The sequence below is a fragment of the Pseudomonas sp. GD03858 genome (assembly GCF_029840925.1).
In the GTDB taxonomy this organism is placed as follows: Bacteria; Pseudomonadota; Gammaproteobacteria; order Pseudomonadales; family Pseudomonadaceae; genus Aquipseudomonas.
Genome location: NZ_JAOCDM010000001.1, coordinates 113,846 through 168,002, shown reverse-complemented (window position 1 = coordinate 168,002; position 54,157 = coordinate 113,846). Strand labels below are relative to the sequence as shown.

61 protein-coding genes and 1 pseudogene (2 of these 62 cut by a window edge) are annotated in these 54,157 nt (G+C 60.4%); 29 read left to right on the top strand and 33 right to left on the bottom strand.

The window, feature by feature from the left end; translation table 11 throughout:
* Positions 1-473, bottom strand: partial view of a chromate resistance protein ChrB domain-containing protein gene (locus N5D48_RS00830; RefSeq protein ID WP_279880030.1) — the 5' portion only. It extends 469 nt beyond the left edge of the window; the window shows 473 of its 942 coding nt (coding positions 1-473); the start codon lies at positions 471-473; its stop codon lies off the left edge, out of view.
* Positions 474-749: 276 nt separating this feature from the next.
* Positions 750-1,184, bottom strand: coding sequence for a PRC-barrel domain-containing protein (locus N5D48_RS00825; protein ID WP_014861612.1), 435 nt, complete (start codon positions 1,182-1,184; stop codon positions 750-752).
* Between the two features lie 556 nt (positions 1,185-1,740).
* Between N5D48_RS00825 and N5D48_RS00820 the strand changes: the two genes are divergently transcribed.
* Positions 1,741-2,256 carry an MgtC/SapB family protein gene (locus tag N5D48_RS00820; RefSeq protein WP_279880026.1) on the top strand — a complete coding sequence of 172 codons (516 nt, stop codon included), beginning with the start codon at positions 1,741-1,743 and terminating at the stop codon, positions 2,254-2,256.
* 39 nt (positions 2,257-2,295) lie between these two features.
* On the opposite strand, the gene N5D48_RS00815 is transcribed toward N5D48_RS00820, so the two are convergent.
* The 3 genes from N5D48_RS00815 to N5D48_RS00805 form a co-directional block, all read right to left on the bottom strand.
* Entirely contained in the window at positions 2,296-6,405 is a 4,110-nt protein-coding gene (locus tag N5D48_RS00815) for a CheR family methyltransferase (protein ID WP_279880024.1), read from the bottom strand.
* A 121-nt stretch (positions 6,406-6,526) separates the two neighbouring features.
* Positions 6,527-7,624: a mechanosensitive ion channel family protein gene (locus N5D48_RS00810; RefSeq protein WP_279880021.1), complete on the bottom strand. Its 1,098-nt coding sequence runs from the start codon at positions 7,622-7,624 to the stop codon at positions 6,527-6,529.
* A 72-nt stretch (positions 7,625-7,696) separates the two neighbouring features.
* A complete protein-coding gene (locus N5D48_RS00805) occupies positions 7,697-8,197 on the bottom strand; it encodes a DUF4142 domain-containing protein (protein ID WP_279880019.1) in 501 nt (166 codons plus the stop codon).
* A gap of 216 nt (positions 8,198-8,413) precedes the next feature.
* Here N5D48_RS00805 and N5D48_RS00800 point away from each other — a divergent pair, with 216 nt between their 5' ends.
* The 6 genes from N5D48_RS00800 to N5D48_RS00775 all read left to right on the top strand — a co-directional run bounded on the left by N5D48_RS00800 (position 8,414) and on the right by N5D48_RS00775 (position 13,096).
* Positions 8,414-8,599, top strand: coding sequence for a hypothetical protein (locus N5D48_RS00800; protein WP_110741338.1), 186 nt, complete (start codon positions 8,414-8,416; stop codon positions 8,597-8,599).
* Between the two features lie 14 nt (positions 8,600-8,613).
* Positions 8,614-9,939, top strand: a complete 1,326-nt coding sequence (locus tag N5D48_RS00795; protein ID WP_279880144.1) for an iron-containing redox enzyme family protein — start codon at positions 8,614-8,616, stop codon at positions 9,937-9,939.
* On the top strand, positions 9,939-10,892 hold the full coding sequence (locus tag N5D48_RS00790; RefSeq protein ID WP_279880012.1) for a class I SAM-dependent methyltransferase: 954 nt from the start codon (positions 9,939-9,941) through the stop codon (positions 10,890-10,892). Before N5D48_RS00795 ends, N5D48_RS00790 begins: the two co-directional genes overlap by 1 nt.
* A 7-nt stretch (positions 10,893-10,899) precedes the next feature.
* A complete protein-coding gene (locus N5D48_RS00785) occupies positions 10,900-12,006 on the top strand; it encodes a carboxylate-amine ligase (RefSeq protein WP_279880010.1) in 1,107 nt (368 codons plus the stop codon).
* A 106-nt stretch (positions 12,007-12,112) separates the two neighbouring features.
* Positions 12,113-12,250 (top strand): PSPA7_2676 family Cys-rich small protein, encoded by a 138-nt coding sequence (locus tag N5D48_RS00780; RefSeq protein ID WP_202916038.1) that lies wholly within the window; start codon positions 12,113-12,115, stop codon positions 12,248-12,250.
* Positions 12,251-12,259: 9 nt separating this feature from the next.
* Positions 12,260-13,096, top strand: coding sequence for a Ku protein (locus N5D48_RS00775; RefSeq protein ID WP_279880006.1), 837 nt, complete (start codon positions 12,260-12,262; stop codon positions 13,094-13,096).
* Position 13,097: 1 nt separating this feature from the next.
* On the opposite strand, the gene N5D48_RS00770 is transcribed toward N5D48_RS00775, so the two are convergent.
* Genes N5D48_RS00770 through ligD form a run of 5 tightly spaced genes read right to left on the bottom strand, consistent with a single transcriptional unit; the run spans position 13,098 to position 18,607 of the window.
* Positions 13,098-13,760 (bottom strand): glycosyltransferase, encoded by a 663-nt coding sequence (locus N5D48_RS00770; protein ID WP_279880004.1) that lies wholly within the window; start codon positions 13,758-13,760, stop codon positions 13,098-13,100.
* The gene (locus tag N5D48_RS00765) at positions 13,757-14,356 is read right to left on the bottom strand and encodes an SAM-dependent methyltransferase (RefSeq protein WP_279880002.1); all 600 of its coding nucleotides are present in this window, start codon (positions 14,354-14,356) and stop codon (positions 13,757-13,759) included. The genes N5D48_RS00770 and N5D48_RS00765 overlap by 4 nt, the downstream gene beginning before the upstream one ends.
* The gene (locus N5D48_RS00760; RefSeq protein ID WP_279880000.1) at positions 14,353-15,123 is read right to left on the bottom strand and encodes a PIG-L family deacetylase; all 771 of its coding nucleotides are present in this window, start codon (positions 15,121-15,123) and stop codon (positions 14,353-14,355) included. Before N5D48_RS00760 ends, N5D48_RS00765 begins: the two co-directional genes overlap by 4 nt.
* Entirely contained in the window at positions 15,120-16,145 is a 1,026-nt protein-coding gene (locus N5D48_RS00755) for an acyl-CoA dehydrogenase (protein WP_279879998.1), read from the bottom strand. Before N5D48_RS00755 ends, N5D48_RS00760 begins: the two co-directional genes overlap by 4 nt.
* Positions 16,142-18,607 carry a DNA ligase D gene (gene ligD / locus N5D48_RS00750; RefSeq protein WP_279879996.1) on the bottom strand — a complete coding sequence of 822 codons (2,466 nt, stop codon included), beginning with the start codon at positions 18,605-18,607 and terminating at the stop codon, positions 16,142-16,144. Before ligD ends, N5D48_RS00755 begins: the two co-directional genes overlap by 4 nt.
* A 154-nt stretch (positions 18,608-18,761) precedes the next feature.
* Here ligD and N5D48_RS00745 point away from each other — a divergent pair, with 154 nt between their 5' ends.
* Positions 18,762-19,223, top strand: a complete 462-nt coding sequence (locus N5D48_RS00745; protein ID WP_279879994.1) for a phosphotransferase system, HPr-related protein — start codon at positions 18,762-18,764, stop codon at positions 19,221-19,223.
* Positions 19,220-19,450 (top strand): metallothionein, encoded by a 231-nt coding sequence (locus N5D48_RS00740; RefSeq protein ID WP_081238088.1) that lies wholly within the window; start codon positions 19,220-19,222, stop codon positions 19,448-19,450. The genes N5D48_RS00745 and N5D48_RS00740 overlap by 4 nt, the downstream gene beginning before the upstream one ends.
* Before the next feature lie 81 nt (positions 19,451-19,531).
* On the opposite strand, the gene N5D48_RS00735 is transcribed toward N5D48_RS00740, so the two are convergent.
* From N5D48_RS00735 to N5D48_RS00715, 5 genes are read right to left on the bottom strand one after another with little or no spacing between them, the layout of a single operon-like run.
* A complete protein-coding gene (locus N5D48_RS00735; RefSeq protein WP_279879989.1) occupies positions 19,532-19,960 on the bottom strand; it encodes a hypothetical protein in 429 nt (142 codons plus the stop codon).
* 27 nt (positions 19,961-19,987) lie between these two features.
* Positions 19,988-20,947, bottom strand: a complete 960-nt coding sequence (locus N5D48_RS00730; RefSeq protein ID WP_279879986.1) for a lysylphosphatidylglycerol synthase domain-containing protein — start codon at positions 20,945-20,947, stop codon at positions 19,988-19,990.
* The gene (gene clsB / locus N5D48_RS00725; protein ID WP_279879984.1) at positions 20,947-22,149 is read right to left on the bottom strand and encodes a cardiolipin synthase ClsB; all 1,203 of its coding nucleotides are present in this window, start codon (positions 22,147-22,149) and stop codon (positions 20,947-20,949) included. The genes N5D48_RS00730 and clsB overlap by 1 nt, the downstream gene beginning before the upstream one ends.
* Positions 22,146-22,919 carry an endonuclease/exonuclease/phosphatase family protein gene (locus tag N5D48_RS00720; RefSeq protein WP_279879982.1) on the bottom strand — a complete coding sequence of 258 codons (774 nt, stop codon included), beginning with the start codon at positions 22,917-22,919 and terminating at the stop codon, positions 22,146-22,148. The genes clsB and N5D48_RS00720 overlap by 4 nt, the downstream gene beginning before the upstream one ends.
* Positions 22,916-23,836, bottom strand: a complete 921-nt coding sequence (locus tag N5D48_RS00715) for a DUF72 domain-containing protein (RefSeq protein WP_279879979.1) — start codon at positions 23,834-23,836, stop codon at positions 22,916-22,918. The genes N5D48_RS00720 and N5D48_RS00715 overlap by 4 nt, the downstream gene beginning before the upstream one ends.
* A gap of 166 nt (positions 23,837-24,002) precedes the next feature.
* Here N5D48_RS00715 and N5D48_RS00710 point away from each other — a divergent pair, with 166 nt between their 5' ends.
* Complete coding sequence (locus N5D48_RS00710) at positions 24,003-24,383, top strand: low affinity iron permease family protein (protein WP_279879977.1); 381 nt, start codon at positions 24,003-24,005, stop codon at positions 24,381-24,383.
* A gap of 91 nt (positions 24,384-24,474) precedes the next feature.
* Positions 24,475-24,639, top strand: coding sequence for a DUF6021 family protein (locus N5D48_RS00705; protein ID WP_225850712.1), 165 nt, complete (start codon positions 24,475-24,477; stop codon positions 24,637-24,639).
* Positions 24,640-24,792: 153 nt separating this feature from the next.
* Here the strand turns inward: N5D48_RS00705 and N5D48_RS00700 are convergent, their stop codons facing one another.
* Complete coding sequence (locus N5D48_RS00700; protein ID WP_279879974.1) at positions 24,793-25,332, bottom strand: type 1 glutamine amidotransferase; 540 nt, start codon at positions 25,330-25,332, stop codon at positions 24,793-24,795.
* Positions 25,333-25,499: 167 nt separating this feature from the next.
* Here N5D48_RS00700 and N5D48_RS00695 point away from each other — a divergent pair, with 167 nt between their 5' ends.
* The 4 genes from N5D48_RS00695 (at position 25,500) to N5D48_RS26165 (ending at position 27,834) form a co-directional block, all read left to right on the top strand.
* Positions 25,500-25,742, top strand: a complete 243-nt coding sequence (locus tag N5D48_RS00695) for a hypothetical protein (RefSeq protein WP_279879971.1) — start codon at positions 25,500-25,502, stop codon at positions 25,740-25,742.
* Complete coding sequence (gene xth, locus N5D48_RS00690) at positions 25,739-26,536, top strand: exodeoxyribonuclease III (RefSeq protein ID WP_279879968.1); 798 nt, start codon at positions 25,739-25,741, stop codon at positions 26,534-26,536. Before N5D48_RS00695 ends, xth begins: the two co-directional genes overlap by 4 nt.
* A gap of 173 nt (positions 26,537-26,709) precedes the next feature.
* Positions 26,710-27,399 carry a histidine kinase dimerization/phospho-acceptor domain-containing protein gene (locus N5D48_RS26170; RefSeq protein WP_347881601.1) on the top strand — a complete coding sequence of 230 codons (690 nt, stop codon included), beginning with the start codon at positions 26,710-26,712 and terminating at the stop codon, positions 27,397-27,399.
* 15 nt (positions 27,400-27,414) lie between these two features.
* Entirely contained in the window at positions 27,415-27,834 is a 420-nt protein-coding gene (locus N5D48_RS26165; RefSeq protein ID WP_347881600.1) for a sensor histidine kinase, read from the top strand.
* Positions 27,835-27,840: 6 nt separating this feature from the next.
* Here the strand turns inward: N5D48_RS26165 and N5D48_RS00680 are convergent, their stop codons facing one another.
* The 6 genes from N5D48_RS00680 to N5D48_RS00655 all read right to left on the bottom strand — a co-directional run bounded on the left by N5D48_RS00680 (position 27,841) and on the right by N5D48_RS00655 (position 31,446).
* Positions 27,841-28,089, bottom strand: a complete 249-nt coding sequence (locus tag N5D48_RS00680; RefSeq protein WP_279879965.1) for a hypothetical protein — start codon at positions 28,087-28,089, stop codon at positions 27,841-27,843.
* A gap of 78 nt (positions 28,090-28,167) precedes the next feature.
* Positions 28,168-28,632 (bottom strand): hemerythrin domain-containing protein, encoded by a 465-nt coding sequence (locus tag N5D48_RS00675; RefSeq protein WP_279879962.1) that lies wholly within the window; start codon positions 28,630-28,632, stop codon positions 28,168-28,170.
* A 118-nt stretch (positions 28,633-28,750) separates the two neighbouring features.
* On the bottom strand, positions 28,751-29,194 hold the full coding sequence (locus N5D48_RS00670; protein WP_279879959.1) for a YetF domain-containing protein: 444 nt from the start codon (positions 29,192-29,194) through the stop codon (positions 28,751-28,753).
* Positions 29,195-29,203: 9 nt separating this feature from the next.
* Positions 29,204-29,656: a hypothetical protein gene (locus N5D48_RS00665; RefSeq protein ID WP_279879956.1), complete on the bottom strand. Its 453-nt coding sequence runs from the start codon at positions 29,654-29,656 to the stop codon at positions 29,204-29,206.
* A gap of 65 nt (positions 29,657-29,721) precedes the next feature.
* Complete coding sequence (locus tag N5D48_RS00660) at positions 29,722-30,225, bottom strand: CinA family protein (protein WP_279879953.1); 504 nt, start codon at positions 30,223-30,225, stop codon at positions 29,722-29,724.
* A gap of 363 nt (positions 30,226-30,588) precedes the next feature.
* Complete coding sequence (locus tag N5D48_RS00655) at positions 30,589-31,446, bottom strand: SDR family oxidoreductase (protein ID WP_279879949.1); 858 nt, start codon at positions 31,444-31,446, stop codon at positions 30,589-30,591.
* 196 nt (positions 31,447-31,642) lie between these two features.
* On the opposite strand from N5D48_RS00655, the gene N5D48_RS00650 reads away from it, so the two are divergent.
* The 5 genes from N5D48_RS00650 to N5D48_RS00630 all read left to right on the top strand — a co-directional run bounded on the left by N5D48_RS00650 (position 31,643) and on the right by N5D48_RS00630 (position 34,579).
* The gene (locus N5D48_RS00650) at positions 31,643-32,167 is read left to right on the top strand and encodes a hypothetical protein (RefSeq protein ID WP_004573937.1); all 525 of its coding nucleotides are present in this window, start codon (positions 31,643-31,645) and stop codon (positions 32,165-32,167) included.
* Positions 32,168-32,264: 97 nt separating this feature from the next.
* Positions 32,265-32,558 (top strand): DUF6555 family protein, encoded by a 294-nt coding sequence (locus N5D48_RS00645; RefSeq protein WP_279879944.1) that lies wholly within the window; start codon positions 32,265-32,267, stop codon positions 32,556-32,558.
* Between the two features lie 37 nt (positions 32,559-32,595).
* The gene (locus N5D48_RS00640) at positions 32,596-32,754 is read left to right on the top strand and encodes a hypothetical protein (RefSeq protein ID WP_279879941.1); all 159 of its coding nucleotides are present in this window, start codon (positions 32,596-32,598) and stop codon (positions 32,752-32,754) included.
* Positions 32,755-32,793: 39 nt separating this feature from the next.
* The gene (locus N5D48_RS00635; protein WP_279879938.1) at positions 32,794-34,137 is read left to right on the top strand and encodes a cation:proton antiporter; all 1,344 of its coding nucleotides are present in this window, start codon (positions 32,794-32,796) and stop codon (positions 34,135-34,137) included.
* A 175-nt stretch (positions 34,138-34,312) separates the two neighbouring features.
* The gene (locus tag N5D48_RS00630) at positions 34,313-34,579 is read left to right on the top strand and encodes a hypothetical protein (RefSeq protein WP_279879936.1); all 267 of its coding nucleotides are present in this window, start codon (positions 34,313-34,315) and stop codon (positions 34,577-34,579) included.
* A gap of 70 nt (positions 34,580-34,649) precedes the next feature.
* Here N5D48_RS00630 and N5D48_RS00625 read toward each other — a convergent pair whose 3' ends face one another.
* Genes N5D48_RS00625 through N5D48_RS00615 form a run of 3 tightly spaced genes read right to left on the bottom strand, consistent with a single transcriptional unit; the run spans position 34,650 to position 37,457 of the window.
* Positions 34,650-35,975, bottom strand: a complete 1,326-nt coding sequence (locus N5D48_RS00625; protein WP_279879933.1) for an SDR family oxidoreductase — start codon at positions 35,973-35,975, stop codon at positions 34,650-34,652.
* A 32-nt stretch (positions 35,976-36,007) separates the two neighbouring features.
* Positions 36,008-36,241 carry a PLD nuclease N-terminal domain-containing protein gene (locus N5D48_RS00620; protein ID WP_279879930.1) on the bottom strand — a complete coding sequence of 78 codons (234 nt, stop codon included), beginning with the start codon at positions 36,239-36,241 and terminating at the stop codon, positions 36,008-36,010.
* A gap of 13 nt (positions 36,242-36,254) precedes the next feature.
* A complete protein-coding gene (locus N5D48_RS00615) occupies positions 36,255-37,457 on the bottom strand; it encodes a glutathione-dependent formaldehyde dehydrogenase (protein WP_279879927.1) in 1,203 nt (400 codons plus the stop codon).
* Between the two features lie 761 nt (positions 37,458-38,218).
* On the opposite strand from N5D48_RS00615, the gene N5D48_RS00610 reads away from it, so the two are divergent.
* Positions 38,219-38,608, top strand: a complete 390-nt coding sequence (locus N5D48_RS00610; RefSeq protein ID WP_279879924.1) for an NUDIX domain-containing protein — start codon at positions 38,219-38,221, stop codon at positions 38,606-38,608.
* 15 nt (positions 38,609-38,623) lie between these two features.
* Here N5D48_RS00610 and N5D48_RS00605 read toward each other — a convergent pair whose 3' ends face one another.
* The 4 genes from N5D48_RS00605 to N5D48_RS00590 form a co-directional block, all read right to left on the bottom strand.
* Complete coding sequence (locus N5D48_RS00605) at positions 38,624-40,822, bottom strand: xanthine dehydrogenase family protein molybdopterin-binding subunit (protein WP_279879921.1); 2,199 nt, start codon at positions 40,820-40,822, stop codon at positions 38,624-38,626.
* The gene (locus N5D48_RS00600; protein WP_279879918.1) at positions 40,819-41,820 is read right to left on the bottom strand and encodes a xanthine dehydrogenase family protein subunit M; all 1,002 of its coding nucleotides are present in this window, start codon (positions 41,818-41,820) and stop codon (positions 40,819-40,821) included. The genes N5D48_RS00605 and N5D48_RS00600 overlap by 4 nt, the downstream gene beginning before the upstream one ends.
* Positions 41,817-42,344 carry a 2Fe-2S iron-sulfur cluster-binding protein gene (locus tag N5D48_RS00595; protein WP_279879915.1) on the bottom strand — a complete coding sequence of 176 codons (528 nt, stop codon included), beginning with the start codon at positions 42,342-42,344 and terminating at the stop codon, positions 41,817-41,819. Before N5D48_RS00595 ends, N5D48_RS00600 begins: the two co-directional genes overlap by 4 nt.
* A gap of 98 nt (positions 42,345-42,442) precedes the next feature.
* Positions 42,443-44,230 (bottom strand): thiamine pyrophosphate-requiring protein, encoded by a 1,788-nt coding sequence (locus tag N5D48_RS00590; RefSeq protein ID WP_279879912.1) that lies wholly within the window; start codon positions 44,228-44,230, stop codon positions 42,443-42,445.
* A 147-nt stretch (positions 44,231-44,377) separates the two neighbouring features.
* On the opposite strand from N5D48_RS00590, the gene N5D48_RS00585 reads away from it, so the two are divergent.
* A complete protein-coding gene (locus tag N5D48_RS00585; RefSeq protein WP_279879909.1) occupies positions 44,378-44,902 on the top strand; it encodes a cupin domain-containing protein in 525 nt (174 codons plus the stop codon).
* Positions 44,903-44,944: 42 nt separating this feature from the next.
* On the opposite strand, the gene N5D48_RS00580 is transcribed toward N5D48_RS00585, so the two are convergent.
* Complete coding sequence (locus tag N5D48_RS00580) at positions 44,945-45,325, bottom strand: termination factor Rho (protein ID WP_279880140.1); 381 nt, start codon at positions 45,323-45,325, stop codon at positions 44,945-44,947.
* A gap of 765 nt (positions 45,326-46,090) precedes the next feature.
* Between N5D48_RS00580 and N5D48_RS00575 the strand changes: the two genes are divergently transcribed.
* On the top strand, positions 46,091-46,444 hold the full coding sequence (locus N5D48_RS00575) for a hypothetical protein (protein ID WP_279879906.1): 354 nt from the start codon (positions 46,091-46,093) through the stop codon (positions 46,442-46,444).
* A gap of 660 nt (positions 46,445-47,104) precedes the next feature.
* Positions 47,105-47,395, top strand: coding sequence for a hypothetical protein (locus N5D48_RS00570; RefSeq protein WP_279879903.1), 291 nt, complete (start codon positions 47,105-47,107; stop codon positions 47,393-47,395).
* A 34-nt stretch (positions 47,396-47,429) separates the two neighbouring features.
* Here N5D48_RS00570 and N5D48_RS00565 read toward each other — a convergent pair whose 3' ends face one another.
* The 3 genes and pseudogenes from N5D48_RS00565 to N5D48_RS00555 all read right to left on the bottom strand — a co-directional run bounded on the left by N5D48_RS00565 (position 47,430) and on the right by N5D48_RS00555 (position 50,476).
* Positions 47,430-47,657 carry a hypothetical protein gene (locus N5D48_RS00565; RefSeq protein ID WP_060494607.1) on the bottom strand — a complete coding sequence of 76 codons (228 nt, stop codon included), beginning with the start codon at positions 47,655-47,657 and terminating at the stop codon, positions 47,430-47,432.
* A 97-nt stretch (positions 47,658-47,754) separates the two neighbouring features.
* Positions 47,755-47,973: pseudogene (locus N5D48_RS00560) on the bottom strand (effector protein); the annotation flags it as partial.
* A 2,260-nt stretch (positions 47,974-50,233) separates the two neighbouring features.
* A complete protein-coding gene (locus N5D48_RS00555; RefSeq protein WP_279879894.1) occupies positions 50,234-50,476 on the bottom strand; it encodes a hypothetical protein in 243 nt (80 codons plus the stop codon).
* Positions 50,477-51,014: 538 nt separating this feature from the next.
* Here N5D48_RS00555 and N5D48_RS00550 point away from each other — a divergent pair.
* From N5D48_RS00550 to N5D48_RS00530, 5 genes are all read left to right on the top strand, one after another.
* Positions 51,015-51,347: a transposase gene (locus tag N5D48_RS00550; RefSeq protein ID WP_279879891.1), complete on the top strand. Its 333-nt coding sequence runs from the start codon at positions 51,015-51,017 to the stop codon at positions 51,345-51,347.
* The gene (tnpB, locus tag N5D48_RS00545; RefSeq protein ID WP_279879888.1) at positions 51,344-51,679 is read left to right on the top strand and encodes an IS66 family insertion sequence element accessory protein TnpB; all 336 of its coding nucleotides are present in this window, start codon (positions 51,344-51,346) and stop codon (positions 51,677-51,679) included. Before N5D48_RS00550 ends, tnpB begins: the two co-directional genes overlap by 4 nt.
* Positions 51,680-51,760: 81 nt before the next feature.
* Complete coding sequence (locus N5D48_RS00540; protein WP_279879885.1) at positions 51,761-53,389, top strand: IS66 family transposase; 1,629 nt, start codon at positions 51,761-51,763, stop codon at positions 53,387-53,389.
* A gap of 69 nt (positions 53,390-53,458) precedes the next feature.
* On the top strand, positions 53,459-53,917 hold the full coding sequence (locus N5D48_RS00535; RefSeq protein ID WP_279880138.1) for a GNAT family N-acetyltransferase: 459 nt from the start codon (positions 53,459-53,461) through the stop codon (positions 53,915-53,917).
* Positions 53,918-54,125: 208 nt separating this feature from the next.
* Positions 54,126-54,157 carry the beginning of a hypothetical protein gene (locus N5D48_RS00530; RefSeq protein ID WP_279879883.1) on the top strand. Its footprint extends 118 nt past the window's final position, so the window shows 32 of its 150 coding nt (coding positions 1-32); it begins with the start codon at positions 54,126-54,128; its stop codon lies beyond the right edge, outside the window.

The following is a 54,157-nucleotide window of genomic DNA, read 5'->3' as shown; positions in this document are numbered from 1 at the left end:
CTCGGCTCATCGGCGGACAGTGCACGGCTAATCGCGGTCTCAAGCTCCTGCAGGGCCGAGTCGGCTTGGTTCTTGAGCACGCCTGGGAAGAAGTCGATCGCCGCCAACTGGCCGAAGGCCTTCCTGAGCTTGCGTACCTGCCGGGCTGTCTGCAGCGCATCATCCGGGGACAGGTCAGCTCGGCAGCCTGCAATTTCCTCCATGAGCTTGGCGTACTCATCGCGTCTGTCAAATAGCCCGCTGAAGCGCTCCTCGCGTTCAGGCAGCGATAGCAGAAATGCTGTGCCGTTGATGGCCAGCACATCTCGCTCCACTGCTTTGAACGTTTCGCGGCCCGCGCTCTTTTCCGGCAACAGGTACACACCATCCCGCAGCACAGCTGCACCAGAGGCCTTCAGGGTTCTCCAGGCGCGCATACGCTCGGTGGCGTTGGCCGTCGGCAGCCCAAGGATCAATAGCGACCAATAGATCATGTAGAAGACTCAACATAAAACGTATCTATCTCTACATTAATCCAGATCTAGCCAAATGCAACGGTATTTATTGAGCGTGCTGAACAGCATCTAGTCGCGTTGACCAGTTCCTCTTCGGTATTCGCAAGCTGCTGGAGCCAACCTCTTTGTCTCGGCGGTCGACCGCTATGGGTCGTCAGCGGCCACTCGCGAAGGGCTGCTATCGACCCAAAGCCGCCTGTCACGACCCTCTTGCTCAGGATAGGCTTGGCCGGGAGCCCAGCCAAGCAGGGCCCATCACAGCCGGGGATCGCTTTCCCACGTGGTGCCGTAGTAGTCGTGGATACCTCTGCCCCAAGTCGGATCGCTCATGTTTGGCCAGTTGTCCTTATCGAAGCCTGGGGCGTTCTTCAGGCGGTCCTTGTCGGCATCAAGGACGAAGCGCTTGTTCACCGTATCCAGGCGCAAAGCAGCCCACGGTACGGCGAACAGCTTTTCACCCATCCCCAGGAAACCGCCAAACGACAGTACAGCGTAGGCAACCTTGCCGCTGGCGGTGTCCAGCATGATTTCCTTGATGTCACCCAAGTCTTCGTTTTGCGTGTTATACACGTCGTTGCCGATGAGGGTATCCGCGCCCATCAGCCGCGGCCCCGGGCCGCGGTCTCCCTCGGCAGTGAAATCGGTCCGTCCCTTGTACATACCGTACTTGTCGCGTTCTTCGAAGTTCATAGTACGCTCCTGGCCAGAGGCCACAGGCAGTAGAGCCTCTCGACTATTGGTTCAAGGCTGCTCGAGCGACGACGGCGGGAATGTCGGCGTCATCTGACGTTTTTTAACCGCGCGATATCCCGCGAGCATTCAGCAAGGCTCGTACGAGAAACGGGCGGGACAGCGAGCGACGGAATAGGACACTAAGCTACGACAGCCTGGACGTGTTCTGCGGCGCTCAGAATAGGAGAGTGGTCAGCATAACCAGCCGTTCGCTATTTGCGACCAGTGGTGGGACATGGAGTCGACTGAAGCGGCTGCGGATGGCCGTCAATTGGGTCTGAATGCCTTAACGACAGCACAGCACGCGCCGAGAACATCTACGGCGAAAACTTGATGCTGATCGTCAATTGCAGAGGCGACCACTTGAGCGTTCGATGCAGCAAACGTGCAGTGCTCGCAGTCACACACTGTAACTGCCTCCGGAAGACCCGGCCATGCCCATCGAGATCATGAAAACGCCTATCCGCGTACGCGCCAGCAGAAGCCGAACGTGTAAACGGCCCGGACCCCATCCATGGATCTGATCTGGCAAACAATCCAGGCCGAATTCGCCGATATCGGCGATGTGCGTGAGGTCGTGCGGATTCTTGTACGCCTCGTGATGGCTGCCGTACTGGGCGCGGTACTGGGCTTCGAGCGCGAGCACAAGGGCAAATCTGCTGGGGTGCGCACGCACATGCTGGTTTCGCTGGGTGCGGCGCTGTTCGTGCTGGCACCGAGCATGGCAGGTGCCGATGCGCAGGCGCTCAGCCGGGTGATTCAGGGTATCGTCGCCGGTATCGGCTTTCTGGGCGCGGGCACCATTCTCAAAGGCAATGGCCAGGACACCAGTCATGTCAAAGGCCTGACCACAGCGGCGGGGCTATGGATGACGGCAGCCATCGGTACTGCAGCGGGGATGGGACGCGAAGCCACGGCGCTGGTCAGCACGGTGCTGGCGCTGTTGGTGCTGGGCACGATGCCCTTGCTGGTGGACAAGCTCGAAGGGCAGGACGAAGAAAAACAGAAGGAGGAGGGCAGGAAGCACTGAGGGGCGTGGGTCGCCCCCACAGAGCCTGCCTGCCCTTGTTCAGACCGACGCTGAACCATTCAGGCGCTCGATCGCGTCGATCAGGTCGTCATAACCCACCGGCTTGTTCAGGTGACGGTCGAACCCGGACTGGCGAGACTTGTATTGGTCGGCGCTTGCCCCATAGCCAGTCAACGCGATGGCCGGGATGTAGCGTAGATGCTCCAGGCCGCGCAGCGCCCGGATCAGTGCATGGCCATCCATGCCAGGCATGCCGATGTCGGAAATGATCACGTCGTAACGCGCATCTGCCGCCGACTGCAGCGCCAGTGTCGGGTCGCTGTAGGCATCGACGTCGGCATCTTCCATCAACAGCAATTGTTCCATCACTTCCAGCACATCGACCGAGTCATCCACCAACAGGATACGAACCCCTTTCAGCCGACCTTCTGAGGGCAGCACTTCGCCCTGCACTTGGGGTTGCTGGGCGTACGCGCACAAAGGCAGGGTGATGATGAACGTACAACCCTGGCCTATTCCGGGAGACTCTACGCTGACCGCGCCGCCATGGGCTTCGACCAATTGACGAACCAGGGAAAGGCCAATACCTAGCCCCTCTCGCCCATGGCCGGTGGGTGCAGCCTGGTTGAACAGCTCAAAAATATCTTCCAGGGAGTTTTTGGCGAGGCCTATGCCCTGATCAATGACTTCAAGGCGTGCCTGCTCATCCTGGCGAGCAAGTCTCAACAGAATCTCGCCATCGGCAGGGCTGAACTTCAGTGCGTTGTTCAGCAGGTTCCAGATGATCTGCTCGACACGGGTGCTGTCGGCCTCCACATAGACCGGTTCGCCATCGGCCGGCAGCGTCAGCCGAACTTTGCGCCCTCGCTGCTCGTTGCAGGCTACGGAGCAGATACCCTGCAGCACGGCGCAAAAATCGACTGGCTGGGTCTTCAGTTTGAGTTTGCCCGTGCGGATGCGCGCTACATCGAGCAAGTCATCGATGATCCGCGCCTGGCTGGTGACCGCTTCGCGAATGACGTTGACCGCTTTGCTCGCCATGCCGGTACTTGTGACCGATGGTATACGTCGCAAGATATCGGCATTGAGCTGAATCAGGTTCAACGGGTGCTTGAGCTCGTGGGACATCACCGCGAAGAACTCGTCCTTCATGTGGCTGGAGCTTTGTGACTCGGCCAGGCGCTTGCTTTGTTCGTCCTGCAAGCGCTTGTGGCCGGTCAGGTCACGGGCAATCTTCACGTAACCGCGCAGGCTGCTGCCCTTGAGGCGTGAAACTTCACCACTGCAGTAGAAGCGGCTGCCGTCCTTGCGCACATGCCAGCGTTCGTCCTGGCCGCGGCCATGCAGGCGCGCGGCACGCAGTTCACGTTCTGGTTCGCCATCTTCGCGGTCCTGATCGGTGAAGATCAGCGCATAGTGCTGGCCAATCACTTCATCCTTGGCGTAGCCGAAGATCAACGCAGCGCCCGTGTTCCAATCGATGATCAGGCCCTGTTCGTCAAGCAGGATGATGGCGAAGTCATGGGTGCTCTCAGCGACCAGGCGCATGCGCTCCTCCCCTTGGCGCAAGCGTTCTTCGGCTGCGCGGCTTTTGGTGATATCAATGAACGTCAGCACGGTGCCATCGACATTCTGCTCGCTGGCCCGATAAGGCAGAAGGCGCGCCAGGTACCAATGCTGGTCCTGCCCAATCACTTCACGCTCGATCGTGGTTTCGCGCTCGATCACCGCACGCGCATCGTCCGCCAGGCCTGGGTACTCCAGGCGATGGGTGATGTCCAGCAGCGAGCGGCCGGTGTCGACCGGCAGTATGCTGAAAATGGCGGTGGCCCCAGGGGTGAACCAGCGAATGTGCAAGTTGCGGTCGACAAACACGGTGGCGATCTGGGTGGAGGCGATCAGGTTGCTCAGGTAGTCGTTGATCTTGTCGGTTTCATCGACCTTGGTCTTGAGCTCGTAGTTGACCGTCAGCAATTCTTCGTTGATGGATTGCAGCTCTTCCTTGCTGGTTTCCAGCTCTTCGCTGGCCAGGCGCAACTCTTCGTTGATCGCCTGCATTTCTTCGTTGGAGGCCATCAGCTCCTGGCTGGAGATGTCCGACTGCTCGATGGTTTCCTGCAACTGCTGACGGGTACGCTGCAGTTCGCGCTCCAGGGTGCTCAACACCATGCCTTCGGTTTGCTGAATAGCAGGCGGATTGTGGGGATCAGCGTCGCGAACCTGGAAAACCACCAATAGGCATTCGCTGCCACTGGGTTCGTCCTGGTGGGGCTGTACCTGGACCTGGACTTCGACGCGCTGATCGTCGACGGTGGTGATCACTGCGCCCGAGCTGATCGGCTGGCCGGTGTTCTGAGCTTGCAACAGGGTACTGCGCAGGGCAGGGCGCAGCGGCGTGAGTACCAGGTTCAGCAGGCTGGGGCTGACTTCGCCACCGGCGTGGCGCAGGAAGCGGCCGACACCATCACTCATGTGCAAGATGTTGCCATCGCCATCGACGATCAGGCTGGGCGGTGTGCGCCTGGACAACGCCCGGTGATGGATTTCAGCATAGGACAGCTTGCGCAGGGGCTTGGGTTTGGCGCGTACTGCTTGCGTGTCGGGCGCCTGAAGCCGCCCCGGGCGGCGCGCCGGCTCCACTTCCCTGGCGCGGAAGATGCGATGGCGCTTGTCCACGGCAATGAACAGGTCGGCCGCCACGTCCGCTGATTCCGAACTGCCCAGGAACAGGTAACCTCCTTTGCGCAGGGCGAAGTGGAACAGCCGCAGGATTTCCCGTTGCACTTCCCGGTCCAGGTAGATGAGCAAGTTACGGCATACCACCAGGTCCACCTGAGAGAACGGTGGATCGGACAACAGGTTGTGGCGGGCGAACAGGACTTTTTCGCGGATGTCCTTGCGAACCCGGTAATGCTGGTCCTCTTTGATGAAGAACTGACGCAGCCTGGCCGTGGGCACATCGGTGGCGATGGCATCGGGATAGACGCCCAGCCGACCGACATTGATCGCGCGCTCGTCGAGGTCGGTGGCGAACACCTGCACCTTGGCACTGCGCTGCTCCATCGCCAATTGTTCGGTTGCCATCATCGCCAGGCTGTAGGCTTCCTCGCCGGATGAACAACCCGCCGACCAGATGCGTATTTCGCGCTGCGGATCCTCGCTGTCGTCGTTGGCCAGCCCCGGCATCGCCTGTTGTTGCAACGCTTCGAAGGCGTCCCGGTCGCGAAAGAAGTTGGTGACCCCGATCAGCATGTCCGCCAACAGGGCGCGAGACTCCTCAGGATGCCGCTCGAGGTAGTCGCGGTAACCGGCAAGGTCGGTCTGCGCGGTGACGTGCAGGCGACGTTCAAGCCGGCGCAGCACCGTCGCGCGCTTGTAGTGCTGGAAATCGTGGCCGGTGCTGGCATGCAGCCGGGCGAGGATATCGTCGAGGAGCGGGTCGGATTGGGCTGGGTCGCCTGAGCGTTCGCCTAGCGGCGGCGGGAGGCTGTCATCCTCGATTTCCGGCAGTTTGACCTTCTGAGCCGAGCGCCACAGTTCCACCAGCTTGCCCGGAATCTCGGCCACCGTAAGGATCAGGTCGACCATGCCGGTGGCGATGGCGGCCTTGGGCATGTCAGGGTACTGGGCGTCATCGGGCGACTGCACAAGGGTCACGCCACCTTGTTCCTTGATGCGCGACAGGCCCACTGCGCCATCGCTGCCGCTGCCCGAAAGGATCACGCAGAACGCATGGTCCTTGTGCACATCAGCAAGGTCGCGGAAGAACAGGTCGATGGCGACGTGGTCGCCGCGGCTGCGCCTGGCCGGGCTGACCCGCAGGTAGCCGTCATTGGTGGACAGGCGGTTGGCCGGCGAAATGACATAGACGTGATCACGCTCGATCGGTACCGGCTCGCTTACCTGGCACACCGGCATGCGCGTGACGCGCTGGATCAAGCGGTCGGCCTGGCTCTGGTGGTCCGGCGACAAGTGCAACACCACAACGAACGCCATGCCGCAGTTTTCGGGGGCGTGCTGGAAAAACGCCTGGACCGCCTCCAGCCCGCCGGCCGATGCACCGATACCCACCACTGGAAAGTCCAGATGGCTGGGGCTTAGCGCAGGGTTTTGCGGCGAGGCGAGCGTGGGCTTGCTGGACGATTTCATGGGCACGAGCCTTGTGCGAACCGAAAGTGAGCAGTGGCAGCGATTATAGGCTCGACAGCCTTCAATGGACGAGCGGAGATACAGGTAAGACTGCTCGCACGGACCAAAGTGCGACGCGCCGTCACAGTGCTTGAGACTGAACGAGGGGGGGCGGCATCGCCGTAACCTTGATGGCACGCACTGGCACGGCAAATTTGGCGCCGATTCGGGTAAAGCGTTCGAGCAGGTGAAAGTTGATGGCCTGTTGAATATCCATGTAGAGGTTGTAGCCCGGGTCTCTCACGATATAGACGCATTCGAACTCCAGCGCTTCTTTGCCAAAGCCGCGCAAATGAGCGCGGTCGAAACGCACCTGCTGCTGGGCCTTGATCGCCTCTTCGACGATGGAGGGCGCCTGTTTTACCGCCTCGGTGGGCGTGTCGTACGACAAGCCGAACTCGAACACGATGCGTCGTTCCTGCAAGCGCTTGTAGTTCTGGATCGTGCTGCTGATCATGCTGGCATTGGCCATGACGATCTGCTCACCGCCCAGGCTGCGGATGCGTGTAGTCTTCAGCCCCACGTGCTCCACCGTGCCGGCCAGTGGGCCGATGACGATGAAGTCGCCGACTTCGAAGGGTTTATCGACGGCAATCGACAATGAGGCAAACAGGTCACCCAGAATGTTCTGCACGGCCAGGGCGACGGCAATACCGCCCACACCCAGGCTGGCCACGAAGGCGGTGATATTGACGCCCAGATTGGACAGCATGGCCAGCAACACCACCGACCACAACAGCACGCGCGCGCCCCAGGCCGAAAGCGTGGCCAGCGCACTGCCTTGGTAAAGGCCGTCGGCGCTGTGCCGGCTGAAGTAGCGGGTCAGGCCCAGCGCGATGGCGCGATTGACCCAGAGGCCGATCTGCAGGGCAGCGACCACGAACCACAAGCTACTGACCCGGCCCAACCAGCGCTCGGGCAGGTCCAGCATGCTCAGACCCACCAGCAGCGAAGCGAGCAGCAGCAGGCTATTGCTGGTGCCGGCCAGTACCTTGGCCAGCACCTGACTCATTGCCCCGTCATGTTCGGACCAGCGCTGCACCCGGCGCATCAACAGGCCGATGACAGCTCTGGCAATCGCGAACGTCAGCACGGCAACGCACAGCGCTACCAGCAGGTTGAGGATGGAAATGCCGAAGAATGTGGTGTCGGTGAACAGTTCGATGATTCGATCATTCATGGGGAGCCCACCTCCAGATGGCTCGAGGCAGGGCCGCAGGGCGGCCCTGGCGATTGCGCGGTGACGTGTGGGTTACTTGCCGTGGGTCGCTTGCAGCGCCTTGGCCTGTTCCAGATGGTGTTGCAGCGTTGGCAACTTGTCGCTGGCGAAGGCCTTCAGCTCTGGCTTGTCGGAGGAGGCGGCCTCTTTTTTGAACAGTTCCACGGCCTTTTCGTGCGCGTCGACCTGGTTATTGACGTATGACCGGTCGAACGACTCCTCGCGCCATTCGAGGATCATTTTTTTGACCTTGTCGGTCAGCGCGGCTTCGTCGGGCACGCTGATGTCCAGCTTGCGCGCGATATCACCGAGTTCCTGATTGGCTTTGGTATGGTCTGTGACCATTTGCTGGGCGAATTGCTTGATATCTGCGCTCTGGCTCTTTTCCTGCGCCAGGTTGGCGGTGACCACTTCGGCGATACCGGCTTCAGTGGCCGCATCGACGAAATCGTCCGAAGACGCTGCCTGCACCTGCAGCGACGCCAGGCCAAGCAACAGGGTAACTCCGGCGATTTTCAAGAATGGTGTGTTCATGTCTCACTCCTTCGTTCTGTTGGCGCGACCTCAATGTCGCACTCGGTTGAACCGCAGGTGTGGGTGAAGGTTTAGTTTTTCTTGAATACAGGGCGGCCGTGGCAGAGCACTCTGCGTTTCCGGGCACCGCTCATCCGCTATGTCGTAATCAGAACGAATTCAGGGGGGCGCGTTGGACTCGTTGGTATAAGTCTTCAAACAAAGCGAGAGCTCGACATGAAAAGCAACCTGTTCACCACGCTGTTGTTGACTGCCAGCTTCACGCTGCTCGGAGGTTGCTTCGACCGCGATAACGACCATCCAGCGAAGGATGCCGACCCGAGTAAACCGTCGCTTCAGATGCAGCAACCCAGTGACCCCGCAACCGCCCCTCCAGCTGAGAGCAAACCGCAGAACCCATGAGCGAGGTACAGGGCATGGTGGCGATGACACCGGCAGGTACAAGGATTCACAAGGCTGATTTAGGGCTGGAGCATCGCTATCGCGCGCTGCTTGAGGGGCGAGAGCCGACCGCCGAGGCTTGGCTGGATGAGCAACTGCGCAATACCCTTGTGCTTGACGATGACCTGCCAGATGATCCTGGGCTACTCCTGGAATGGGCCGATGCCCATGCACGCCGTGTGGCAAAAGAGCATGCGGCCTATCTGGCACAACGGCGTCAGGGCGGGGCACGTCGTTATTTTGCCAACCGTGCCCATGCCTTGTGGTTCCTGCAGCAGGTCGCGCCGACCAAGGCGGTCGATGGCGCATGGCTGCACGGGGCCTTGTGGCACTGGCAGGACCCGCGCTTCCATGGGCTGATCCGCACCTTTCTCGAAGAGCTCGGGGACGGTGACCCGCGCTGCAATCATGTGTTGATCTACCAGCGCTTGCTCAGTCGGCTTGGTTGCCTGCAGGAAGGCCCGCTTGACCCCGTTCGCTACCTGCAGGGCGCGCTGCAACTAGCTTTAGGGCAGCACTGCCAGCGGTTCCTGCCGGAAGTGATCGGTTACAACCTGGGTTACGAGCAACCGCCCTTGCACCTGCTGATTACCACGCATGAGCTGGCCGAGTTGGGTATCGACGCCTATTACTTCCAGCTCCATGTGACCATCGACAATGCCGCCAGTGGTCATGCGCGACGCGCCGCGCAGAGCGTCACCGAGCTGGCGCGCGATCAGGGGGCCGCGTTCTACGAGCGGGTACGGCACGGCTATCGGCTGAATGACCTGGGGATCAACACGCCGTCGTTGATCGCCTCGTTCGATCTGCAGGCCGAATTGCTCGGCGCGCTGGAACGCAAGCGCAGCTACGGGCAGTGCATGCATTCGGACCGCTGTCGTCTGCAAGGACGCACCATCAACCAATGGCTTGCTGAACCCGGCGCGATGCCCGGGTTTCTGGATGCACTGCAGGCCCAAGGTTGGATCAAGCGTGACACCGATCCCCGACAGAGCCGCTTCTGGTCGCTGATCGAGGGGCCGACAGCGGCTATGTTCGGTGTGTTCGATGCCTATGAAAAGCAGCTCTGGTATGACTGGATCGCTGGAAACTGGCAAGGCGCCGGAACGCGTCGGGTGCCGCCAGGGCAGTGGGAGCACGCCTTGCAGTTGGCAGATGAAACGCCCCTTTCGCCGCAGACTGCGGACATGGCTGCACTGATCGAAGCAATGGCCGGCAATCGGCATGCTACCCCGGCGGGCCTGCACGCCACCCGCGCGTTCATCAAGGCCACCGGCCTGATGCACGGAGGGCTTTACTGATGCTGCTCGACCAGGACCAGATCCGTGCCGATGAGGCCTTGCTGCAATTGGGTAACCGCTTGCGCGCCGACGGCTATCATTTCACCTGCGTAACCCCTGCGACCCAAGCCAGGGTCAATGCCCGGGCCGATGCGCAGCAGGCGCGTACCTTGCGTGATGTGTTCGGCTGGAGTAGACCGTTTGCCGCGTCACTGCTCAGCCCTGATGCACTGGAGCAACTGCGCCTTGCCGGCGTGCTGGAAACACAGGGGGCGCTGTGGCGCAGTACTGTGCGCTGGTCCAGCCTGGACGATCTGTTGCTGGTACATGCTGCCTGGCCAACGGACAGCCGCGACGCGGTGTTCTTTGGCCCGGACAGCTACCGTTTCGCCCAGCTGATACACGATCATTTGAGAAGCACGCCCGAGCGCGTGCAGCATGCCGTAGACATCGGCTGTGGCAGCGGTGTCGGGGCGTTGCTGATTGCTCGCGCCACCCAACACGCTCAGGTTTGCGCAGTGGACATCAACCCTATGGCATTGCGCTACACCGCCATCAATGCCGCCTTGGCCGGTGTGGCCAATGTTTCGGTCGAGCGCAGTGACCTGCTCAATGACATCGCAGGTACCTTCGACCTGATCGTCGCCAACCCGCCGTACATGCTCGACGCCGGACAGCGCGCCTACCGCCACGGCGGCGGCGCACTGGGTGCTGAGCTGTCGCTGCGCATCGTCGAGCAAGCCCGGGAGCGCCTGTCGCCCGGGGGCACGTTGCTGCTCTACACCGGTGTCGCCATCGTCGACGGGCGCGACGCGCTGCTCGAAGCCATGCGGTTGCGCCTGGCAGGGCCTGCGTTCAGTTGGTTCTATCGCGAGCTGGACCCCGACGTATTCGGTGAGCAATTGCTTGAACCCGGTTACGAGCAGGTCGAGCGCATTGCCGCCGTGGCCCTGACCGTCACCCGTCGCGGCTGATAGCGTCGTGGCGCGGCAGTGCACGTTTGGCATCGAGGAAGAATACCTGCTGGTGAAGCTGGCCACCGGGCAGGTCATGGCGGCTCCGTCAGCAGCCGTGGCCAGCTGTTGTCGGGATGCGCTGGGCCCGTGGTTCGCCGAGGAAATGTTCCACAGCCAGATAGAGCTCGCTTCGCCCGTATTCGATGCCCTGCACCAGGCGCGTGATTTCTTTGGCGAGCGGCGTCAGCGCCTGGCCCAGGCACTGGCCGACGAGGGCGCCGGGCTGTACGGCGCGGCGAGCCACCCCAGCGCCCAGTGGCTGCGCCAACGCCCACGTGGCACCCCGCACTATCGCCAGTTGTTCGACGATTATCAGCTGGTGGCCCAGCGCAGCCTGTTGAATGGCTTGCACGTGCACGTTGGCGTACCGGTGGGCATCGATCGGATGCGGGTGATCAATCGGGTGCTCTACTGGCTGCCCTTGTTGTTGGCGCTCAGTACCTCGTCTGCGTATTGGGGCGGGGAGGATACCGGCTACATGAGCTACCGCCGCGTGGTGTGCGGGGAATGGCCGCACATGGGGCTGCCTGAGCCGTTGCCGGACTGGAGCGCGTACCAGCGCTACCGGGCATTGCTGCAACGGACCGGCAGCTTGGCCAAGGACGGCGACTTCTGGTGGGCGATCAGGCCCTCGCGGCGGTTCCCTACGGTCGAGCTGCGTATCTGCGATGGCTGCCCGCGGCTGGAAGATGCACTGGCCGTCGCCGGCCTGTTTCGCCACCTTGTCGAGCTGGCGCTGGCCCGCCACGATGACCCCGCCAGCCGCGAGATGCGCTGGGTCACCCAAGAGAACTACTGGCGCGCCCTGCGTCAGGGCCGCCTGGCCACCTTCATCGGTGTCCACGAGCAACAGCCGGTAAGCGCCGAAGGTTGGCTCATGCAGTTGCAGCTGCAATGCCCGCCGGACACTGCAGATGCCGAGCGTTCATTCATTCAGGCCCGGCACATCCTGCGCGAGGGCAGCAGTGCCGATCGCCAGCGGCAGGCCTTCGCGTTGGCCCGTGAACAGGGCCTGGATAACCGCCAGGCGATGCGCGCAGTGGTCGGGCAGGTGATGAGCGATCATCGGTAGGCCGGTGGCGAGCCGCTGCCCTTGGAAATCCGGATAAACCTTCGCGGCGCCTTGGAGTCAGTTTCAGTAAGGGCCCGGATACTCCAGAGGGCCAGGGAGGTGGCTGATGAAACTCTACTGCCTGCTGCGTGGCTGCCAATGGCGCAGCCTGCTGGTGTGTGAAGTCGCCGGGCTTCACTGCCAGTGTTGCGAACGCTGTGGCGCGCTGCGCTACAGCCAGCCCGGCCAACCCTTCAATACGTAGGAGCGGACCATGGCCCGGTCAATCTGGAAAGGCGCGATCAGCTTCGGCCTGGTGCACATCCCCGTCTCGCTGAATACCGCCGTGCGCAGCGAGCGTGTGGACTTCGACTGGCTGGACAAGCGCAGCATGGAGCCGGTTGGCTACAAGCGAGTAAACAAGGTGACCGGCAAGGACATCGACAAGGAGCACATCGTCAAGGGCGTGGAGTACGAGAAGGGCCGTTATGTGGTGATCAGCGAGGAAGAAGTCCGCAAGGCCAGGCCCGAGGCGACCCAGACAATCGATATCTTCTCGTTCGTCGATGCCGGCGACATCCCGCTGCAACAGTTTGACACTCCCTACTACCTGAGCCCCGACCGTCGTGGCGGCAAGGTCTACGCCTTGCTGCGCGAGACCCTGCACAGCACCGGCAAGGTGGCCCTGGCCACTGTGGTGCTGCACACCCGCCAGCACCTGGCCCTGCTGCGCCCGCTGGAAGACGCGCTGGTGTTGATCACCCTGCGCTGGCCGGAAGAGGTGCGCGGGCTGGATACGCTGGAGCTGGACAAGAGCGTGACCGAGAGCAAGGTCGACAAGCGTGAGCTGGACATGGCCCGGCGCCTGGTGGAGGACATGAGCGGGCAATGGACGCCGGATGATTACCATGATGCGTTTCGCCAGACCATCCTCGACCTGGTGGAAGAGAAAGCCAGCAAAGGCAAGATCGAGACCGTGGACAAAGGCGAGGGCGCGACGGCTGAGAAGGGCGCCGACATCATCGACCTCACTGAACTGCTTAAACGTAGCCTCGGCGGAAAGACCAAAGCGAAGAAGCCGGCGGCCAAGCGACCGCGCAAGGCGTCATGAGTTATGCAAACGGCCCCTCCAGCGCCTTGAGATAGTCCCCAAAGCCCTCGCGCGCACGGCTGTCCACCCGGCTGCTGGTGGCCACGCTGTGCGCTGCGGTCCAGACGATCTGTGCGCCGCTGGCTTCGAGGGCGAGCACCAGATGCACATCTTCATGCGCCGGCAATGGCTGGAAGCCGCCCACGCGCTGGTAGGCCTTGGCGCATACGCCGAGGTTGGCGCCATGGATATGCCGATGCCCTTCACGTGCCTGATAACGGCTGCGGTACAACTGGCGTAACGCTGCGTTCTGCCACGGCTGCCAGCGTTCGATGTGCACCGTGCCGCACACCGCGTCCGCGTGCCATTGCAGCTGTGACACCAGCCAATGCCTGGGCACGCGACTGTCGGCGTCGGTGAAGGCCAGCCACTGGGCACCGCGCTCGATCATCCACTCCGCGCCCAGGCGCCGGGCGATGCCGACGTTGCCGTCCTCCAGTTCCAGGGTATGCACGCCATGGCGGCGGGCGATGCGCGCGCTGGCGTCGACACAGCGGTCGAGCACCACCAGGACCTCCACTGCCAAGCCCGCCGCTTCGGCTTGCGCCACCGCCAGCTTGACGGCGGCCAGACAGTGCCCGAGGCGACGAGCTTCGTTGTGGGCGGGTATGATGACGGCGATCATGGGCAGATCTCGTCAAGGTCCACGACGCTGGGCTGACACGACCAGTATTCGAGCAGGAAGTCTGCCTCCTCGTGGCGCAGCACTGGATAAAGTGGCAGATGCCTGGCCAGCAGGGCATGCACCTCGCGGCCATCCTGCGGGCAACCGGCGATGGGATGGCGCCAGTGGCAGGCCAGCAAACCACCGTCATACGCCAGGCTGGCCACCGATTGCTCGATCACCTGCAGCCAGTCGGTGGGGGCCAGGTAGTAGCCGATTTCGCTGAGCACGATCAGGTCGAACTGCCCGCCCGGCCAGTCGCCCGGCAGGTGGCCCTGTTTGACATGGGCGTGGCTCACACCTGCAAGCCGCTGACGGGCAAGGGCCACGGCGGTCGCGTCGATGTCCTGGCACGACAGGCTGGCGCAGCGTTCGGCCAGCAGGATGCTTAGCTCGCCATTGGCGCAGGCTGGCTCGAATACGCGCTCATAGCATTGGCGCGGCAGGCTGGCCAGGGTCAGCTCGCGCTTGCGCCGTTCGTACCAGCGGGTACGAAAGGCCCAGGGGTCATCGCTGCCGGCATACAAGTCGGCGAAATACTGTGCGTCCAGGCTCATGTTGCCTCCGTTGACAGAAAGATCAGCTCGAACGGTTGCAACAGGCAAGCCTGCAGCTGTTCTGGCACAACCGGTGGGCGATCACCATCGGGCTGCAATTGGCTGGCGTGGGCGGCCAGGGCTTGGCGCTTGAGCGCCAGGTGCTCATCGCACAGCTGCAGGCGGTGAGCCCGGGGCCAGGGCAGGCGCGGGTCATCGGGGCTTGCCCAGTGCCAGGCCCAGACCGGGACCTCAGCCAGTTGTACACGCCTGGCCTGGGCAGCCTGGGCACAGGCGCGACCTGCTGCTTCGTGGTCGCAATGGCCGTCGCCGCGCCATGTGGTCAGCAGCAGGTCGCCAGGTTTGAGCAACTGGTTCAGGTGATTGACCAGGAAGGCTTCATCATGGGGCAGCGCGCCATCCTTGAGGTTGAGTCGTCGCCAGTCCAAACGGTTGAGGTCCAGCCCAAGCAGTTGCAGGGCATGGCGGCTTTCCAGTGGGCGCTGATGACGCAGGCGGCGCTCGGGCCATTGCGAGGAATGCGGGTGGCTGCCCTCGCCATTGGTAGCAGAAATCAGCAGCACGTCCTGTTCTCGTCCCTGGAAGCTGGCCAGCAGCCCGCCGGCCATGAGGATTTCGTCGTCCGGGTGCGGAGCCAGCAGCACCAGGCGCCTTCCGGGGGGGCACAACTGCTCGGGCAGCGTCCAGCTGGCGCGGGCCAACTGAGCAGAATGCTGCCAAGCGCCCCATGGCGTTCCTTGCGCTGCCTGTATCAGGTTCTGGTTCATAGTTGCCATGCTCCCGTCGGCAGGCCGGTCAGTTGCCGGCCCAACTCGGCCAGGTCGCGTTCGGCATGGCTCTGGCGTATGTATACCGGCAGGTCGGCACTGAGCCGGGCGAAATGGCTGCTGCAACAGAACGGCGTGGCACCGAGCGCCCGGCCGGCATGCTGAATGACCTGCTCGACCGCCTGCTCGACCTGGGCGCGGGTGCGCCGCACCTCGAAGCTGGCGTCATCCTGAGGATGGAGGTCGATCCAGGTGGCGCATTCGCGAAGGGCGGCACGGGCACCGTACAAGGCTGCATCGGCTGCGCCCAGATGCGCATCGGCATGCGGGTCGCGCCGGGGTTTGCGGCACTGTTCGTGAAGGTAGCCGGCCAGGGCCTCGGCGGCGCCATACCAGCAAGCGGCGATACCCGCGCCGCCTTGCCAGAAGCCGGGCCGGGACAGGTACTGGCCGGGCGAACCGATGGCCAGCCCTGGCGAGTCGTCGAATTCGATGACGACACTGCGGGTGGCGGCCATGCCTACGGCCTGCCAATGCTCGGCCAGGATGCGCTGGCTGGGATGAGGCAGTTCGATGGCCACCAACTGAGGCTGGTCGTCTTCCCAGGCCGTGAGCAGGGCACGGTCGACCTGCAACGCGCCCGAACACCAAGCCTTGCGGCCTTGCAGGCGCACGCGTTCACCGTCCCGCTCGACGATGTATGCCCGGGCATCTGGCGGCTCGGCGGCCCACACGCCCCAAATGCCGTTGGAGGCATGCTGGGCGGCACCGCATTCGGCGAGGATCGCCAAGGCGTCGGTATGGCCTTCATAGAGTTTGGCCAGGCTTAGATCGCAACCGGCGACCCGCGCCAGGACGCGCCAGCGTTCGAGCGTGCAGCCCTGGCCGGGCAACGGGAGCACGTCGAGCCGTTCGCCCTGCAAGGCCTGCATCAGTTCTATTAGCGAAGCGTCGCGTTCGATGGCCTGCGAACGGTGAGCAAAACGGTGTAACAACGAATCGAAGTGGGTCAGTTCCATCATGCAATACCCAACTGCTTGCGCATACGCAACGTGATCGACTGGCGTGTCTTGCCCATTTCGGCCCACGGGTCTTCGACCTGTGCAAGCCGCGTGTGAAGGTTGCCGATGTTCCACTGGTTGGCACCCTTGAGCTGGCTCAGTTCCTCACGCCAGATCGGCACCGACACCGGCAGGCCCTCGCGGGCCCGCAGCGAGTAAGCGGCAACGGTGGTGGCACCCTTGCCGTTGCGCAGATAGTCGATAAAGATCCGCCCGACCCGGTTCTTCGGCCCGGACACGGCGCTGAGACGATCAGGGAACAGCCCGGCCATGTGGTTGACCAAGGCATGGCTAAAGTCCTTCACCTCGTCCCAGCCAGCGCGTCGGGTCAAGGGTACGACGAGGTGCATGCCCTTGCCGCCGCTGGTCTTGAGAAACACCTTCAGGCCCAGTTCGTCGAGCAGAGTAAGGGTCAGCTGGGTGGCCTCAAGCATGGCTTTCCAGGGCAGCGCCGGGTCAGGGTCCAGGTCGAGGACAAAGCGGTCGGGTTTATCGAAATCCTTAGTGGTGGCATTCCAGGTGTGCAGCTCAAGCGTGTTCATCTGCACCGCGCCCAGCAGGCTGTCGGCGCGGTTGAGCACCATGGCCGCCTGGCCGGCCTGGGCCTTGTTGTAGCTGAGCACCTTGGGAATATGCAGCTGGCCGGCGTTTTTCTGGAAGAACAGTTCGCCGTCCAGACCATCCGGGGCCCGGACGAGGGCTACAGGCCGGTCCTTCAGCTGTGGCAGCAGCCAGTCGGCGACCTGAGCGTAGTACTGGGCGACCTCGCGCTTGGTGGTACCCGTGGTTGCGTCGACCACGCGGTCGGGGTGGGTCAGGCGCAGGGTGCCCAGGTTCTCGGGTTCTGTCTGTGCTGCGCGCTTGGTGGGCATTGCTCGCTCCAGGTCGATGGCGTTTGCAGGTTTGTCGTCACGCAGGCCGTGGAACACCGAGTGACGCACGATGCCTTCGCGGGTCATTTGGGCATAGGCGACCTCTGCCAGCAGCTGTGGTTTGAGCCAATGCACGCCGCGGGCTTCGGCACCGGAGGGTGGTTTCGGCAAAGGCGATCGGTCGGTTTGCAACGGCTTGAGGCGGGCGTGAATGCTATCCAGGGTGGCCGCGCTGAAACCCGTGCCGACCTTGCCGGCGTAACGCAGTTGGCCGCTGCCGTGGTCGTGCAGGGCCAGCAGCAGGGCGCCGAAGCCATTGCGGCTGCCTTTGGGGTCGGTGTAGCCGACGATCACGAATTCCTGGCGCTGCTTGCACTTGAGCTTGACCCAGTCGCTACTGCGCCGGCCAACGTAGGGGCTGTCGGCACGTTTACCGATCAAGCCTTCGAGTTCCAGCCGGCAGGCGCTGTCGAGCAGTGACTCGACGGGCTCCTCAAAATCGACGGAATACCTGAGTACCTGCGATGCATGGCCTTCCAGCAACCGGGCGAGGGTGGCGCGACGCTGTTGCAGCGGCAGTGCTCGCAGGTCCTCACCGCCCAGCCAGGGCAGGTCGAACAGGTAGTAGGTGATGCGCTCGTCATGCTCGGTGTCGAAGGCGTTCTGCAAAGCCTGGAAGTCGGCCACGCCGTTGTCGTCGACCACTACCATCTCGCCGTCCAGCCATGCCGAGTCGAGGCCCAGGGCCTTGAGCGCCTCGACCTGCCGGGGCATCTTCGCACTCCAGTCGTGGCCATTACGGGTAAACAGGCGTATGTCGTCACCGTCGATACGCGCCAGGATGCGGTAGCCGTCGAACTTGACTTCGTAGCGCCAATCGCCGCTTGGCGGGGAGTCGACCAACGTGGCCAGTTGCGGCTGTAGCGTATCCGGCAGGGGTTTGCGGCCGACTCGCTTGTGCCTGGCGGTGGTCGCCTTGGCCGGGCTGCGCGGGGGCAGGGTACGTTCGCTCAGCACGCTGTCCGGCAGGGCCTCGACAATGCTGTAGTCCGTTTCACTGCGTGCCTGCCCATCATGGGACTTGACCAGCATCCACTGCTCTTTCTTGCCGGCCAGGTGAGTACGGAACAGGTTCCAGACCCCTGACAGTTTTTCGCCCTGCAGGCGAAAGCGCAGCTTGCCTTTTGCATAGGCTTCGCGTGGGTCGCCCTCGGGCTCCCAGACACCCCGGTCCCAGACGATCACATCGCCGGCGCCGTAGTGGCCTTCAGGGATGCTTCCTTCGAAGTTGGCGTAGTCCAGCGGATGATCCTCCACATGCACTGCCAGGCGCCGGACCTTGGGATCCAGTGAGGGGCCCTTGGGGATGGCCCAGCTCTTGAGGGTGCCGTCGAGCTCCAGGCGAAAATCGTAATGCAGGTGGCTGGCATCGTGCTTCTGGATGCAGTACTGCAGCGCATGGGCCGAGCGGGGACGGGCGCGTTTACCAGCCGGCTCGGGCGTGGCATTGAAGTCGCGCTTGCGCTGGTACTCCTGCAGGGGTTTGGCCATGACGGGCTCCGGAAGGGTTCGCGGGTCTCAGGATTGGGAGGCGGCGGTGGCGCGAGGAGTTCAAAAAATGCGAGGGGTGAGGGCTGGCAGAAACTCTGAATCATTTGCCGCCGGGGAGAGTCGACCGAGTGAAGCCCACAGACGGAGAACGTTCATGTCCACACCCGATGACCCAAGACCGCCCATTGAGATCGATGACACCGAGGACCGCATGGGCAGCGTCCACGAGCTGGATTTCAGCGAACGCCGCGATGAACGCCAGGGGCGTGTCGGCGACGAGCGTCCGGCGCGGGAGATCGCCGAGGATTACCCGCCCCGGCGTGTCGCCGAAAGCGGCATGACCGGCGGCGAGGCGCTGAGCGACAGCCTGCACGAGGACAATGTCACCCTCGATGACCTGAGCCCCGATACGCTGCTCGATGAGACCGGTGCCCGCGATCCGCATGAGCCTGGCAGCGGCGGCGCGGCGGACAAGACCTTGCGCCAGGTGGAGGCCCACGAGATCGGTGGCGGTTCCGGCCTGGACGAGGCCGAACTGGCCCGCTCCGCGCCGCTGGACGGCGAGCTGTGGACCGATGAGGTGGTACCCGATGATGAAGGGAGAGAGCCGAAATGAATGAGCAACGATGTTCCTGCACCCATTGTTCTTGCACCGTGGATGCCAATGCTGTGGTCCAGGATGGCAAGGCCTATTGCTGCGAGGCCTGTGCGAAGGGCCATCGCAATGGCGAACCCTGTCGAATGAGCGACTGCAAGTGTGGTGAGTTGGCTGAGTCGAAAGAGTCCAATGTCGATAATGCACTGGAGGAAACATTCCCGGCGAGCGATCCGATTTCGCCATGAGGCCAGTTGCTGCCAGATGTGAGACGGGAGTTGAGATCATGTGGAAACTCACCCGTCACGCATCTGGTTTGAGTTAAGCCCTCAATGGGTCTGCCAGACACCGTTATTGCGTTCGCAATCGCTGCGGGCCTGGCCCAGGCTAGGGGTGTCGTAGTAGTAGGTGATGATCCGCGCATCCTTGGGTAGTGCAGGGCGGGTGGCAGGTTCATCACGCCCAGCGGCATCGGGGTTGGCCAGTGTCTCTTGCGTCAGTGGCGCGATACAGCTGCCAACGCTGCCGTCGGGGCAACGCTCGACCCGACGCTTTTCGCTGTTCAACATCTCTTTACTTTCATTGCTGCACGACCAGGCAATCGCCTCGGCGGGCAGGTTGCTGTAGCTGTAACAGGTGTGTTGCTGCACGGGTTTGACCGCCTCGCTGGATGAGCGGGTAACCACGTCGCAACCTTCGGCCAACACCTGCCCGCAGCTCAGGGTGCCCAGCATTGCCATGTACAGAGCGAATCGCATGATATACCTCCCGGGCACCAAGGCCCGTCAGCGCTTGTCGAGGGCTGCCCCGACCTGCTTGCGCAGGGCCTTGGCGCGCTTCTCGAGAACCAGGTAGGTCACCACCGCCAACAGCAGCGGGATCAGGTAGTACAACGTTCGATAGCCCAGCAGCGCCGCGACCAGGGTGCCTTGGCCTAGCTGGCCGTGAAGCAGCGCCAGGAATACGGCCTCCAGTACGCCAAGCCCAGCGGGAATGTGGGCCACCACACCGGCGACGCAACTGATCAGCAACACACCCAGCACCGAGGGATAGAACAGTTCAGGGGGCAACAGCAGGTGAATCAGCGCGGCCATCAGCGCCCAGTTGCTGGCACCCAGTGTCACCTGGCAGAGCGCCATACGCAGGCTCGGCAGGGTGACTTCGTGCCCGCGCAGCGCCCACGTACGCCGCTTGGCGAAAGCGCAGGCGCACAGGTAAGCCAACGCCACCGCTACCATCAAAACGCCGATCAGGCGCAGGCCGCTGGCGCCCACAGCCCAGCTCTCCGGCAGCTTCACAAAGCCCAGGGCGAATACCGTACCGGCCAGCAGCAGGTAGCCCATCCAGTTGGTCAACAGCCCCAAGGTCAGGATGCGGGTGATGGTTGGGGTATCCAGGCCCAGCCGGCTGTACAGGCGATAACGCAGGGCAACGCCACCGACCCAGGTGGTGAAGTTGAGGTTGAACGCATAGCAGACGAACGCTACCGGCAGTACCTGTCTGGCCGGCAGGCGGTGGCCGGTGTAGGCGCGGGCGAGCAGGTCGTAACTGGCAAATACCAGGTAGCTGCACAGGGCCAGCAGCAACCCCAAGGCCAGGGTCGAGGGCCGGTAGGCCAGCAGCGACTGGCGGACTTCGTTCCAGTCCAGGTTACGCGCCAGGGTGAACAGCAGTACCGGTATCAACACCAGGAACAGCACGGTCAGCAGGCGTTTGCCCCAGGTCTTCCAGCGTGTAGCGGCCATCAGGTCTCGCCCCCGTGGTAGTCGGCCGGGGCTTCGCCGTCGGCTTGCAGTGACTGCAGGCGCTGCCGGTGCGCCGGAAACCAGCCGGCGATCCGCGGGAAATAGCGCGTGATGTGAAAGCCCAGGAAGATCAGCGGAGCACGCCACCAGTAGCCGCGCACCATGCGCTCCAGTGTCACGGCCTTGCAGTGCTCCCGGCTCAGTTCGGTCAAGTGCTGGTACAGTTGTTCGTTGAACGCGGGGTCGCGTATCAGCAGGTTGGCCTCAAGGTTAAACGACAGGCTCAGTGGATCGAGGTTGCTTGAGCCTACGGTGGACCAGTCGTTGTCCACCAACGCAACCTTGCCATGAAGCGGCCGCTGGCAGTACTCATGGATGCGCACGTCGTCGCGCAACAGGTAGTTGTAGAGCAGCCGCGACAGCGCACGTACCCAGCGCATGTCCGATTGCCCCTGGAGGATCAGCGTCACCTCGACTCCGCGCCGGGCGGCGTTGCGCAGTTCGCGCAGCAAGCGGTAGCCGGGGAAGAAGTAGGCGTTGGCCACGACGATACGTTGCCTTGCTTCACGGAAAGCCTGCAGGTAGCAGGCTTCGATATCGTTGCGATGGCGCTGGTTGTCGCGCTCCACCAGCACGGCGCTGGCCGGGCCTGAGGCGATGCCGTCCGGCTGAACCCTGCTGGCGGCATCCAGCACCGGCGCGAGCATGCGGCAGGAAGAAGCATGCACCTGGGCCACCACCGGGCCGACGACTTCCACTGCGTAGTCCTGTTTGGCCTGGGGGCCGAAGTCACCCAGGTGGTCGGCACTGTAATTGATGCCGCCGATGAAGGCGCGTTGCCCGTCGATTACCAGGATCTTGCGGTGCAAGCGGCGAAACAGGTTGGTGCGCATGCCCACCAGCCGTGGTTGCGGATCGAACGAATGGAAACGCACCCCGGCCTCGGTCATCGAGGAGATGAACTCGTCAGGCAGGTCGGCGGTGCCGTAGCCGTCCACCGCCACCTCGACCCGCACCCCACGCCGCGCGGCATCGATCAGAGCCTGGCGCAGTGGCTGGCCGACTTTGTCGTCGTAGATGATGAAGGTTTCCAGGAGGATTTCCTCGCGTGCCTGGGCCATGGCCTCGAATACGCGGGGGTAGTACTGCTCGCCGTTTATCAGCAACTCGACGCGGTTGCCGTCGCACCAAGGCAGCTTCATAGCGTCACCTGCGCCACCAGCGGGGCATGGTCGGAGAGGTGTGACCACGGGTATCTGGACAACACCCGTGCTTCGCAAGCTTGAGCGTTACGCAGGTAGATGCGGTCCAGCCGCAGCATCGGCAAGCGCGCGGGAAAGCTGCGTGCCGGCTTGCCGAAGGCCTCCACCAAGTGCCCCGACAGCCGCGCATCCGCTTTCAGGCGCCAGTCGTTGAAATCGCCGGCGACGATGACCGGCTCGTCCGGCGGCAGGCTATCCAGCAGTGCCAGCAGCAGGCCGACCTGACGCTGACGATGCGCTTCATGCAGGCCCAGGTGTACGCAGACGGTGTGCACCTGTTCATGGCCCGGCACTTCCAGCTGGCAATGCAGCAGGCCCCGTTCTTCGTTGCCATGGACCGAAACATCCAGGTTGTCATGGGCACGGATGGGAAACTTGGACAGCAGCGCGTTGCCATGGTCGCCATGGGGGTAGACCGCATTGCGGCCATAGGCGAACTGCGGCCACATGCTGTCGGCGAGGAATTCGTACTGGGGTGTCTGTGGCCACTGGGGATGGCGCTCGGCATGGAGTTGATGACTGCCGTGCACCTCCTGGAGAAACACCAGGTCGGCACCCGTCGAGCGTACCGCCTCGCGCAGCTCCGGCAAAATGAAGCGGCGGTTGAACAGGGTGAACCCTTTGTGCACATTGAGGGTCAGGACCGTCAGGCGATGTACGGCGGTGACCTTGTCGATGATGCAGCGGGGGGCGGGCAGTGTCGGGTTCATAGCGGCTCCTGCGGCTCGACGCCTGGTTCGGTCGCCAGTTCGCCGCCAAGGCCCAGCTTGTCCAGCAGGCGGCGGGCATCGTAAGGGGCATGGACTTTCTGGTCGTTGTCGAAGTAGCAGTAGACGTCACGGGAGGTGCGTTTTGCCGGGGCGCGACGCACCACACGCTGAGCATCCTCAGGCTGACCGCCCGCAGCCCAGGCCTGGATGCGCAGGCGCCAGCGGCGCAGTGCCCTGGCCGTGTAGCCGCTGCTGTACAGTTCGACATCGCCATGCAGGCGCAGGTACATGAAATCGGCCGTGACCTCTTCGACATAGGGCCATTTGCCGGCGCTGTCGGCGACCACCAACGCAACCTTGTGCTTGCGTAGCAGGTTGATGAAGGTGTCGCAGAGGAAGCTGGGGTGGCGGATTTCCACGGCGTGGCGCAGGCGCGCATTACCCGGCACGGCCACGCCGCCGTTGCCTTGCAGGCGTTCTGCGGCGTGGCGCGCAATGCTGCGGGCGGCTTTGCGGTCGCGTGGCAGCTTGGCCAGAAAGTCGCCGAAGCGCTGCGCGTCGAATTTCAGGTTGGGGGGAAACTGCCACAGGAAGGGGCCGAGTTTGTCGCCCAGCAGCAAGGGGCCCGATGCGAAGAAGTTGGCAAGCGCCTCGTCGATTTCGCGGAGCCTGCGTACATGAGTGATGTAGCGCGGCGCCTTGACCGAGAAAACGAAGCCCTGCGGTGTCTGGTCACGCCACTTGCCATAGCGCTCGGGGGTTTGCAGTGCGTAGAACGAACCGTTGATTTCGATACTGTTGACTGCCCGCGAGGCAAAGGCCAGCTCGTCGTCCTGGCGCAGACCCTCGGGGTAGAAATCCTTGCGCCATGGGCCATAGCGCCAACCGGAAATTCCAATGCGGATCTCACTCACCATAGCCCCCTGCGCTCCTGTACCTAACAGTAGCGACAGGCAGCTGGAGCAGATTGTTCAGCGGGATTGACGAGTGGATGGCCATGCAAAAAGGGGAACTTTACCGTAGTTGCAATCCTCCACCGGATGCCAGGGTTCCACTGAGGTACACCATGAAGGAGGCTCAGCCATGAAGTTTGATCGGTTTGCACAATGGCTGGCCAACCACAGCGGGCGGCCATTGACCTTCGTTATTGCCTTGATGCTGATCATTGCCTGGGGCGTAAGCGGGCCCTTGTTTCATTTCAACGACACATGGCAGCTGGTTATCAATACGTCGACCACGATCATCACATTCCTGATGGTGTTCCTGATCCAGAATACCCAAAACCGTGATAGCGACGAGTTGCACATAAAACTTGACGAACTGTTGCGCACTACTCAGCGGGCGCACAAGGCGTTGCTCGACCTTGAGGATATGGGACCTGCTGAACTCCATGCGCTTCGAGAGCGATACCAGCAACTGGGGGAACACGACGAAGCGGGGCCGGACAGGGAGGACTCCCATTGACGTGTTCAAGATCAAGCTATGGCGTTGTTCCGACAGGGGCAAGGCCGTGACGGTGAACAAACCATACTTCTCAAACTTCGGAGACCAGATGATGAACAAACCCGACGATCAGCGGCAGAAAGGCCCCCATTCTTCCGATCATGCAACGACTGATCAGGACCTGGGGTTCGATCCGGACTCTCCGGACCTGGATGACCCTCAAGTGGACCCGCAGGGCCCCGCGAAACCACCCAGGGACGTGGAAAAGAAAGCGTAAGCCTGACTACCGTGGACGAATGCCTGCCGCACCTGCATCCATCTGTTGGCCCGGCTCGTCTTCCACAGTTCGACATGCCTGCCATGCCGGGGCAAACGGCGTGGGCTTGTTGAACTGGCAAACCCGTTGTTTGCCAGTTCATGGGTCAGGCAGCTAGCCAGCAAGGGCTTTGATCAGTTGCTCGCTGAAGGCGGGGATATCATCCGGCTTGCGGCTGCTGATCAGGTTGCCGTCCACCACCACCTCTTCATCGACCCAGTGGCCACCTGCATTGCGGATATCATCCTGCAAGGTCTTGTAGCTGGTCATCCGTTTGCCTTTGGCCAGTCCACTCGATACCAGCAGCCAGGCGCCGTGGCAGATTACCGCAAGTGGCTTGCTGGCCGAATTGTGGCTTTTGACCAGTTTCTGGGCGCCAGGTATCAGGCGGATGGTGTCGGAATTCTGTACCCCACCCGGTAGCACGATGGCATCGTAGAGGTCGAGGTGGGCGCTGTCGAACGTCGCGTCCACCGCAAACTCATCGGCCGGCTTGTCATGGTTCCAGCCGCGGACAGTACCTTCCTTGTCACTCAGGATGTCGATCACGGCCCCGTTTTTCTGCAAGGCTTCGCGAGGTCCGGTCAACTCCACTTGTTCGAAGCCATCGGTGACCAAAAAGGCTACGCGTTTACCACTCAGTTTCGCACTCATCGTTCACTCTCCGTTTTTGCCAGGTGTGGATGTGGGACGTCTCGGACGGGGTGAGAAGTTCCAATGCACTCCTTCAGCGGTATGGGATGCTGACCGGCTGACCATTGCGGTTGAACATTGCGCGGCGCTTGGGCTCTCAGTAGCAGGGATAGAACGAGGCGGCCGTCATGAGCATCGAACGCAGCATTCCTGAACTTGAAGCCTGGTACGCGCAGTACGACGACATCAGCTACCGGCGCGAATCGCCGGATGCCTACCACCATGAACTGGTTCGCACCGCCGAGGCATTACGGGACGATGGTGCGATTGACTGGGATGACTGGTTGACGCTGAAGGCACTGGCCGACGAGGCACATATCCGGGCACTGGAAGATGCCGTGCAGGCTCACGTGAGCGACCCTGACGCATGAAAACGCTGAAGATCGCCACCTTCAATATCAATGGCATCCGCAGCCGCCTGCCCGCACTGTTGGCCTGGTTGGAGCGGGAGCAACCGGACATTGCCTGCTTGCAGGAGTTGAAGGCGGCCGATCAGCAGTTTCCTCGTCAGGCCATCGAAGCGGCAGGTTATGGTTGCCTCTACCAAGGGCAACCCTCCTGGAATGGCGTGGCGATCCTGGCGCGCGATAGCGAGCCGCTGGAGATACGTCGCGGGCTGCCCGGCATGCAGGACGATCAGCAGAGCCGCTATCTGGAAGCTGCGGCGCATGGTGTACTGGTGGGCTGCCTTTACCTGCCCAATGGCAACCCGCAACCCGGCCCCAAGTTCGATTACAAACTTCGCTGGTTCGAGTGCCTGATCAAGCATGCCCAAACCCTGCAGGGCAGCAGCCATCCTGCGGTGTTGGCTGGCGATTTCAATGTTGTGCCCACCGATCTGGATATCTACAACCCGCGCTCATGGCTAAAGGACGCGCTGCTGCAACCTGAATCGCGGGCGTGTTTCCAACAGCTGTTGGCGCAGGGCTGGGTCGATGCTGTTCGTCACCTGTATCCTGAGCAGCGCATCTACACGTTCTGGGACTATTTTCGCAATCATTGGGCGCGTAATGCCGGGCTCCGTATCGATCACCTGCTGCTCAATTCCAGTCTCAGCCCTTATTTGAAGCGGGCGGGTGTGGATGCCTGGGTGCGCAACGAAGCCAAGGCCAGTGATCATGCGCCGGTCTGGATCCAGTTGGGCGGGCGCCGCCAGCAACGCTAGCTGTCAGCGGGGATGATCCGTGGAGCGGGTGAATCAGACCGGCGTCTGGACTTGGCACCCATCGGGAAAGTTACACGCACATCCCCTCATCGCGTTCATCGTCAGTGATCAGATCAATGTCGGCTATGCTGAACATTCACCTTTGACGCCTACGGTTACGCCGAGGACCCGACGTGCGGCTCTCTGACTTCATTACACAGAACATCGAGCTCATTCTCCAGGCTTGGGAGGATTTTGCTCGTACCGTAAAGACCCCTATGCCGGATCTTGATGCTGCAGGCCTGCGTAACCACGCTGAAGCCATGCTGCGAACCGTTGCACTGGACATGGCATCCTCGCAGACAGCCCGCGAGCAGTTTGAGAAGTCTCGAGGCATGCAGGCAACGAGTTCGATCGAAACAGCCGCCCAGGCCCATGCGGTTACCCGGCTGAGTGCCGGGTTCACGCTTGACCAAGTGGTTGCAGAGTATCGTGCGCTGCGCGCAAGTGTGCTGCGCCTTTGGTTTTCGCAGCCAATGGCTGATGAACCCCAAGATATTTATGACATGGTTCGTTTCAACGAGGCCATCGATCAAGCACTGGGCGAATCCATCACGTCATACGGCATCGCGGTGGAGACCACACGGAAACTGGTACTGGGTGTGCTTGGGCATGATCTACGAACCCCGATGACTGCAGCTCTTCTGGGCGCCGAGATGTTGAGCCGTAAAGGTCAGCTAAACGAGCGCGACCGAAAAATTGCAGACCAGATTGCGGCCAGTGTGACACGATCCAGGCAAATCGTGACTGATCTACTCGATCTCGCCAAAGCGAACGTGGGTACTGGCATACCCATCCAGAAAGAGCCTGTCGACCTTTCCTAGGTGTGCCATACGCTTGTGGACGAGCTTCGCGTTTCTCGGCCCGAGACCACTATTGTGCTGAAAGGCGGCCGGCAAGCATTCGGCCAGTTTGACGCCACCCGCATGGGGCAGGTGTTTTCCAACCTGATAGCCAATGCGTTTCACCACGGTGATCATGCCAAGCCTATCACCGTAACATTGACCCAAGGCCCTGAAGCGGTCGAGTTGAGCGTACATAACTGGGGCAAGCCCATTGCGCCGGATGTAGTGCCTCATCTGTTCAACCCCCAGGCCAGATACTCGCGACTGACGTCGGAAGATCACGAGGCATCCGGTGGGCTGGGTCTTGGCCTGTTCATCGTGGGCGAGATCGTAGCCCGGCATGGAGGGGCTATCGACGTGGAATCCAACTCTTCATCGGGCACCACATTCCGCATATCCCTGCCAATGGCATAAGCGTGTTCACGCCCTCGCTTGCAGTTGTGTATTTTTTCGCCACCCTCGCAGATTCATGGCACAGAGGCAGAATTGCAGGAGGATCAATGCCCACGCTTCTGCTTGCCAGCCCCAGGCGGCCCACAAAACGTTGCTTGCAAGAAAACAACAGAAACCTGCCTTCCTCCGCCCCGGACGGCGCGAACCGATGCACCACGCTGCCAGCACGGTCATCAACATCGCAGGCCATTCAAGTAACCTAATCCAATATTCCATGACACCTTCCGAATGATGATGGGGTATCTGAAGCTGATCACCTGCCAGCGTCCCGGGCGCTGGCAGGTGATCGCTTGACTAAGCTGCTCGCTGCTCGCCCTTGAGCATCTTTTTCTGCATTTCCATGGTTTGCCCAAGCTCCTCGAGGGTGTCCTTGCCGAGCAGCTTCTTCGCGGTGGGGAACAGCTCGCCTTCCTCTTCCTCGATGTGATGCTCCAACAATTCCTTCATAACCTTGACCCGCCCGGCGAATTCGACGGTGCCGGTTTCGGTATGCAGGAGATCGGGCAGGACGAGAGCGTCGACAGTGCGGTGTTCTTCCTTGGCCTCGTAGTACATCTTCGCTTCTTCCTTGCCACCCGCTTGCTTGATGGCCGGGTAGAGAATTTCTTCCTCGAGCGCGGTGTGGATCTGCAACTCCTGCTCGATCCTGTGGAGTAACTCGGCCCGTTTCTTCACTGCGCGCTCGGTGGTGGTCGACAGCTCTTCGAGCAGCTTCTTCACGAGCTTGTGGTCTTGGATCAGTAAGTCGATAGCGTTCATGGCGTTACCTCATCACGGATTAAGTCAGGAACTTGCTCGTGGTTGAGTACACGCCGAGTGACACGGTTCAATACTTACGATGGCTGGCATCATCGCGTCTGAATGCTGTCAACAGACCTCACTCAGCAGGAATGACCGAAATCTTTCCATTGCGCTCGACGATGGCGAACTTCACCTGCTCAATGTGCTCGATGCCTTGGCTGTCCCGCGCGGACTCAAGGATATCGTCCTCCGTGAGGCGTGCCCGACGCATGCGGTGATGCAGAAAGCGCCCGTTCTCGACAACCAAGGTTGCGTGTCCGTCCAGAAGCCGGGCCAAGGGCCTGGAGTTGAGCTTCGCAAGCGAAAGGCCGACATCCAGAACGATCAGTGTGGCAATCACCAGCATGGCATTGGTGAATGAAAAATCGTCACCCAGAAGCGCCTGCTGGGTGGCCTCCCCGATGATGAGCAGCAAGACGAAGTCAAAGGTCGTCAGGTCGGCCAGCGAGCGCCGGCCGGCTACGCGAAACAGCAGCATGAGGGCGACGTACATCCCGGCTGCGCGGAGGATCGAATCCATGACGCACTCCTAGGGGTAAAGGAATGTGGAGAAGTGAACGGCGCTTTTGGGGCCAGACCTGACGCTGCCCTCCAGAGTGCCTACGTGTTCACTTCGTAGGGTCACGTACAAGGTGGCCACGCCATCTTGCCTGGTACCCAATTGGAACAGCATGGCCTGGCCGTGCGACAGCGATCGTTGCGGCTCCGGTTGTAACGTCTCGATGCTGGCGTCACGGAGCAATGATCCCTCGAGTTGCACCTCCACCGGCTGACCAGGGGTACCCTGAACGGTGATGAAAAGACTGTCTGTCGTGCCGCTTCGGCTGAGGCGCTGGTACTCGACCCGTACCCGGCCATCCTGGCTCACCACCTCGGCATCGCTCAACGGGCCATTACCGAACAGACCTGCCAAAGCAAGCAATACGATGGCCACGAGCACGTACCACCCCACGCGCTCGAAGCGCCAGATGCGCTGCTGCATCGGTATATCTTCTTGAACAGGGTGACGCCTGGATAGCAGTTCATCTTCCGACATGATCACAGCCCTCAGGCGCGCTCGCCGCGTAACCAGCGCTGGTGATAGTGGGAAAGCCGGGTCAACCCGAAAAGGGCGCCTTGGCGCATAACATCAGACCACTCGCCGAAGAAACGCTGAGTGCGCGTGAAAACGGCAACTGGCTCGCCGGCGAAAGCCCACGCAAAGCACATCGTCCCCGGTGGTATCCCGGATTCGGGTGTCGGCCCGGCTACTCCGGTGGTGGCTATCACCACGTTCGCATCGCTGTCTCTCAAGGCGCCCAAGGCCATTTCCCAGGCTACTGCTTCGCTGGTCAGGCCGTATCGTTCAATGGTTTCGGCGCTGACGCCCAGCAAGCGCTTCTTGGCGCTGGGCGAGTAGACGACATAGCCGCTTTCCAGCACCTCTCCGGTACCCGGTATCGCCGCCAACAACGCCACAAGGCAGCCCGCAGTGCACGATTCTGCTGTGCTCAAAATCAGTTTGTTGTTTTTCAGATAGCCGAGGGTGGCCAGTACAGGGTCGTTTTCCATTCCAGAATCGACTCGCTTGTTTAGCGGTGGACGCGATCCTGGCGCGTTTGGTTCATCGCATTTATTGCCCGGCTATCTCGAGAAGTTAACCTGACAGGAACTTTGCCGGCGCTTCGGCTTCCCTTGTTCAAAGGCAAAGGATAGGAGCGCAAGATGAAGAAACAGAGCGATAGGCAAAAGGAAGCGGCACAGACGAGGCCGGGTGGGGAAGAGGAGCGAGACAACGATGCGCATCGTCCGGATGGATCCACCGGTACATCACATGACTCGACAGCGCAAAAAGCGGCCCGTGATCACGATCGGCACAAACGCTGAAACTGCCAAGCAAAAATCAGGCTCGCCAGCACGGCGAGCCTCTTTTTGCTAAAGGATGGGTTTGCCGCCAGTCACTGCGTAACGTGAGCCACTGATGTAACTGGCCTCGTCGGAGCCCAGCAGCACGTAGATCGGCGCGACTTCGACCGGTTGTCCCGGGCGCCCCATCGGGTAGCCGGAACCAAAGTTCTTGACGGCCTCGTCCGGCATGGTTGCCGGAATCAAAGGCGTCCAGATAGGGCCCGGCGCGACGCTGTTGACCCTGATGCCTTTCTTGGCTAACAACTGAGCCAAGCCGGCAGTGAAGTTGGCAATGGCCCCCTTGGTCGTGGCATAGGCCAGCAGGCTGGGGGATGGGTCGTCGGAATTGACCGAGCTGGTATTGATGATCGAACTGCCCTTGGGCATGTAAGGCAGGGCCGCCTGGCAAATACGGAAGATGGCGGTGATATTGGTATCGAAGGTCTTCACCCATTCATCATCGTCGATCTCTTCCAGGGTTTCGTGGGCCATCTGGAACGCCGCGTTGTTGACCAGGATGTCGATACGCCCGAACTGGCTGACGGTCTCTTCGACGATGTCGTAGCAGTGCTGCTTCTGCGCCAGGTCACCGGGCAACAGCAAGCATTGACGGCCTGCGGACTCAACCCAGCGCGCGGTTTCTTGCGCGTCTTCATGCTCATTCAGATAAGCGATGGCGACGTCGGCTCCTTCGCGGGCATAGGCAATCGCTACTGCCCGCCCGATGCCGCTGTCTGCTCCGGTGATGAGTGCAACCTTGCCTTCGAGTCGATTGTGGCCGGTATACGACTGCTCACCGCAATCCGGGTAGGGTTCCATCTTGCGCTGTGAGCCGGGGACATTTTGAGGCTGTGAAGGGAAGGGCGGGGTAGGGAAGTCTCGCATGGTAGAAGCTCCTGCAGTTGAGAACGCTCATACCGGTTCGAAAGGCCTGGCCTGCGCGTGTTGGTTTCAATCTGCGGTTGGTACGACGAGCGGTGCGGGCTATCAATCCAATTGAATTCCAAACCCCATCGCCTGCTCTACCGAACTCAGCTTCAGGCTCATCCCGTAGCTCGGAGCCCCATTCCCGGAGGAGCGAGTGCCTCGAATCATTACGCCAGCAACCCCTGAGCACGAGATCAGCGAACACAATGCCAGGATGTTCGGCTCTCCCAAGGAGCGTCTGGATTTTTACCGGCGTGAAATCCAGTACGAAACCAGCATCCTCGCCAACCGCACGGATGCCTACCTCGCGGCGCAGTCCTTTCTGGTCATCGCCTTCGTCTCCTCTATGGGAAATCTGAATCAAGGATGGGGCGAGATGTTCACCCTGATCGTACCGGCGTTCCTCGCCTTGCTCGGGGTACTGAGCTCACTCAACGCCTGGCCTGGCATCCGGGCGGCCTACAACATCATCGATCACTGGCAGCTCAAGCAAAGTCACCTGCTGCGCAGCGAGCCGTTGATGGGACTGGCTTACGATGAGTCGCCGCTGTTCTGCGAGGCGGAAACCTCGCGTGCAGGCCATCGGAAATCACTGCTGTTTTCGCTGCGCACACCGTGGATCTTTCTGGTGTTCTGGGTGCTCCTGGGTAGCTACTCGGTGTACATCCAACTCGCCTGACTGCCCGTGGCATGGGTTGGCTGCACATCCTGCCAATCCAATGGAATTATCTCTTCCAGACGTCGCTCAATAGCGTATGAACCAGGGAGCGTATCTTGTGCCAGCACTTCAATTGTTCGTAATCGAGTATGACCTTCACGGTGACCATCGGACGTTCATCATCCGCCTGGAAAAAATGGACAACGCCGGGGCTTGGCACTGGGCCAGTTGCGATGCCGGCGTTGGCATCATCCCAAGATTCAGTCAGCAGAAAATCAAGCTGGTCAGTCGACCGATGGCCGAGCGCTACGGCATCGCCAAGGTGAAGTGGCGGCTCGCCGGCGATGGCCCTGAATTCATAGCGCCACCTGTCGACGTCAAAAAGTTCTCGGGCGTTGCTGAAAGTACTTGAAGCTCTGCGCTCGATCCATTTGCCTGGAGGTATTGTCATGCAGCCGAAAACCGAAGGCTTCGAAGAAAAAGGGCCAAGCGATCTACCTTTCCTCAATGATCCCCAAAAGCCAACGTCGCCACCTTTGAATGACGCTGATGCCACGGAGGCAGCCGAAGCAGAGGAAGACATCCAGGATGACGGCGAATCCATTTAGCGGATGGCACTCGAAAACTTTCCCAAGGCTTCTGCGCAGATGACCTTCATCGTCTGGTTCGCCATGCTGGGCGCAGTATTGCTGCTGCTCGCACTCTCATCCGCCTACCTGCGCTGGATCCCTGTGACCTCGTCTGTAGTGTGCCTTGCCCTGGGTATCGGCCTGGGTACATCGGGGCTGGGTTTTCTTCAGCTGGATTTGAGCAAGTCGAGCGGCTGGATGGAGCACCTCACAGAGGTCGCGGTGTTGTTTTCGCTGTTCTTCAGTGGGTTGAAATTGCGCCTGCCCTTGCACAACCGCCGTTGGTGCAGCGCCTTTTTTCTAGCGGGGCCAGTGATGTTGATCTGCATCGGTGGGGTAACGCTGGTGCTGCACTACGGCCTGAACTTGGGGTGGGGCGTCTCGCTACTGATCGGGGCGATCCTCGCACCCACTGACCCCGTGCTCGCAACCCTGGTGCAGGTGGTTGATGCCCGGGACGATGATCTTGTCCGTTTCAGCTTGTCGGGTGAGGCAGGGCTCAACGACGGCGTGGCATTTCCCTTCGTCATGCTTGGACTGTTCCTGCAACAGGACAATGGCCAAGCCTGGTTCAGTGACTGGTTGCTCAAGGACCTGCTATGGGCAGTAACCGCAGGCATGCTGCTTGGTTATTGGATGGGCCGCGGCCTGGGAAAGCTCACGCTGTTCTTGCGTCTGCGCAACGACGACAGCACCGTCTCGCCCAACGACTATCTGGCCCTTGCCCTGATTGCGTTGGCATACGTGAGCGCCGAGTCGATACAGGCCTATGGATTCCTCGCGGTGTTCGCCGCGGGTCTGGGTTTACGGCAGGCGGAGGTTCAGACCGCCGATAGCCCAGAAGAGCCGGCTGCTGAACATCTGGTACAGCCTGTGGTAGGTCACCAGCACGTGGCGCCTGAGCTAGCCGTCAAAGGCGATGTGAAAGGGCTCGACGACTCGCAGGTCGCAGCGGGGATCATGTTGGGTGACATGCTGGCCTTCGGTAGCCTGATCGAGCGGGCAATGGAAGTATTTCTGGTGACCCTGCTCGGGGTGGTGCTCATTGAGCATTGGGATTGGCGGGCAGTGCTGGTTGCCGGCGCTTTGTTCTTTGTCATTCGCCCCATCAGCATCCTCTTGTTCCCGACTCGAGGAATGCTGGATATCCGCCAGCGCGGCCTTTTAGGGTGGTTTGGTATCCGAGGTATCGGCAGCTTCTATTACCTGTTCTATGCCCTGAATCATGGGCTGCTTCCCGCCTTGGCCCCGCAGAGCATCAACCTGGTGCTGTCAGTGGTGGCGTTGAGCATTGTGCTGCATGGGTTGAGTGTCCAGCCGCTCCTTGCCAGATACGAAGCGTGGAAGGAGAGGGTCTCCTGAGGGCTGTTCAACTTGAAAGCGCCAGGGCGGCAATTGCCCTCGCGCAGATGCCGACCCGTCAGCCACACCGGCGTTGTTAAGCGATCCTCTGGATGCATCAACGCCGCTGGCACAGCTTTACTGAACCTCTTGAATGTTCATGACTCAACCCTCCATCAGCGTGTGAGACTTACTGATGCGAACATTCGAGAAAAACCTCTCCGCCGACCAGTTGCTGAAGCTCAACTGTTTGGCAGCCTGGTACGGCGTGCTGGAAAGTCGGGCCTTGAGGATGGACTCGCCTGACGACTATCACGAGGAATTGCTTCGCCAGGCCGATGAGATGGATCGTCGAGGGATTATCTGCTGGCAGGAATGGCGCGATCTCCGCCTGGAGGCTGACGCTGCTTACTTGAGAGCGGTAGCAGGGGAGGACTATCTCCCGGTAAATCCTACGAGGTAGTCAGCAGAGTAGGGATCAAACGTGATCTCGCAATGAAACCACGCTCATTCCTCTGTAAGCAGAGCTCCCGCTAGCTATCCCTGCGTCGTGAATGTGTGAGTGTAAAGCCCACAAGGATTCCCAGCGCCGCTGCGCCGATCAGCAGCGGCGTTTTGTCTTTTGGCTTCCTCCAGCCTCCGTCGATACCCCTCCTGCCACTTGGCGGCTCAAAGAGGTTGCCTGATGATGCTTCGGCTATGGGGCTGCGATTTATCCCCCAGCGCGTCAGCCTTCCTGACAACAGAGGCAGGCTTGGCATCAGGTAGCTGGCCAGATGCGCGAGGCGCGCCGCAGTGCCAACCGTGGTGTGAGCTCGAGGCGAAATTGCGCAGGCCACCATAGCCTTTGCCACCCTTTCGGGGTCGTAAATGGGGCCTGGTGGTGTCAACGCATGTCCGGTGTAGTTGCCTGCGTCTCGCAAGCCTGGTGTGTCCATGACTGCTGGATAGATGTCGCACACATGGATGTCGGGAAATTCAGTCAATTCGCCCCGTAATGCCTCGGTCAGTCCACGCAAGCCGAACTTGCTCGCCGAATACGCGGCGGCATAGGGTTGGGCTACCCAGCTGCCCAGCGACAGCGTGTTGATCAGAATGCCGCTGCCCTGCGCCTTGAAGAAGGGAAGGGCGACGTAGGCGCTTCGCAGATATCCGATCAGGTCGGTCTGGATGACCTGTTCGTGTGCCTCCAGTGGAGTGTCTTCGAAGTGGCCGACCGCGCCAACTCCGGCGTTGTTGACCCAAACATCGATTCGGCCATGGCCAAATTCGGCGGCCTGCGCCGCCAGCGCTTGAACCTGGTCGCTGTGGGTGACGTCAGTCGTGATCGCTATGGCATCCGTACCGCAATCGGTGCATTCATCCAGAACATCGAACAACGCCTCTTCGTCGCGTGCGGCGAGTACCAGGCGAGCACCTTTGCAGGCAAACGCATGCGCGGCGGCTCGGCCTATACCGCTGGACGCGCCAGTGATCACCACAACCTTGCCGCGCAGAGGCCCTCTGACCGAAGCGGCACTGTCGGACGCTTGTCGTTCTGTACCCGAGGCACGGTGGTCAAGAGGGGCAACGGTTTCGCTGGCCTCGATCCGCGAGAGTTCGAGCGTGGTGCCATCGACCAGGGTCAACGTCAGCCCTTCGATCGTGCCTGCCTCTCGGTTTGCAAAAACGGGTTCACCTTTGGCATCTAGGCTGTCGTAGATGAAGCGTGTACCGTCAAGCCAGCCCACGGCGGTGAGCAGTTCAGGGCCCAGATAATACTTCCCGTCTTTAAAGAAGCCTGGAAACTGATGAGCGCGCTCCACGTTCTCCACGCGATAGCGTTCGCCTGATTTCATGCCTGTCGTTTGATCGATCATGTTGAAACCCCTGTAAGTGGCGCTCGGAAATGTCAGCCTTTGCTGTGCTCGTCGGAAGTGGGCCCGGTTCCTCGTTTGATGCCGCGCGGGCCAGCAACGCCCCAGATCCCCAGGCCAACCAGCGGTAGCGCCACGATCAGCAGGGCCCAAGCCGCTTTGAGTGCATCTGATTTGTCGCTTCTGAAGACGCTGACGATGGCCCACAGATCAATGAGTAAAAGGATTGCCGCCACGGCAATCCAGAAGTAGCTGGCGAGACCGTTCATGACTTGGCTTCCTCTATACGTAGTCGGGGCACAGGGTGCCGGGTGCCGCGCCTGGCACGAGGATGACCTTGCGGCAGTTGTCCTGCTTCTGATCGAACATCTTGTAGCCCATGGCCGCTTCTTCGAGGGCCAGGCGGTGAGTGACGATCAATTCCGGTTGCAGACGTCCCGCTTCGATGTGTTCCAGCAGTTCAGGCAGGTATTTCTGGACATGGGTCTGGCCCATCTTGAAGGTAAGGCCCTTGTCGAACGCGTCGCCGAACATGAACCCGTGAATGAAGCCCGCGTATACACCGGGGACACTCACGATGCCGCCACGCCGCACGGCAGCAATGCTCTGGCGCAATGCTTTGCCACTGCTGCCTTCAATTCTCAGCGCCGTCATCACCGTTTCGGCAGTGCTGCCCTTGGCCTCGAAACCGACCGCGTCGATCACCGCATCGACCCCGCGCATGCCGGGTGTCTGGCGGATGATGCTGTCGGCTGGATCGTCGTCCTGCTCGAAATTGATCGGTATGACGCCATAAGACTCGCGGGCGTAGGCCAGGCGGTAATCGTTGTCATCGACCATGAAGATGGTCTGAGCGCCGAGCATTCGCGCACAGGCGGCGCTCAGCAAGCCCACCGGCCCCGCGCCATAGATCGCCAGCGATGAACCCTGGCCAATATCGGCATTGATGACCGCCTGCCAAGCGGTGGGCAGAATGTCCGAGAGGAACAGCACCTTGTCATCGGCCAGGTCGGTGGGGACTTTGAACGGGCCGACGTTACCCTTGGGCACCCTCACGTAATCCGCTTGGCCGCCAGGGATACCGCCATAGAGATGGCTGTATCCGAACAAAGCGGCGCCCGGTGGAATGGCCTTCTTGTTGATGATCGAGCCACGACCTGTGTTGGTGGTTTCGCAGGCAGCGAACAGATCGTGCTGACAGAAGAAGCAGCTGCCGCAAGCGATCACAAAGGGAATCACCACGCGGTCGCCGATCTGGAGATTGGTGACCGCATTCCCGGTGTCCTCGACGATGCCCATGAATTCATGGCCGAAGATATCGCCGGCTTCGGTTTCTGGGATTTTGCCTCGGTAGAGGTGCAAGTCGGAGCCGCAAATGGCTGTGGCGGTGACCTTGAGGATGATGTCGTCTTCTTGCTCGATGATGGGATCAGGAACGTTATCGACCCTGACGTCGTGTGCTCCGTGGTAGGTCAGTGCTCTCATGAATGTCAGCTCCTGCAGCCGCGTATTTTCGTGATCGGTATGCAGGGGAAGCCATGGCGGACAGTAAAGTTCAGACCAAAAAGTCTGGCGGTACTGATTTGCTGCAGCCCCGAAAATTGCCTGAACCATTCAGACCACCGTGGTATCTGAACAATTAGTTTGGGGGTTCCTGGACGTGTCGATGGGCACCCCCTATTACCCGCTCTTGCGAAAACCTTGCAGCGGGAAGCAACCGATCGCGGGCTTCAACCGTTCCTCAGCGTCGGCTGATTCCTAACCAATACCAAAGACATAGGGTGGGTGGCATGCGCATACGTGGTGATGTTTTTTGGGCGTGGGCTGACCCTGCGCTTCCCCACCGTGGTCATGATGAAACGCTGGACGACGGTACCGCTATAGAAGTCCAGACCAGGTTGTCCCGAACCGGAGCCACGCAGGTGTTTATCGGGGTTTATGTCGTCAGTGGGATGCCCCTTCACGAAGAGGCATTTGATGCCATGCCGGGCGAATCAATGACGCGTGCACTGGCTTGGGGGGATAGGACGGGCTAAAAGCATTGCCACTGGGCCGAATACGTAAGCCATTAACCGCCTGCCATTGAGTACGATGGGCGGGTAGGTCACGCAGAGCGGCTCTGCACACTTCGGCATGGATAACTTGAACGTTGTCACCGTTATGCCGGTCATCTAACGGACACACGGGCGATTCACTCTCGGCAAGAAACTTGCCGGATCCAGGCCAGCCAACTTCAAAGGCAGCGCATGAAGGCAATGGACACTGCAACAGCCAAACGCAAAGGCATCAAGCTGCGCGCCACCATCATCTACCGCAAGGATGGAGAGGTTTTGTTCGTTCGCAAGCGCAACGCCAAGTGGAACCTGCCGGGCGGACGTGTGGAGCGGAACGAAACGCCGCTTGAGGCGGCTATGCGGGAGATGGCTGAGGAAACTGGCCTCGCATTCGACGAGCTTCGTTACCTCACGATGTACCGGAAGGACAAGGTCATCCATTATCTGTTCGAAGCCCGAAAGGCAGACGATAAGCCACGCCCTCGAAACGAGATCGAGGCTTGCCGTTGGATCAAGGCGAGGGATGTGTCGAAGTGCCGAGTAAGGCGCCCGATCAAGAGCATCCTGAAACGCTGCGCTTGATCATCCCATGCCATATCACAGCACTTTGTCGAGCGTGATTGGAAACTCCCTTACACGCTTGCCCGTGGCATGGTAGACCGCGTTGGCCACCGCAGCGGCCACTCCGACAACGCCGATTTCGCCCACGCCCTTGGAGCCGAGTTCATTGACAATGTCGTCGTGCTCCTCAACGAAGATCACTTCGATATCCCCGCAGTCTGCGTTGACCGGGATGTGGTACTCCGCAAGATTATGATTGATGATGCGGCCTAGCCGATGGTCGGTCAACGCTGCTTCGTGCAGGGCCATGCCCACCCCCCAGACCACGCCCCCCAGGATCTGGCTGCGTGCGGTTTTCGGGTTGATCACACGTCCTGCCGCCACAGCGCTGACCACCCGGGCTACCTTGATCGTGCCAAGGTCCTCGTCGACGTGGACTTCCACGAATACCGCCGAATGGGTGGCGGTGGAGAACGGCTGGCGCCTGGCGCCGGGCTCTGCGTCGATCTGCACTTCGAATTTACCGTCGGGGGCGCTCGCCACGATGTCCGCCAAGGCCCAGCGATGGCTGCCCGCGTGCAGGTAGCCATCGATGAAAGAAATCTGCTGCCGGGGTGTGTTGGCCACCTGGGGGTACATTTTGCGCGCATGTTCCAGCACCCGGGTGCGCAGGACATGGCAGGCTTGGCGCACGGCCGAGCCCACCGACGACACCGTGAACGATCCGCCCTGAAGCGGGGCGGTGGGCAGTGAGGAGTCACCCAGCATGAAGGTGACATCCTGCACCTTGACGCCAGCTGCGTCGGCGGCGATCTGAGTCATGACCGTATAAGTGCCGGTTCCGATATCGGTGGTGGCACTGCTGACGGTGAGTTTACCTTGGCTATCGATGCGCGCTTTGGCGCTGGCCTTCATCTGCATGGCTTCCCAGACGCCGCCAGCCATCCCCCAGCCGATCAACCGTTTGCCACTGCGCATGCTGCGCGGTTGCGGATTGCGGCCCTGCCAGCCAAAGCGTTCGGCACCTTGCTGATAGCACGCCAGTAACTCCTTGCTGGAGTAAGGCTTGCCCTCGTTGGCATTGTTGTCGGTGAAATTGCGGCGGCGCAGGTCTACCGGGTCGATCTGCGCTGCACAGGCGAGCTCATCCATCGCGCATTCCAGTGCAATCATCCCGGACGCGGCCCCAGGCGCCCGCATGTCCAGCGGGGTGTAGACATCGAGCGAGGCCAGGCGATAACTGAGCGCCACGTTGTCGCACTGGTAAAGCATGCCGCTCCATTCCACCAGGTGCTCGGTGAAGTCCTCGAAGCGGGAGGTCTGGCCAAGCGCATCGTGAGCGATCGCCAGCAAGCGCCCGTTTGTGTCTGCACCCAGGCGCAAACGTTGCTCGGTGCGGGGTCGGTAACCAAAGGTGAACATCTGCTGGCGGGTCAGGGTCACGCGCACCGAGCGCTTGAGGTGCAACGCCGCCAGCACTGCCAGCGGCAACTGGTACTGCGGGCGCAAGCCCGAGCCGAAGGCGCCGCCGACGAATGCCGCCCGCACACGAATGTTTGCCTTGGGCAGGCCGAACACCTTGTGCAGGTAGTCCTGGCAGTTCTGCGTGCCTTGGGTCTTGTCGTGGATTTCCAGGGTGCCGTCGGGCTTGTAGTGAACGGTCGACGCATGGGGCTCCATCGGGTTGTGGTGTTCGTTGGCCGTCAGATACGTGGCATCCACCTGTACCGGCGCCTCGGCAAACTGCCCGGCGAAGTCGCCACGCGGCGCCGGTGTTTCGGCGGGTGCGGCATGCGATTGTTGGCATGCGCCCAGGTCTGTCTGGTGAGCCTTCTCGGCATATTTGATTTTGATCAGCGAGCCTGCATAGCGGGCCAGTTCGAGGGTTTCGGCGATCACCAGCGCCAACGGTTGCCCACTGTACAGCACTCGATCATTGAACAAGGGCCGAAAAGGCGCCCCCTCGGCAGAGTCGGCATCGCTGTAGTCGTCGTCATAACTGGATATAGGCGGACGATGGCCATGGTCGAGCACGGCGATTACCCCGGGCACGCACATGGCCTGCGTACTGTCGATGTCGAGTACCCGACCGCGGGCAATGGTACTGGACACGACGCTGCCGTGTAGCAGGCCCGCCTGGGGATATTCGCCCGCATAGCGGGCCTGCCCGGTGACTTTCGCCACACCGTCCACGCGGTCCAGGGGCGTGCCGACTACTGGTGTGCTGTTGATCATGGTCGTAGCCTCCCGTTGGCGGCACCGCGCGCCGCGTCATCCAATGCCCGCACGATTGCTCGCTGAGCGAGCGTTACCTTGAAGCCGTTGTGGCTCAGGGGTTGTGCACCTTGCAGCATCGTTTGTGCAGCGCGGGTGAAGAGCGCTTCAGAAGGCACCTGGCCGGCCAGCATGCACTCCACAACCGAATCCCGCCACGGCTTGTGGGCTACGCCGCCCAGTGCCAGGCGCGCCTGCTGGATCACATCGCCATCGAAGTTCAAGGCTGCAGCGACTGACACCAGCGCGAACGCGTAGGAGGCGCGGTCGCGTATTTTCAGATAACGGTAATGGTGTTCGAACAGCGGGGGCGGCAGTTCGATGCCTGTTACCAGCTCATTGAATGCCAGTTGATTGTCGCGCTCGGGGGTGTCCCCGGGCAGTCGATGGAAATCCGCGAAAGGTATCTGCCGTTCGCCGGACGGCCCCTGTACGTGGACCACGGCTTCAAGCGCTGCCAATGCCACGCACATGTCCGAGGGATGGATCGCGACACAGGCGTCGCTGGCACCGAGAATGGCATGGATGCGGTTCATGCCTGCACGCGCAGGGCATCCGCTTCCCGGTTCGCGCTTGTTGCACGGGGTGCCGGTGTCGTAGAAATAGTAGCAGCGGGTACGTTGCAACAAGTTGCCACCGGTACTGGCCATGTTCCTCAACTGCGGCGATGCCCCAGCCAGGATCGCGTCTGACAGGAGTGGATAATGCTGCTCGATCATCGAGTGCCAGGCCAGGTCGGCATTGCTCACCCGTGCACCGATCAATACGCCGCCGCCGGGGGTGGAGTGAATACCGTCCAGCCCAAGGCCGGAGATGTCGATCAGGCGCTCTGGGCGCACCACGTTTTCCTTCATAAGGTCGACCAGGTTGGTGCCCCCGGCGATGAAGTGCGAGCAGGCGTCAGCCAGGTTCACCGCTTCGCTGACCGAGGCGGGCTTGTGGTAGCTGAAGGGCGTCATGGAGTCTGCCCTCGTTGCGGCTGGGCCCCGTCGGTCATCAACGGTAAGGCTTCTTCCACTGCTGCGACGATGTTGCCGTAGGCGCCACAGCGGCAAAGATTGCCGCTCATCTGCTCGCGAATGGCCTCGCGGGTGTCGGCATGTCCCTCGTAAACCAGCCCCACCGCAGAGCAGATCTGCCCCGGGGTGCAGTAACCGCACTGGAACGCATCGTGGGTGATGAAGGCGCGCTGCATCGGGTGCAAAACGTCGCCGCTGGCCAGCCCTTCGATGGTCACCAGGTCGGCCCCGTCGCACATGATGGCCAAGGTCAGGCAGGCATTGATGCGCTTGCCATCGCGCAGCACCGTGCAGGCGCCGCACTGGCCATGGTCGCAACCTTTCTTGGTGCCGACCAGGTCCAGTTGCTCACGCAGCAGGTCAAGCAAGGTGACCCAGGGATGCACTTGCAGGGTTCGGGGCTGACCATTGAGGGTCAGGCAAATGGGGTGCTGTGCAGCCCCGTTGTAAGCGATCGCGCTCATGGTAGGTCCTCACGGTCAGGGTTTGCGCAGTCTGCTGCGTCTGTGTTTTGCGACCGGGCCGGCTGATCAAACGTTCAGCCGGCTCGCCGAGGTGCCTGTCACTTCTTGCCAGGCAGCACCGAGCCGAGCACCTGCTTGGCTGTTTGCATGATGATGCCCGCCTGGTCGGGGTCGCCCTTGAGCAAGCTGCTGGCAAACTTCTTTGCCTGTTCCAGCTTGATGTGGGGTGGCAGGGGCGGCACGTTCGGGTCGGTCTTGAACTCGAGCAGTACTGGCCGATCAGCAGCCAGCGCACGCTCCCACGCAGCGGCAACGTCCTCTTCGCGATCTACGTAGATACCTTGCAGGCCAATGGAAATGGCAAACAGATGGTAGGGCACGTCAGGGATCGACTGCGAAGCTTCGAACTTGGGGTCGCCCTCCATGACCCGTTGCTCCCAGGTTACTTGGTTGAGGTCTTCATTGTTGAACACGGCACAGATCCATTGCGGGTTGTCCCACTGCTGCCAGTATTTGGCCACGGTGATCAGTTCGGCGAGGTTGTTCATCTGCATCGCCCCATCGCCCACCAAAGCAACTACAGCCCGTTGCGGGTGGGCGAATTTGGCTGCAATCGCATAGGGCACGGCGGCGCCCATGCAGGCCAGGCCGCCGGACAGCGAGCACTGCATCCCCTGGCGAATCTGCAGGTCGCGGGCAAACCAGTTGGCACAGGAGCCGGAGTCGCTGGTGATGATGGCGTGGTCGGGCAGGCGAGGGGAAAGCTCATGGACCACGCGTTGCGGGTTGATCGGGTCGGCCTTGACCAGGGCGCGCTTGGCCACGGTCTTGTCCCACTGTGCACGCCAGGTTTCTACCTTGTCGCGCCAGCGTCGGTCGGTCTTGTGGTCAAGTAACGGCAACAGTGCGTGCAATGTTTCGCTGGCGTCGCCGACGAGGTTGACCTCCATCGGGTAGCGCAGGCTTAGCATGTCGGGTTGCAGGTCGATCTGCACGCCTCGTGCCTGGCCTTCCTTGGGTAGAAACTCGGAATAGGGAAAGCCGGAGCCGATCATCAGCAGGGTGTCGCATTCGCTCATCAGCTGATAACTGGGCTCGGTGCCGAGCAGGCCGATCGACCCAGTGACCCATGGGAGGTCGTCCGGCAGCACCGCCTTACCCAGCAGCGCTTTGGCCACCCCGGCGCCAAGTGTTTCGGCAATTGCAATGACCTGCTCTGTCGCCTGCAGCGCGCCGGCACCCACCAGTATCGCCACCTTGCGACCGGCGTTCAGTAGTTCGGCCGCGCGCTGCAAGTCCTCCTCGAAGGGCAGCACCCTGGGCTTGCTGAAGCCCATGCCGGAATGCACCGTACCGTGGGCCTTGGGTGGTTCGTTGTAGGGTAGGTCCTGCAAGTCGTTGGGCAGGATGATGGCGGTGACGCGGCGTTCGCCGACGGCGGTGCGCACCGCACGGTCGAGCAGATGGCGTACCTGCTCCGGCGTCGATGCCTGCTGGACGAACGCACCGGCGACGTCCTTGAACATCGACAGCAGGTCCAGTTCCTGCTGGTAGTGCCCACCCAGTGCCGCACGGGCCTGCTGACCGACGATGGCCAGCACCGGCTGGTGGTCCATGCGTGCATCGTACAGGCCGGTAAGCAAGTGCGAGGCGCCCGGGCCGGAGGTGGCCATGCACACACCGAGCTCGCCTGTGAACTTGGCATGGGCGCTGGCCATGAAGGCGGCCATCTCCTCATGGCGGGCCTGGATGAACTCTATCTTGCCTTTGGCCCGGCTCAGCGCGCCGAATACACCATTGATGCCGTCGCCAGGGTAACCGAAGATGCGCCGTACGCCCCATTGATACAAACGCTCTACCAGAAAGTCGCCTACCGTGCCGGTCATTGCCTGCTCCCGTTCTGTTATCGATAGGCGTCTGGACTTGGCACGTGCCGGTAAAGTTTCAACGGTATGTGCACCCGTCTGCCGGCTGGAACCAGGCAACCGCCGAAAGGTTCGAAGGTGGACCGATAACCCCTCAGGGTGCGCATCATGACGCTCATGAATACACAAGATGCCAGCGTGCAGACCTTGTATTTCGAAGACGACGGCGCGACGCCGAACAGCCGTTTTCCCGTGCTGCTCTACCGGTTGAAGCTTGATCCGTCGGGGGATAGTGCCAGCGCATTCGAAGCGATGTTTGCGGCTCACCAATGGACCCCGCTCTGGCGCTCAGGGATTTTCGACTATCACCACTTTCACCCTAACGCTCATGAGGTGCTCGGCATTGCCCGTGGACGGGCCCGATTGACGCTTGGCGGGGAATATGGGCAGAGCGTAAGCGTGGAGCGGGGAGATGTGCTAGTGCTGCCCGCAGGCACGGGCCATCGCTGCATCGAGTGCAGCGATAACTTCCTGGTGGTCGGCGCCTATCCTCATGGGCAGGAAGACTACGACATTCAGCGGCCCGACAGAGCAGCACACCCGCGCAATCTCGCGCGCATCGCTCAGGTGCCGCGTCCTGAACAAGACCCGGTCTGCGGTATTCGGGGCATGTTGCTGATGCAGTGGCGTTGAGTGTGAGGCGAATGAGCCTCACGCTGCGCCGAACTTCTCCGATTACCCCTGTTTTCGCAGGGCTTCAACCAACTGGGCCTTGTTCATGCTCGAGCGCCCCTTGATATCTTTGCTGCGCGCCTCCTTCATAAGGCTTTCTTTGCTTTGCGATTCCAGCGACGCGCGCGAAGTGCGTGAATTCCCGTGGCGAGACTCGGCGGCGCGTTTGGCTGAATCCTTGCGTGCGGTCTTTTTCTCGCGTGACGGAGTCCTGCTCCCCGAGCCTCCTGGCTTTTCACCGCCACCGGATTGCTTGTTCACGGTGGCCCAGGCGCGCGCTTCGGCTTCGTCCTTGCCCACGCCCTTGTCCTCGTACGATTGCTCGATGTGCTCGGCCTTGCGTTTTTGCTTGTCCGTATATTTGTCCTTGTCACCGCGTGGCATGGCAATTACTCCTGAGTGTGTTGCTTGAGCAATGGCAAAACTGAAACGCCGGGCCATGAACGGGAGATCCTCCGCCATTTGGCCATTCCGCCTAGCTGCCCGATCCTGAACCTGATCCACTACCGGTTGAGTCACCACTACCACTCGCCGGACCTGCACCGCTACCATCTCCCCCATTATCGCCGGAGCCCGAGTCAGTATCGGTGCCGTCACCGCCCGTGTTGTCCGTTCCATTGTCATGGGTACCGCCATTACCCGTGCCCATGCCATCGGCTGGTGTTCCAGAGCCTGTCGCATCGCCTTGGCCGTTCATGGCCCCTTTGCTGTGCGGTTGCGTGCAAGGGGCGCGCTGATCGTTCAGGTCTGTGGCGGCCAGGGCAAGTGGCGCCGCGCAACCCAAGCACATTGCGAGCAGTAACGCGCACGGTTTCTCTGCTTTCATGGTGAAACTCCCTCTCTGGTTGTTCACCCTATGTTCGGCCTGCTGTTTACCGAAGGGTGCCCGCAGAGCGACGGAAGGTTCTGATGCAGAAAGGCCGGCTCTCAGGGTCAGGCTGATCGCGATCGAGGGGATTGGGAGGATCAAGAGCGCTTACCTGTCGAAGTGGATGAACCGACGCCCTTTTCTGAGCAAAGGCGCTCAATCGAAAAGGCCCGGCTTCGACGGGGCTGCTGCGCCACTCGTCTAGCTGCAGGCACTCCCCAGCATCGCCCGCTTCTCAAGTTTAGGTGCAGATACCATCTGCCTCTGAACGGAGAAAGGACATGGTCATTGATGAAAATGCTCCCGGTAAGGCATCGCAGCAGGTCATCGGCGATAAACACGGTGATGAAAAAACGCATGGTCCCGGGACCAAAGAGGTTGAGGTCCCATTGCCGCCTAATGATGAGTCACCCATTGAAGAAGAGATGGACGATGTGGATGCAAACAACTCAGTATCCAGTGAACACCCAAACCCTAGCGGTGCGAGTAGTCGGCGGGATGTGCGCCGGGATATTCAACTAAAGGAAGGGGCTCCCATACCTGATGATCCGGGTATCAATCCCGGTCTTGGCGATGACAAGGAAAGCCAGCGTTCCCCTGGAGTTCCGGCGAGCGACCCGGAATCAGGGGCGTAGCACGCCTGGAAATTCCGGGAAGCCAACCTTCCCGCTGATTGCGGGCGTGGGACGCTCGCTATGCTGATGCCGGCCACGATGCCGGCCACGCAAGGTATTTTTTTGTAGGTCAGGTCGAGGACGAGATGCCAAATCAAAACGAGGATCAAGCCGAGCAGCTGGTGGCTGAGGTACTCGCTGCGGCCTGCTTGGTCATGGACGAGGATGCAGGCTCAGCCAAAGAACGCAGTGTCATCCGCCACATACTGCGTTGTGCCTTCGAGGCGCTCCGCTCCCGGCATATCTCGGTGCACAGTCAAGTGGGAGTGCTGGAGTTCCAGCTTTCGAGCGACAGGGTAGCCATCGCAGATGCGGGCACTGGCTGGAGAGTCGTGATGAGGAAGCGCGGACGGCAAGTCGTGCTGGATCGGGCTCGCCTTCAATCTCATTGTGCACTCATGACCATGGGCCGCTGGTGCAGATCAGCGCTGAGAAGCAATCTTCAAAGGGCCTTTAGAATCCTGGGACATCCTGAATTCCGGTGACGCATTTGGAATGTTTCCCACGTCACATCCCGTCACAGTATGTATCCATAATCCGCTCGGTGGGGCTGTCTCTTCTACTCCGCTGCGCTAAGGTTCAGAAATCCCATACATAAGACTAAAGTCGTAGGAGGGCGGCATGCGGATTCGCGGCGACATTTTCTGGAAGTGGGCAGACCCGGCGCTACATCACAGGACGCACGATGAGAGCTTGGATGACGGCACGACGATGGATGTCCAAGTGCGCCTTTCGCGCACAGGTGACACGCAAATGTTCATAGGCGTGTATGCCGGCACCGGTATGGCACTGCACGAAGAAGCCTTCGACACGCGTCCAGGAGAGTCGATGACGCGTGCCTTGGCCTGGGGGGTTAGCCGTGCAAGGTGCCTCGCTACTGAGCATCACCAGCCTAAACAACGGACTGCTTAAAACATCGCTGGAAACCGTGGGTTGCAGTTTCCGTTCAGCGATCCACGGCTTGATGCGTCCAGGCGGCATAAGCCGCTTTGAGAGAGTGAGGCAGATGAGGTAAACCGGGTTTCGATTCGCCCGCCACCTTCAACCATTCGCTCAACCATGCGATGACCAGGGGGCGCGTTACAGGGCTAGGTCCCACCTGGCGCTCCAATTCAGCAGCAATCTGATCCAGAGAGACGAGCTCAGCGTCCAGTCGGGCTATCTGATCAGCCATGGTGTTGTCCTCCTAGTCCGGCTGCTTATGTGGCTAGCCGCAGTCTCTGGTTACTATCTTGAGCGAGCTTGCAAACTGTCAAGCCGTTGGCCGTGCCTCACGAGGCAGAACGGTGCCTTTCGGTGGCCAGGCTTGGCGTCAATGACAAGGCCCCACGCTCCCGAGAGTTAAACATCGACTGAAGATTCTTTTCGATATTTCGGTAGACGTCATCGGTACGAATGCTGTCTTGGCGATGCCCGAATGGTGCTTGCAGGTCGGTGCCGATCCGCTCCATGGCCAGCAGCATGCAACCTACCACCGTAAACATGCGAGGCATCAGTAATGCCTGGAGTAGAAGGGTGGTATTGCAGCCCGGCCGAAGCCGGGCTTTTCAGCTCAACGCCGGTCATCAGAAAGTGGCGTCTGTTCATCCGCTTCGGGAGGCAACCGTTCTTGGTCCTCCCAATCCTCTGGACGATCCATGCCTGGCTTCCTTAGCGGATCGTACTTCTTAGGGTCATCGGGGTTCAGGGTAGGATTCTTCACATCAGAACCAGGCATCGATGGATCTGAGCCTTGCGGTTGATCTTGAAAACTCGAGTCGATAGACATAGGTACCTCTCCGATAGAGTCCAGTTTTTCCGAGCCGTACTCTTTGGAAACTACCTAGTTCATTGAGGTGCGCTCGAGCAGATGAATGGGCAACAAAATGCCTCACTCAAGGGGCGGGCCCAACACACTCGGGGAAGAATGATCGGGTGATTGCGAAAGCTATCAGTGTTGAACGTCAGCTCTGGGCCGGGCTGCTTTCCACGAAAGATATCTTAGGGTCGATAGCAAACCCTTATGGGCGACCTGCTATCTCCAGGTGCTAGCACGGGACCATCGAAAGGTACTTCAAATTGCGGTGGGGGCAGTGCTGCGGCGGGAAGCTAGGTGGAGCACGAAGTTGCCAACGATGTCAGCCTGAGTTCGCGACTGTCTTCCCGCAGTCACAAGCTATGGGGATCCCCGAAAGCGCTGGGCATCTTCGGTTGGGGGCATCCTTTTCAAGCCACCCAAAGCATGCCCTCAAATATGCCCCAAATGTAGCAATTAGCTGGAAGTAAATGGCAATTTGAGGCTGGAAAAACGCAAAAATGATCCGCTAACAAGCATGCGCGAAGCCGCTAAAGACTCTCAGAGTCGCCGAAGAACATTTGGACATGGCTCTGGGGCGGTATTTCTGGTCTCAAGAAGCGGAAATATACCCCCAAAAATACCCACGATACCCTCACGAGGATGCGCGATCGAGAATGGCGATTTCTGACAGCTTTCGGAGTGGTCGTCTGCGGCTTTCAGTGTACGTCAGTTTCGGCTTGCTCGGCGTATGCTTGGATTATTGGTTGCCTAGGGCAGGGCGCCAGGCAGGGTCACAGCGCGTCCGTAAGTCGCTGGCAGTTGTAGTCATCAAAAACCTGAGGCGCTGTTTGCGCAATCTGCAGCTAGCCGCGCTGTAAGCTGCTCTTGGCCACCTAGCATTGGCGCCCTCTGGGGAGTTGCGCTCCCAGCTGGTCGAGCAATACATCGAGTCGATATTTTCAGGGTGGATACCCCTTGATGGGGTGCAAGGGGTCGAGTGTTCGAATCACTCCGTCCCGACCAAAATACTCCAAGAAATCCAGTCACTTAGCGGTGACTGGATTTTTTTATGGGCATCCAAAGTTCTGGGCGTCAGAAAAATACCCCTACTTATGCCCCTACTCGAAAAAAGCGCCTATTCACTCAGGCGACTTTTGTAGTGCTCACTGAGCAGGCGGACGTACGTGTTGGGGGCTTTGGTCATCCAGTCGACCGGACCTTGATCACCGCCGCTGCCAGTTTGGCGGACTACGCTTCCGCCACTAATTTCATTAAAGCCCTGATTTTCAGGGCTTTTTTGTGTCTGAGTACTTTTGGTCCCCCATCTGGTCCCCCATTTTTCGTTCGGATGCCTCTGGTCTTCTGTAGATTGTGGTGGACGTGCAGCGCTCATTGGCTGCTCTCCAAGCGGGTGTACCTATCATTAACGAAAGCGACGTAGTGGCGTCCATGCTGCTGGCTTTGCACCAGATCAGGTCTTCGCCTATGGCAGCTAACAGTCGAAGTGGATGCGTCCACCACAGAGCTGAGCTTACTGCCTTGCTCATACTCGAAAGCGCGTTAGAAAATCCTGCACGTGAAGGAATGCAAGGTACATTTTCACATGTCCATGCATTCAGGAGCCTAAGTCCTGCGGATGGATGAGTTTTCCATAGGGTCGGAACTCACGCGATAGTAACTACTTGGGAGGCTATGAATTGCAGCAAGCAGGTTCGCCCGTTTCGGTCATGCTTTTAGCTCACGACGATGTTTTGCCGCCAGATGCCGATGGCGTTGTATTGACAGAGGTCACCGCTAAACCCCTCACCTTGGACGACTGGTTCAAGTATCAAAAAAATGAGCCTCTATCCGTAGAGATCACTGGGCGTGTCGACGTGGGAAGCAACACTTCTAAGCCTGGTGTACCTCCGGTAGGCACTTGGATCAGCAGAAGTCTGCAGATTGACCCATCGATCAAGAACGAGAGCATTTGTTTAGTTGATGGTGGCTGGCTGCCGTTGATCTATTGCTTGGCTGGCACCAATATTTTCGTAGACAAGAATGTTGTGGCCGAAATTAAGGCGCGGTTCGAAGGGGGTAAGATCAAGCCAGGTGCGGCTTCTGGAAAGGACTTTCTCGATTTGCTGGTTCAGCAACCTTGTAGCAGCTCGCTCAACCCCCTGCCTTACGGGCTTGAAGGCAATATACAGGGCCTCCCGGATGTCGATCTCGTGCATGAGCAGCTTCGGGTTGCTCTAGCTGACCTTGCGGATTCCATCCCTCACGTCAAGGTATGGCCGAAGTCTTACGAGCGAGAGGAAACTCAAGCCACTCTCAATAGCTACCACCCCTACTTTTCTAAGGGTATGGAATTCTTACAAAAGGTCGGACCATCCCTGATGGCGACCACTGGACGATCGAAGCGCCGTGCTGCCTGGCAAAAGCTAATTCAGGCTGCGAGGGACACAGACATTTCACCTCAGCACATTAGCGTCACAATGGCGCTTAGCGCCCTGACAGCTTCGCAGAACTTCAACCCCGCCAAAAAAGTACTGAAGCCGGCAATCGTCTACGGGGCTCAGCAGGCCTACAACGCCATGTGGGATATTTTCCTGCTTTTCTTGCTGAGGCAGTTCCAACTGTACAGTCCTGTACATCGTTCTGCGTTGCTCAGTATCCGTCCGGCCAACACATCTTCCTGCCGCAACCGCGGAAGGCGATGGTGTCCACCTAATTTAAGTGGACACCATTTCTGGCCCATCAAGCGGATTTCCCATGCACCCTCAGCGCCGTACCTACAGCAAATCTTTCAAAGCCCAAGTCATCCAGGAGTGTTCCGAGCCCGGCGCCTCCATCGCCAACATCGCCTTGGGCTACAGCCTCAATGCCAACCTCGTCCACAAATGGATTCGGTTGCACAATCAAAAAGCCGTGGCGCTTCAGCCAGCGTTCATCCCGCTGCACCCTCAGATGCTCGGCGTCGGATCGCATGCCCAGCCCTCCAGTATCTGCCTTGAAATCCAACACCCGCGCACACCCGTCAAGATGACTTGGCCAGTGGACAGCGCCGCCGTCTGCGCGAGTTTTCTTCGAGAACTGTTGCGGTGATTCGTATCGACACCATCTGGCTCGCTACCGAGCCGATGGACATGCGCGCTGGCACCGACACCGCCATGGCCCGCGTGATTTCGGTGTTCGGTGCGGCGCAGCCGCACTGCGCTTACCTGTTTGCCAACCGCCGCGCCACTCGCATGAAAGTCCTGGTACATGACGGGCTCGGTATTTGGCTGGCGGCACGCCGGCTCCATCAAGGTAAGTTCGCCTGGCCAAGTGTTCGGCACGGTTCGCAGATGGAGCTGAGCGCCGAACAACTGCATGCCTTGATACTGGGGCTGCCTTGGCAAAGAGTTGGCCCTGGAAACGCCATTTCCATCCTCTAAGCCAAGTCATGCCCCACCCGGCAGTGCAATTGTCCGATCAGTCTGTCGTCCTGTTTACGCTGATCTGGCAAGATCGGCGGCATGACTTCGATCCCCGACCTCGACCAACTGAACCCCGAACAACTGCGCGCTCTGGCGGCGCAGTTGCTACAACGTGTCTCGGCGCTCGACGAGCAAGTCGAGACGATGGGCAAGACCGTTCAGGTCATGGACAAGAAGATCCATCACGACAAAACGCTGATCGAAAAACTCAGCTACGAGATCGCCCAGCTCAAGCGCTTCAAGTTCGCCAAGCGTAGCGAGCAAATGAGCCCTGAGCAGGCCAGCTTGCTCTATGACCTTATCGATACCGATATCGCCGCCATCGAAGCGGAACTGGAGTCGCTGCGGGTCACTCCGGCACCCGGCCAAGAAAAGCAGAAGCCTAAACGTCGTGCCTTACCGCCCGAGTTTCCCCGCACGCTGATTCATCATGAACCGGACAATACCGATTGCACTTGTGGCTGCGCACTCAAACGTATCGGTGAAGATGTCAGCGAGAAGCTTGATTACACACCGGGCGTATTCGCCGTGGAGCGCCACATCCGTGGCAAATGGGTCTGCAGCAATTGCGAAACGCTGACCCAGGCTCCGGTGCCGGCGCAGGTGATCGACAAGGGCATCCCGACAGCGGGCTTGTTGGCCCACGTCATGATTGCGAAGTTCGCCGACCATCTGCCGCTGTACCGTCAGGAAGCCATGTTTGGCCGCGCCGGCCTGGCTATCCCACGCTCGACGCTCGCTCAATGGGTGGGTGCTTGTGGTGTGCAGTTACAGCCGCTGGTCGATGCGCTGCGTGAGGTAGTGCTTGAGCAACCGGTCGTTCATGTGGATGAAACGCCGGTGCAGATGCTCATGCCGGGCACCAAGAAAACCCATCGCTCTTACGTCTGGGCTTACGCCACCAGCCCGTTTTGCGAAACCTCGGCGGTGGTTTATGACTTCAGCCTCAGCCGTGCCGGCGAGCATGCGCGTAACTTCCTGCAAGACTGGAAGGGCAAGCTGGTCTGCGATGATTTCGGTGGTTACAAGGCCAGCTTTGAACTGGGCGTGACTGAAATCGGCTGCATGGCCCATGCCCGGCGCAAGTTCTTTGAACTGCATGCGACCCACAAAAGCACGCTGGCTGAGCAGGCCTTGCGTTACATGCAGGTGTTGTACGAAATCGAGGGTGAAATCAAGGATCTGGAGCCGGACACGCGCCGCCGAATACGGCAAGAAAAGGCGGTACCGGTGATGGACGCGTTGCACGCTTGGATGGTCGCCCAGCGTGATATCGTGCACACCGGTTCGGCCATCGGCAAAGCGCTGGATTACAGCCTGAAACGCTGGACGGCGCTGTCGCGCTACCTCGATGACGGGGCGGTACCCATTGATAATAATTGGTGCGAGAACCAGATACGACCCTGGGCGCTGGGGCGCAAGAACTGGCTCTTTGCAGGGTCGCTACGCAGCGGTAAACGCGCCGCCGCGATCATGAGTTTGATCCAGTCGGCGCGCATGAATGGGCATGATCCGTATGCTTATCTCAAAGATGTGCTAACGCGGTGGCCGACGCAGCGGGCGAGTCAAGTTGCTGAACTATTGCCTCATAACTGGCAGTCGATTTGTCCAAACCGAGACGCTCATTCACTCGCGAGTACCGGACGCTCCAATACGGAGGGCACCTGATTGCCTGAACAAAAGATAGCTATTCGCAATGCGACGGATCAAGACGCTCTGTGTATCGCGGTACTTGGTATGCAGGTGTTTCTCGACACCTATGCTACAGAGGGGATTCGGGGCTCTATCGCACAAGAAGTCTTGGACTCGTTCTCACCAGATAACATGTCAAAGATAATTGCTAAGCCGGACACTTTTATTATTGTCGCGGAGGTTGACGACCACCTAGTCGGGTTCGCGCAGGTAGCGATGAATACTGGTCATGATCTGATTTCTCATCCGAATCCGTCCGAGTTGCAACGTCTTTATGTACAAGAAAAATTCACAGGAAGAGGAGTTGGATACAGATTGCTCGAAGAGGCTGAGAAATATGCCTACCTTGGCGGCGCATCTCTACTCTGGGCCACCGTCTGGATTGGAAACTGTCGTGCGCTCACGTTCTATCCACGGCAAGGTTATAAACACCTAGGATCGCCCTCGTATACTTTTCAAAACGAGACTCACGAGAACCAGTTATTTGGGAAGATTTTGGGCTAGGAAACACACATCTCCTTTGCCCACTCAGCTCTGCAATCTCTGTTTTTTGTCCGACCACCTTTCGTTCAAAAAACGGCAGGAGCAGCGAAGCGACAGCGTGGAAAGCATGCCCCCCTAAATTCCTACGTCGAACTGTCCCACAAGATGCATTGGCCGTACGCTTACGTTGCTCACGCGCGACAAAAACCTAGCGATGCTTTGGATGGGAATGAAGATTCAAAAAGTGGCCACCGATCTCGG

Excerpts from the sequence above, each read along its gene's own strand:
- N5D48_RS00825 (WP_014861612.1), bottom strand. The coding sequence starts at position 1,184 with ATGAACTTCGAAGAACGCGACAAGTACGGTATGTACAAGGGACGGACC.
- N5D48_RS00820 (WP_279880026.1), top strand. The coding sequence starts at position 1,741 with ATGGATCTGATCTGGCAAACAATCCAGGCCGAATTCGCCGATATCGGC.
- N5D48_RS00815 (WP_279880024.1), bottom strand. The coding sequence starts at position 6,405 with ATGAAATCGTCCAGCAAGCCCACGCTCGCCTCGCCGCAAAACCCTGCG.
- N5D48_RS00810 (WP_279880021.1), bottom strand. The coding sequence starts at position 7,624 with ATGAATGATCGAATCATCGAACTGTTCACCGACACCACATTCTTCGGC.
- N5D48_RS00805 (WP_279880019.1), bottom strand. The coding sequence starts at position 8,197 with ATGAACACACCATTCTTGAAAATCGCCGGAGTTACCCTGTTGCTTGGC.
- N5D48_RS00800 (WP_110741338.1), top strand. The coding sequence starts at position 8,414 with ATGAAAAGCAACCTGTTCACCACGCTGTTGTTGACTGCCAGCTTCACG.
- N5D48_RS00795 (WP_279880144.1), top strand. The coding sequence starts at position 8,614 with ATGGTGGCGATGACACCGGCAGGTACAAGGATTCACAAGGCTGATTTA.
- N5D48_RS00790 (WP_279880012.1), top strand. The coding sequence starts at position 9,939 with ATGCTGCTCGACCAGGACCAGATCCGTGCCGATGAGGCCTTGCTGCAA.
- N5D48_RS00780 (WP_202916038.1), top strand. The coding sequence starts at position 12,113 with ATGAAACTCTACTGCCTGCTGCGTGGCTGCCAATGGCGCAGCCTGCTG.
- N5D48_RS00775 (WP_279880006.1), top strand. The coding sequence starts at position 12,260 with ATGGCCCGGTCAATCTGGAAAGGCGCGATCAGCTTCGGCCTGGTGCAC.
- N5D48_RS00770 (WP_279880004.1), bottom strand. The coding sequence starts at position 13,760 with ATGATCGCCGTCATCATACCCGCCCACAACGAAGCTCGTCGCCTCGGG.
- N5D48_RS00765 (WP_279880002.1), bottom strand. The coding sequence starts at position 14,356 with ATGAGCCTGGACGCACAGTATTTCGCCGACTTGTATGCCGGCAGCGAT.
- N5D48_RS00760 (WP_279880000.1), bottom strand. The coding sequence starts at position 15,123 with ATGAACCAGAACCTGATACAGGCAGCGCAAGGAACGCCATGGGGCGCT.
- N5D48_RS00755 (WP_279879998.1), bottom strand. The coding sequence starts at position 16,145 with ATGATGGAACTGACCCACTTCGATTCGTTGTTACACCGTTTTGCTCAC.
- ligD (WP_279879996.1), bottom strand. The coding sequence starts at position 18,607 with ATGGCCAAACCCCTGCAGGAGTACCAGCGCAAGCGCGACTTCAATGCC.
- N5D48_RS00745 (WP_279879994.1), top strand. The coding sequence starts at position 18,762 with ATGTCCACACCCGATGACCCAAGACCGCCCATTGAGATCGATGACACC.
- N5D48_RS00740 (WP_081238088.1), top strand. The coding sequence starts at position 19,220 with ATGAATGAGCAACGATGTTCCTGCACCCATTGTTCTTGCACCGTGGAT.
- N5D48_RS00735 (WP_279879989.1), bottom strand. The coding sequence starts at position 19,960 with ATGCGATTCGCTCTGTACATGGCAATGCTGGGCACCCTGAGCTGCGGG.
- N5D48_RS00730 (WP_279879986.1), bottom strand. The coding sequence starts at position 20,947 with ATGGCCGCTACACGCTGGAAGACCTGGGGCAAACGCCTGCTGACCGTG.
- clsB (WP_279879984.1), bottom strand. The coding sequence starts at position 22,149 with ATGAAGCTGCCTTGGTGCGACGGCAACCGCGTCGAGTTGCTGATAAAC.
- N5D48_RS00720 (WP_279879982.1), bottom strand. The coding sequence starts at position 22,919 with ATGAACCCGACACTGCCCGCCCCCCGCTGCATCATCGACAAGGTCACC.
- N5D48_RS00715 (WP_279879979.1), bottom strand. The coding sequence starts at position 23,836 with ATGGTGAGTGAGATCCGCATTGGAATTTCCGGTTGGCGCTATGGCCCA.
- N5D48_RS00710 (WP_279879977.1), top strand. The coding sequence starts at position 24,003 with ATGAAGTTTGATCGGTTTGCACAATGGCTGGCCAACCACAGCGGGCGG.
- N5D48_RS00705 (WP_225850712.1), top strand. The coding sequence starts at position 24,475 with ATGAACAAACCCGACGATCAGCGGCAGAAAGGCCCCCATTCTTCCGAT.
- N5D48_RS00700 (WP_279879974.1), bottom strand. The coding sequence starts at position 25,332 with ATGAGTGCGAAACTGAGTGGTAAACGCGTAGCCTTTTTGGTCACCGAT.
- N5D48_RS00695 (WP_279879971.1), top strand. The coding sequence starts at position 25,500 with ATGAGCATCGAACGCAGCATTCCTGAACTTGAAGCCTGGTACGCGCAG.
- xth (WP_279879968.1), top strand. The coding sequence starts at position 25,739 with ATGAAAACGCTGAAGATCGCCACCTTCAATATCAATGGCATCCGCAGC.
- N5D48_RS00680 (WP_279879965.1), bottom strand. The coding sequence starts at position 28,089 with ATGGAATATTGGATTAGGTTACTTGAATGGCCTGCGATGTTGATGACC.
- N5D48_RS00675 (WP_279879962.1), bottom strand. The coding sequence starts at position 28,632 with ATGAACGCTATCGACTTACTGATCCAAGACCACAAGCTCGTGAAGAAG.
- N5D48_RS00670 (WP_279879959.1), bottom strand. The coding sequence starts at position 29,194 with ATGGATTCGATCCTCCGCGCAGCCGGGATGTACGTCGCCCTCATGCTG.
- N5D48_RS00665 (WP_279879956.1), bottom strand. The coding sequence starts at position 29,656 with ATGCAGCAGCGCATCTGGCGCTTCGAGCGCGTGGGGTGGTACGTGCTC.
- N5D48_RS00660 (WP_279879953.1), bottom strand. The coding sequence starts at position 30,225 with ATGGAAAACGACCCTGTACTGGCCACCCTCGGCTATCTGAAAAACAAC.
- N5D48_RS00655 (WP_279879949.1), bottom strand. The coding sequence starts at position 31,446 with ATGCGAGACTTCCCTACCCCGCCCTTCCCTTCACAGCCTCAAAATGTC.
- N5D48_RS00640 (WP_279879941.1), top strand. The coding sequence starts at position 32,596 with ATGCAGCCGAAAACCGAAGGCTTCGAAGAAAAAGGGCCAAGCGATCTA.
- N5D48_RS00635 (WP_279879938.1), top strand. The coding sequence starts at position 32,794 with ATGACCTTCATCGTCTGGTTCGCCATGCTGGGCGCAGTATTGCTGCTG.
- N5D48_RS00630 (WP_279879936.1), top strand. The coding sequence starts at position 34,313 with ATGCGAACATTCGAGAAAAACCTCTCCGCCGACCAGTTGCTGAAGCTC.
- N5D48_RS00625 (WP_279879933.1), bottom strand. The coding sequence starts at position 35,975 with ATGATCGATCAAACGACAGGCATGAAATCAGGCGAACGCTATCGCGTG.
- N5D48_RS00620 (WP_279879930.1), bottom strand. The coding sequence starts at position 36,241 with ATGAACGGTCTCGCCAGCTACTTCTGGATTGCCGTGGCGGCAATCCTT.
- N5D48_RS00615 (WP_279879927.1), bottom strand. The coding sequence starts at position 37,457 with ATGAGAGCACTGACCTACCACGGAGCACACGACGTCAGGGTCGATAAC.
- N5D48_RS00610 (WP_279879924.1), top strand. The coding sequence starts at position 38,219 with ATGAAGGCAATGGACACTGCAACAGCCAAACGCAAAGGCATCAAGCTG.
- N5D48_RS00605 (WP_279879921.1), bottom strand. The coding sequence starts at position 40,822 with ATGATCAACAGCACACCAGTAGTCGGCACGCCCCTGGACCGCGTGGAC.
- N5D48_RS00600 (WP_279879918.1), bottom strand. The coding sequence starts at position 41,820 with ATGACGCCCTTCAGCTACCACAAGCCCGCCTCGGTCAGCGAAGCGGTG.
- N5D48_RS00595 (WP_279879915.1), bottom strand. The coding sequence starts at position 42,344 with ATGAGCGCGATCGCTTACAACGGGGCTGCACAGCACCCCATTTGCCTG.
- N5D48_RS00590 (WP_279879912.1), bottom strand. The coding sequence starts at position 44,230 with ATGACCGGCACGGTAGGCGACTTTCTGGTAGAGCGTTTGTATCAATGG.
- N5D48_RS00585 (WP_279879909.1), top strand. The coding sequence starts at position 44,378 with ATGACGCTCATGAATACACAAGATGCCAGCGTGCAGACCTTGTATTTC.
- N5D48_RS00580 (WP_279880140.1), bottom strand. The coding sequence starts at position 45,325 with ATGCCACGCGGTGACAAGGACAAATATACGGACAAGCAAAAACGCAAG.
- N5D48_RS00575 (WP_279879906.1), top strand. The coding sequence starts at position 46,091 with ATGGTCATTGATGAAAATGCTCCCGGTAAGGCATCGCAGCAGGTCATC.
- N5D48_RS00570 (WP_279879903.1), top strand. The coding sequence starts at position 47,105 with ATGCGGATTCGCGGCGACATTTTCTGGAAGTGGGCAGACCCGGCGCTA.
- N5D48_RS00565 (WP_060494607.1), bottom strand. The coding sequence starts at position 47,657 with ATGGCTGATCAGATAGCCCGACTGGACGCTGAGCTCGTCTCTCTGGAT.
- N5D48_RS00555 (WP_279879894.1), bottom strand. The coding sequence starts at position 50,476 with ATGCACGAGATCGACATCCGGGAGGCCCTGTATATTGCCTTCAAGCCC.
- N5D48_RS00550 (WP_279879891.1), top strand. The coding sequence starts at position 51,015 with ATGCACCCTCAGCGCCGTACCTACAGCAAATCTTTCAAAGCCCAAGTC.
- N5D48_RS00540 (WP_279879885.1), top strand. The coding sequence starts at position 51,761 with ATGACTTCGATCCCCGACCTCGACCAACTGAACCCCGAACAACTGCGC.
- N5D48_RS00535 (WP_279880138.1), top strand. The coding sequence starts at position 53,459 with ATGCAGGTGTTTCTCGACACCTATGCTACAGAGGGGATTCGGGGCTCT.